The organism is Streptomyces sp. NBC_01446, from assembly GCF_026340095.1.
Lineage (GTDB): Bacteria > Actinomycetota > Actinomycetes > Streptomycetales > Streptomycetaceae > Streptomyces > Streptomyces aureus.
This window is the reverse complement of the sequence record NZ_JAPEPO010000001.1, coordinates 3064592-3120370: the sequence shown is the minus strand read 5'-3', so window position 1 is coordinate 3120370 and position 55779 is coordinate 3064592. Positions and strand designations below refer to the sequence as shown.

55 protein-coding genes and 2 pseudogenes (1 of these 57 running past the window's edge) are annotated in these 55779 nt (G+C 70.0%); 35 read left to right on the top strand and 22 right to left on the bottom strand.

What is annotated here, in order from left to right; genetic code table 11:
- Nucleotides 1–510, bottom strand: the 5' end (the start) of a protein-coding gene (locus OG456_RS13835; RefSeq protein WP_266560752.1) for a hypothetical protein. The gene continues 600 nt to the left of window position 1, outside the view; only the first 510 of its 1110 coding nucleotides appear in the window; the start codon lies at nt 508–510; its stop codon lies beyond the left edge, outside the window.
- A 91-nt stretch (nt 511–601) separates the two neighbouring features.
- Here OG456_RS13835 and OG456_RS13830 point away from each other — a divergent pair, with 91 nt between their 5' ends.
- Nucleotides 602–1774, top strand: coding sequence for a cystathionine gamma-synthase (locus OG456_RS13830; protein ID WP_266560750.1), 1173 nt, complete (start codon nt 602–604; stop codon nt 1772–1774).
- A 33-nt stretch (nt 1775–1807) separates the two neighbouring features.
- Here OG456_RS13830 and OG456_RS13825 read toward each other — a convergent pair whose 3' ends face one another.
- From OG456_RS13825 to OG456_RS13815, 3 genes are all read right to left on the bottom strand, one after another.
- Nucleotides 1808–2059 carry a hypothetical protein gene (locus OG456_RS13825; RefSeq protein WP_266560748.1) on the bottom strand — a complete coding sequence of 84 codons (252 nt, stop codon included), beginning with the start codon at nt 2057–2059 and terminating at the stop codon, nt 1808–1810.
- Nucleotides 2056–2553 carry a sigma factor-like helix-turn-helix DNA-binding protein gene (locus tag OG456_RS13820; RefSeq protein ID WP_266560746.1) on the bottom strand — a complete coding sequence of 166 codons (498 nt, stop codon included), beginning with the start codon at nt 2551–2553 and terminating at the stop codon, nt 2056–2058. The genes OG456_RS13825 and OG456_RS13820 overlap by 4 nt, the downstream gene beginning before the upstream one ends.
- Before the next feature lie 106 nt (nt 2554–2659).
- Complete coding sequence (locus OG456_RS13815; protein ID WP_227296965.1) at nt 2660–3181, bottom strand: MarR family winged helix-turn-helix transcriptional regulator; 522 nt, start codon at nt 3179–3181, stop codon at nt 2660–2662.
- A gap of 146 nt (nt 3182–3327) precedes the next feature.
- Between OG456_RS13815 and ilvA the strand changes: the two genes are divergently transcribed.
- From ilvA to OG456_RS13800, 3 genes are all read left to right on the top strand, one after another.
- Complete coding sequence (gene ilvA, locus OG456_RS13810) at nt 3328–4557, top strand: threonine ammonia-lyase (RefSeq protein WP_266560743.1); 1230 nt, start codon at nt 3328–3330, stop codon at nt 4555–4557.
- Between the two features lie 184 nt (nt 4558–4741).
- On the top strand, nt 4742–5755 hold the full coding sequence (locus OG456_RS13805) for an ATP-binding cassette domain-containing protein (protein ID WP_266560741.1): 1014 nt from the start codon (nt 4742–4744) through the stop codon (nt 5753–5755).
- Nucleotides 5752–6594 carry an ABC transporter permease gene (locus OG456_RS13800; protein WP_266560739.1) on the top strand — a complete coding sequence of 281 codons (843 nt, stop codon included), beginning with the start codon at nt 5752–5754 and terminating at the stop codon, nt 6592–6594. Before OG456_RS13805 ends, OG456_RS13800 begins: the two co-directional genes overlap by 4 nt.
- A 102-nt stretch (nt 6595–6696) precedes the next feature.
- On the opposite strand, the gene greA is transcribed toward OG456_RS13800, so the two are convergent.
- Nucleotides 6697–7194, bottom strand: a complete 498-nt coding sequence (gene greA / locus OG456_RS13795) for a transcription elongation factor GreA (protein WP_266560737.1) — start codon at nt 7192–7194, stop codon at nt 6697–6699.
- A 198-nt stretch (nt 7195–7392) separates the two neighbouring features.
- Entirely contained in the window at nt 7393–7797 is a 405-nt protein-coding gene (locus tag OG456_RS13790; RefSeq protein ID WP_266560735.1) for a DUF4307 domain-containing protein, read from the bottom strand.
- A gap of 172 nt (nt 7798–7969) precedes the next feature.
- Here OG456_RS13790 and mca point away from each other — a divergent pair, with 172 nt between their 5' ends.
- The gene (mca, locus tag OG456_RS13785; protein ID WP_266569213.1) at nt 7970–8830 is read left to right on the top strand and encodes a mycothiol conjugate amidase Mca; all 861 of its coding nucleotides are present in this window, start codon (nt 7970–7972) and stop codon (nt 8828–8830) included.
- The gene (locus OG456_RS13780) at nt 8823–9077 is read left to right on the top strand and encodes a hypothetical protein (protein ID WP_266560734.1); all 255 of its coding nucleotides are present in this window, start codon (nt 8823–8825) and stop codon (nt 9075–9077) included. The genes mca and OG456_RS13780 overlap by 8 nt, the downstream gene beginning before the upstream one ends.
- A gap of 106 nt (nt 9078–9183) precedes the next feature.
- On the opposite strand, the gene OG456_RS13775 is transcribed toward OG456_RS13780, so the two are convergent.
- On the bottom strand, nt 9184–12387 hold the full coding sequence (locus OG456_RS13775) for a tetratricopeptide repeat protein (RefSeq protein ID WP_266560733.1): 3204 nt from the start codon (nt 12385–12387) through the stop codon (nt 9184–9186).
- Nucleotides 12388–12506: 119 nt separating this feature from the next.
- On the opposite strand from OG456_RS13775, the gene OG456_RS13770 reads away from it, so the two are divergent.
- Nucleotides 12507–14540: a thioredoxin domain-containing protein gene (locus tag OG456_RS13770; RefSeq protein ID WP_266560731.1), complete on the top strand. Its 2034-nt coding sequence runs from the start codon at nt 12507–12509 to the stop codon at nt 14538–14540.
- A gap of 441 nt (nt 14541–14981) precedes the next feature.
- Here the strand turns inward: OG456_RS13770 and OG456_RS13765 are convergent, their stop codons facing one another.
- From OG456_RS13765 to OG456_RS13755, 3 genes and pseudogenes are all read right to left on the bottom strand, one after another.
- Complete coding sequence (locus OG456_RS13765) at nt 14982–15674, bottom strand: TetR/AcrR family transcriptional regulator (RefSeq protein ID WP_266560729.1); 693 nt, start codon at nt 15672–15674, stop codon at nt 14982–14984.
- Between the two features lie 149 nt (nt 15675–15823).
- Nucleotides 15824–16009: pseudogene (locus tag OG456_RS13760) on the bottom strand (MFS transporter); the annotation flags it as partial.
- Nucleotides 16000–16689: a hemolysin III family protein gene (locus OG456_RS13755; RefSeq protein WP_266560727.1), complete on the bottom strand. Its 690-nt coding sequence runs from the start codon at nt 16687–16689 to the stop codon at nt 16000–16002. The pseudogene OG456_RS13760 and the gene OG456_RS13755, both read right to left, overlap by 10 nt.
- Before the next feature lie 230 nt (nt 16690–16919).
- Here OG456_RS13755 and OG456_RS13750 point away from each other — a divergent pair, with 230 nt between their 5' ends.
- A complete protein-coding gene (locus OG456_RS13750) occupies nt 16920–18761 on the top strand; it encodes a phosphoenolpyruvate carboxykinase (GTP) (protein WP_266560725.1) in 1842 nt (613 codons plus the stop codon).
- Between the two features lie 205 nt (nt 18762–18966).
- Here OG456_RS13750 and OG456_RS13745 read toward each other — a convergent pair whose 3' ends face one another.
- The gene (locus tag OG456_RS13745) at nt 18967–20088 is read right to left on the bottom strand and encodes a hypothetical protein (protein ID WP_266560723.1); all 1122 of its coding nucleotides are present in this window, start codon (nt 20086–20088) and stop codon (nt 18967–18969) included.
- 382 nt (nt 20089–20470) lie between these two features.
- Here OG456_RS13745 and OG456_RS13740 point away from each other — a divergent pair, with 382 nt between their 5' ends.
- Both OG456_RS13740 and OG456_RS13735 read left to right on the top strand, forming a co-directional pair.
- Nucleotides 20471–21871, top strand: a complete 1401-nt coding sequence (locus OG456_RS13740; protein WP_266560721.1) for a glycosyltransferase family 39 protein — start codon at nt 20471–20473, stop codon at nt 21869–21871.
- A gap of 168 nt (nt 21872–22039) precedes the next feature.
- On the top strand, nt 22040–23134 hold the full coding sequence (locus tag OG456_RS13735; protein ID WP_266560719.1) for a glycosyltransferase: 1095 nt from the start codon (nt 22040–22042) through the stop codon (nt 23132–23134).
- A gap of 124 nt (nt 23135–23258) precedes the next feature.
- Here the strand turns inward: OG456_RS13735 and OG456_RS13730 are convergent, their stop codons facing one another.
- Nucleotides 23259–23678, bottom strand: coding sequence for a hypothetical protein (locus tag OG456_RS13730; RefSeq protein WP_266560717.1), 420 nt, complete (start codon nt 23676–23678; stop codon nt 23259–23261).
- 93 nt (nt 23679–23771) lie between these two features.
- A complete protein-coding gene (locus tag OG456_RS13725) occupies nt 23772–24983 on the bottom strand; it encodes a pyridoxal phosphate-dependent aminotransferase (protein ID WP_266560715.1) in 1212 nt (403 codons plus the stop codon).
- Nucleotides 24984–25118: 135 nt separating this feature from the next.
- Here OG456_RS13725 and OG456_RS13720 point away from each other — a divergent pair, with 135 nt between their 5' ends.
- The 3 genes and pseudogenes from OG456_RS13720 to OG456_RS13715 all read left to right on the top strand — a co-directional run bounded on the left by OG456_RS13720 (nt 25119) and on the right by OG456_RS13715 (nt 29220).
- Nucleotides 25119–25949, top strand: a complete 831-nt coding sequence (locus tag OG456_RS13720; RefSeq protein WP_266560713.1) for a hypothetical protein — start codon at nt 25119–25121, stop codon at nt 25947–25949.
- Between the two features lie 285 nt (nt 25950–26234).
- Nucleotides 26235–26438: pseudogene (locus OG456_RS50810) on the top strand (polysaccharide deacetylase family protein); the annotation flags it as partial.
- A 142-nt stretch (nt 26439–26580) separates the two neighbouring features.
- Nucleotides 26581–29220 (top strand): glycosyl hydrolase, encoded by a 2640-nt coding sequence (locus OG456_RS13715; RefSeq protein ID WP_266560711.1) that lies wholly within the window; start codon nt 26581–26583, stop codon nt 29218–29220.
- A gap of 32 nt (nt 29221–29252) precedes the next feature.
- Here the strand turns inward: OG456_RS13715 and OG456_RS13710 are convergent, their stop codons facing one another.
- Both OG456_RS13710 and OG456_RS13705 read right to left on the bottom strand, forming a co-directional pair.
- The gene (locus tag OG456_RS13710) at nt 29253–30851 is read right to left on the bottom strand and encodes an amidohydrolase family protein (protein ID WP_266560709.1); all 1599 of its coding nucleotides are present in this window, start codon (nt 30849–30851) and stop codon (nt 29253–29255) included.
- 216 nt (nt 30852–31067) lie between these two features.
- Entirely contained in the window at nt 31068–32366 is a 1299-nt protein-coding gene (locus OG456_RS13705; RefSeq protein ID WP_266560707.1) for an amino acid deaminase, read from the bottom strand.
- Nucleotides 32367–32516: 150 nt separating this feature from the next.
- Between OG456_RS13705 and OG456_RS13700 the strand changes: the two genes are divergently transcribed.
- From OG456_RS13700 to OG456_RS13685, 4 genes are all read left to right on the top strand, one after another.
- Nucleotides 32517–33569 carry a sugar kinase gene (locus OG456_RS13700; RefSeq protein WP_266560705.1) on the top strand — a complete coding sequence of 351 codons (1053 nt, stop codon included), beginning with the start codon at nt 32517–32519 and terminating at the stop codon, nt 33567–33569.
- A complete protein-coding gene (locus OG456_RS13695) occupies nt 33566–34378 on the top strand; it encodes an IclR family transcriptional regulator (RefSeq protein ID WP_116510529.1) in 813 nt (270 codons plus the stop codon). Before OG456_RS13700 ends, OG456_RS13695 begins: the two co-directional genes overlap by 4 nt.
- A complete protein-coding gene (locus OG456_RS13690) occupies nt 34375–34785 on the top strand; it encodes a RidA family protein (protein WP_266560702.1) in 411 nt (136 codons plus the stop codon). The genes OG456_RS13695 and OG456_RS13690 overlap by 4 nt, the downstream gene beginning before the upstream one ends.
- A 115-nt stretch (nt 34786–34900) precedes the next feature.
- Nucleotides 34901–36382, top strand: a complete 1482-nt coding sequence (locus OG456_RS13685) for a GntP family permease (RefSeq protein ID WP_266560700.1) — start codon at nt 34901–34903, stop codon at nt 36380–36382.
- Between the two features lie 92 nt (nt 36383–36474).
- Here the strand turns inward: OG456_RS13685 and OG456_RS13680 are convergent, their stop codons facing one another.
- Nucleotides 36475–36873 (bottom strand): hypothetical protein, encoded by a 399-nt coding sequence (locus OG456_RS13680; RefSeq protein WP_266560698.1) that lies wholly within the window; start codon nt 36871–36873, stop codon nt 36475–36477.
- Between the two features lie 67 nt (nt 36874–36940).
- Between OG456_RS13680 and OG456_RS50495 the strand changes: the two genes are divergently transcribed.
- Genes OG456_RS50495 through OG456_RS13660 form a run of 4 tightly spaced genes read left to right on the top strand, consistent with a single transcriptional unit; the run spans nt 36941 to nt 40096 of the window.
- A complete protein-coding gene (locus tag OG456_RS50495) occupies nt 36941–37387 on the top strand; it encodes a hypothetical protein (RefSeq protein ID WP_323136328.1) in 447 nt (148 codons plus the stop codon).
- Between the two features lie 39 nt (nt 37388–37426).
- Nucleotides 37427–37954 carry a hypothetical protein gene (locus OG456_RS13670; RefSeq protein WP_266560696.1) on the top strand — a complete coding sequence of 176 codons (528 nt, stop codon included), beginning with the start codon at nt 37427–37429 and terminating at the stop codon, nt 37952–37954.
- A 60-nt stretch (nt 37955–38014) separates the two neighbouring features.
- A complete protein-coding gene (locus OG456_RS13665) occupies nt 38015–39367 on the top strand; it encodes an Nramp family divalent metal transporter (protein WP_266560694.1) in 1353 nt (450 codons plus the stop codon).
- Nucleotides 39368–39400: 33 nt separating this feature from the next.
- Complete coding sequence (locus OG456_RS13660) at nt 39401–40096, top strand: hypothetical protein (RefSeq protein WP_266560692.1); 696 nt, start codon at nt 39401–39403, stop codon at nt 40094–40096.
- On the opposite strand, the gene OG456_RS13655 is transcribed toward OG456_RS13660, so the two are convergent.
- The 3 genes from OG456_RS13655 to OG456_RS13645 form a co-directional block, all read right to left on the bottom strand.
- Nucleotides 40084–40275 (bottom strand): hypothetical protein, encoded by a 192-nt coding sequence (locus tag OG456_RS13655; RefSeq protein WP_266560690.1) that lies wholly within the window; start codon nt 40273–40275, stop codon nt 40084–40086. The two genes, OG456_RS13660 and OG456_RS13655, sit on opposite strands and share 13 nt — an antisense overlap.
- A 96-nt stretch (nt 40276–40371) precedes the next feature.
- Nucleotides 40372–40563: a hypothetical protein gene (locus tag OG456_RS13650; protein ID WP_266560688.1), complete on the bottom strand. Its 192-nt coding sequence runs from the start codon at nt 40561–40563 to the stop codon at nt 40372–40374.
- Between the two features lie 11 nt (nt 40564–40574).
- Nucleotides 40575–41426: a helix-turn-helix transcriptional regulator gene (locus OG456_RS13645; RefSeq protein WP_266560686.1), complete on the bottom strand. Its 852-nt coding sequence runs from the start codon at nt 41424–41426 to the stop codon at nt 40575–40577.
- A gap of 256 nt (nt 41427–41682) precedes the next feature.
- Here OG456_RS13645 and OG456_RS13640 point away from each other — a divergent pair, with 256 nt between their 5' ends.
- Entirely contained in the window at nt 41683–42174 is a 492-nt protein-coding gene (locus OG456_RS13640) for an ATP-binding protein (protein WP_266560684.1), read from the top strand.
- Between the two features lie 65 nt (nt 42175–42239).
- A complete protein-coding gene (locus OG456_RS13635) occupies nt 42240–42698 on the top strand; it encodes a VOC family protein (RefSeq protein WP_266560682.1) in 459 nt (152 codons plus the stop codon).
- Nucleotides 42699–42745: 47 nt separating this feature from the next.
- Here the strand turns inward: OG456_RS13635 and OG456_RS13630 are convergent, their stop codons facing one another.
- Together OG456_RS13630 and OG456_RS13625 are read right to left on the bottom strand one after the other, a co-directional pair.
- Entirely contained in the window at nt 42746–43297 is a 552-nt protein-coding gene (locus tag OG456_RS13630; RefSeq protein WP_266560680.1) for a hypothetical protein, read from the bottom strand.
- Between the two features lie 293 nt (nt 43298–43590).
- The gene (locus tag OG456_RS13625) at nt 43591–44598 is read right to left on the bottom strand and encodes a chitinase (protein ID WP_323136327.1); all 1008 of its coding nucleotides are present in this window, start codon (nt 44596–44598) and stop codon (nt 43591–43593) included.
- 223 nt (nt 44599–44821) lie between these two features.
- On the opposite strand from OG456_RS13625, the gene OG456_RS13620 reads away from it, so the two are divergent.
- From OG456_RS13620 to OG456_RS13565, 12 genes are all read left to right on the top strand, one after another.
- On the top strand, nt 44822–45820 hold the full coding sequence (locus OG456_RS13620; RefSeq protein ID WP_266560678.1) for a hypothetical protein: 999 nt from the start codon (nt 44822–44824) through the stop codon (nt 45818–45820).
- 118 nt (nt 45821–45938) lie between these two features.
- Nucleotides 45939–46649 carry a Flp pilus assembly protein CpaB gene (cpaB, locus tag OG456_RS13615; protein WP_266560676.1) on the top strand — a complete coding sequence of 237 codons (711 nt, stop codon included), beginning with the start codon at nt 45939–45941 and terminating at the stop codon, nt 46647–46649.
- Between the two features lie 105 nt (nt 46650–46754).
- Nucleotides 46755–48350 (top strand): AAA family ATPase, encoded by a 1596-nt coding sequence (locus tag OG456_RS13610; RefSeq protein ID WP_266560674.1) that lies wholly within the window; start codon nt 46755–46757, stop codon nt 48348–48350.
- Nucleotides 48350–48877, top strand: a complete 528-nt coding sequence (locus OG456_RS13605) for a TadE/TadG family type IV pilus assembly protein (RefSeq protein WP_266569211.1) — start codon at nt 48350–48352, stop codon at nt 48875–48877. The genes OG456_RS13610 and OG456_RS13605 overlap by 1 nt, the downstream gene beginning before the upstream one ends.
- A gap of 8 nt (nt 48878–48885) precedes the next feature.
- Entirely contained in the window at nt 48886–50223 is a 1338-nt protein-coding gene (locus OG456_RS13600) for a CpaF family protein (RefSeq protein WP_266560672.1), read from the top strand.
- A gap of 34 nt (nt 50224–50257) precedes the next feature.
- Complete coding sequence (locus tag OG456_RS13595) at nt 50258–51208, top strand: type II secretion system F family protein (protein WP_266560670.1); 951 nt, start codon at nt 50258–50260, stop codon at nt 51206–51208.
- A 42-nt stretch (nt 51209–51250) separates the two neighbouring features.
- The gene (locus OG456_RS13590; protein WP_266560668.1) at nt 51251–52153 is read left to right on the top strand and encodes a DUF5936 domain-containing protein; all 903 of its coding nucleotides are present in this window, start codon (nt 51251–51253) and stop codon (nt 52151–52153) included.
- Between the two features lie 571 nt (nt 52154–52724).
- Nucleotides 52725–53195, top strand: a complete 471-nt coding sequence (locus OG456_RS13585; RefSeq protein ID WP_266560666.1) for a hypothetical protein — start codon at nt 52725–52727, stop codon at nt 53193–53195.
- Between the two features lie 171 nt (nt 53196–53366).
- Nucleotides 53367–53564, top strand: a complete 198-nt coding sequence (locus OG456_RS13580; RefSeq protein WP_266569209.1) for a hypothetical protein — start codon at nt 53367–53369, stop codon at nt 53562–53564.
- The gene (locus OG456_RS13575; RefSeq protein WP_323136404.1) at nt 53561–54172 is read left to right on the top strand and encodes a pilus assembly protein TadG-related protein; all 612 of its coding nucleotides are present in this window, start codon (nt 53561–53563) and stop codon (nt 54170–54172) included. The genes OG456_RS13580 and OG456_RS13575 overlap by 4 nt, the downstream gene beginning before the upstream one ends.
- A 55-nt stretch (nt 54173–54227) precedes the next feature.
- Nucleotides 54228–54767, top strand: a complete 540-nt coding sequence (locus OG456_RS13570; RefSeq protein ID WP_323136326.1) for a hypothetical protein — start codon at nt 54228–54230, stop codon at nt 54765–54767.
- 4 nt (nt 54768–54771) lie between these two features.
- Nucleotides 54772–55413 carry an OmpA family protein gene (locus OG456_RS13565; protein ID WP_266560662.1) on the top strand — a complete coding sequence of 214 codons (642 nt, stop codon included), beginning with the start codon at nt 54772–54774 and terminating at the stop codon, nt 55411–55413.
- A gap of 134 nt (nt 55414–55547) precedes the next feature.
- On the opposite strand, the gene OG456_RS13560 is transcribed toward OG456_RS13565, so the two are convergent.
- Nucleotides 55548–55721 (bottom strand): hypothetical protein, encoded by a 174-nt coding sequence (locus OG456_RS13560; RefSeq protein WP_266560660.1) that lies wholly within the window; start codon nt 55719–55721, stop codon nt 55548–55550.
- Nucleotides 55722–55779: the final 58 nt, after the last annotated feature.

Below are 55779 nucleotides of genomic sequence, written 5' to 3'. Positions count from 1 at the left end.
GTCCTCGCAGGCCGACCTGGCCTCCTCCAGGATGATCCGCCGCTCGTCTGCCTGGGCCTCACCGCCCGCGTTCCGCCAGGCCTGCTGGACCAGGAACTCCGCGAACACCTGCGCCCCGCCCGGGTCCTTGGGCTCCTGGGCACGCCACGCGTGGAGCCATCCGGCTCCCAGCCGCGGTGTCTGCGCCAGCTCCAGGGCGGCGGCGCCGGCGATCGCCTGCACGCGCTCCCAGCGCTGCTCGCTCTCCTTGCCCGTGCCGGCGAGGAGCTGCTTGGCGGCGGTGAAGTCCTGGTTGCGCTGGACCACCGACATCACGTTCAACAGGTCCTGGTCGGGGCCGGGGAGCCGCACGTCCAGGTCCTCCTGGCGCATGAAGCCGTACTCCGCCGGGTCCGCGGCGTCCGGCGAACCGGGCGCGACCTGGCGTATGCCGCCGCGCCTGCGCAGCAGGTACGGGCCGAGCACCGCCCCCAACATGACCACTGCCATCAGGACCCAGAGAATTCCCATGCGTACAAGCGAACCAGAAGGGTCGGACAATTGGCGAACCAGGCCCGGTAGGGACGCCGCGAGGCCCGTGTGCGCACTACGCTCTGGCCGCATGAGCGACACGCACAACAGCCAGAACGCCCACGGCGGTCACGGGTTCGAGACCGTGGCCATTCACGCGGGCAACACGGCCGACCCCCTGACGGGCGCCGTGGTCCCCCCGATCTACCAGGTCTCCACGTACAAGCAGGACGGCGTGGGCGGGCTGCGCGGCGGCTACGAGTACAGCCGCAGCGCCAACCCGACCAGGACCGCCCTGGAGGAGAACCTCGCCGCCCTCGAAGGCGGCCGCCAAGGCCTCGCGTTCGCCTCCGGGCTCGCCGCCGAGGACTGCCTTCTCCGTACGCTCCTCAGCCCCGGCGATCACGTGGTCATCCCGAACGACGCGTACGGCGGCACGTTCCGGCTGTTCGCGAAGGTCGTCTCGCGATGGGGCGTGGAGTGGTCGGTCGCCGACACCAGCGACCCGGCCTCCGTGCGCGCGGCGCTCACCCCGAAGACCAAGGTCATCTGGGTCGAGACGCCGTCCAACCCGCTGCTCGGGATCACCGACATCGCCGCCGTCGCGCAGGTCGCGCGGGAGGCGGGGGCGCGGCTCGTCGTCGACAACACCTTCGCGAGCCCGTACCTGCAGCAGCCGCTGGCCCTCGGCGCGGACGTCGTCGTGCACTCCCTGACCAAGTACATGGGCGGTCACTCGGACGTCGTCGGCGGCGCGCTGATCGTCGCCGACCCGGCGCTCGGCGACGAGCTGGCGTACCACCAGAACGCGATGGGCGCCGTCGCCGGGCCGATGGACGCCTGGCTCGTGCTGCGCGGCATCAAGACGCTGCCCGTGCGGATGGACCGGCACAGCGAGAACGCGACGAAGGTCGCCGACATGCTGTCCCGGCACGCGCGCGTGACGCGTGTTCTGTACCCGGGCCTTCCGGAGCACCCCGGTCACGAGGTCGCGGCCAAGCAGATGAAGGCGTTCGGCGGCATGGTGTCGTTCCAGGTCGAGGGCGGCGAGGAGGCCGCCGTGGCGGTCTGCGACCGGGCGAAGCTGTTCACCCTGGGCGAGTCCCTGGGCGGTGTGGAGTCCCTGATCGAGCACCCGGGACGCATGACGCACGCCTCGGTCGCGGGCTCGGCGCTCGAAGTGCCCAGCGACCTCGTACGCCTCTCCGTGGGCATCGAGTCGGCCGACGACCTGCTCGCCGACCTCCAGCAGGCGCTCGGCTGATCCCGCGCAGGGCCTCCTGGAGGAGGCACGCGGTCACCAGCCCGTGAGGGGTGGAGTCGTCCCGGACGGCGGCTCCACCCAGGGCCTGGCCAGCAGGGCCCATACGAAGAACACGGTCATCGCCAGGCACAGCGCCAGCCACGTCAGGCGGCGCAGCACCCTCCTGCGGCGCAGGATCCGCCCGCCCCGGCGCACGGCCTCGGCGTGGATCTCGGGCGGCAGCGCTCCCTGGGCGGCCTCCAGGACCGCGCGGACCTCGCGTTCCCTGCGGGCCTGTGCGTTCATGACGGCACCTCCTCCAGGGCCCCCGCGTCCCCAAGGGGGGCGGCCGGGGCGGGCCCGCGCGGCGGGTGCAGGACGAGCGCCATGGCGCGCGCGTGGATGGCGTGCACGCGCTCCATGGGGAGTCCGAGCAGCGCGGCCACCTGCTCCTCGCCGACCCCCTCGTACAGGCGCAATACCAGGATCAGCCGCTCCTGCGGGCCCAGGTGACGCAGCACGCCGCCGTACCCGCGGTGCTGATGCCAGGCCGCGCGGGCGAAGCGCAGGGCGAGCTCCTTGCGGGCACGGTCGTAGGGGTCCTCGCCGCGCAGCCGGTCCCAGGAGGCGTACGTCTGCGCGAGCGCCGACGTGAGCAGCTTCCGCGCGCGTGGGTTGTCGTCGGCCGGCTCCGTGGTGAGCAGCGTCGCGGCATGGAGCAGCCGCCCTGCCGCGCCCGCGACGAACGCCTCGAACTCCCGGGCCCGGCGAGCGTCCTGGAACGCGCGCCGTTCTCGCACCGCACCTCCAGCCGGGCCGCTGGGCGGCCGGTCGCCGGGACGGGACGGGCCCCGGCCGCATGCGACAGGGGCCCGGTCTCATATGAGGGCAGGTGCGGGCCCGGGGTCAAGAGCCGGGAGCGGCTTCCCCGGACGGGGCGGGCTGGCCCGTCTGCCGCGCGGACAGCGCGGTGTTGAAGCGCGTGAGGAGCGCACAGAACTGTTCGCGCTCCTGCGGGGTCCACTCCTGCGTCAACTCGGCCATCAGGGACCGCCTGGACGTGCGTACCTCGTCGAGCCGGGCGAGGCCGCGCGGCGAGAGCTGGAGGACGACCGCGCGCCCGTCCTCCGGGTGGGACGTCCTCTTGACGAGGCCCGTGTCGACGAGCGGCGCGACCTGACGTGTCACCGTCGACGAGTCGATGCCCATGCTCGCGGCGAGCGCCTTGACGCCCATCGGGCCTTCCTTGTCCAGGCGGTTGAGCAGCAGATACGCGGCTCGGTCCATCGAGTTGCGCACCTGCCCGACCCCGCCGAGCCGGGTCTGTTCGGCACGGCGGGCGAAGACCGCCACCTGGTGCTGCAGGGTTTCGAGGAGGCCGGTGTCGCCGGCGGTCGTCATGTCCATCGTTTCCGGTGGTGTGGGCATGGCCGGGGGCTCACTTCATGCGAGGGGTGGTGGGTTGGGGGACAGGGTACGCGGCCGGACGGCGGGCCGTACCGACGCTGCGCAAACCAGTCTCGGACCTTGGTCACGCCAGGAGCCGTACGGCGTGAGCTGCGAGACTTGCCGTCATGAGCTACAGCACGGCTGACTCCTTGCCGACGGTGACCCTGGACGATGTGCGCGGCGCGCAGAAGATGCTCTCGGGGGTCGCTCGGATGACGGCGATGGAGGGCAGCCGGCACCTCTCGGGGCTGGTCGGGGCGCCGGTGCACCTCAAGTGCGAGAACCTCCAGCGGACCGGCTCCTTCAAGCTGCGCGGCGCGTACGTCAGGATCGCGGGCCTGCTTCCCGAGGAGCGCGCCCGGGGCGTGGTCGCCGCGAGTGCCGGAAACCATGCGCAGGGTGTCGCGCACGCGTCTTCTCTCCTCGGCGTACGCTCCACGGTCTTCATGCCGGTCGGCGCGCCCCTGCCGAAGGTCGCGGCGACCCGGGACTACGGCGCGGAGGTGCGGCTGCACGGGCAGGTCGTCGACGAGACGCTGGCGGCGGCGCAGGAGTACGCGCACGAGACGGGCGCCGTGTTCATCCACCCCTTCGACCACCCGGACATCATCGCCGGGCAGGGCACCGTGGGCCTCGAAATCCTGGAGCAGTGCCCCGAGGTGCGCACGATCGTCGTCGGCATCGGCGGCGGCGGGCTCGCCGCGGGCATCGCGGTGGCGGTCAAGGCGCTGCGTCCCGATGTGAAGGTGATCGGTGTGCAGGCGGCGGGCGCGGCGGCGTACCCGCCCTCGCTCGCGGCCGGGCGGCCGGTGTCGATCCCGTATCCGGCGACGATGGCCGACGGCATCAAGGTGGGGCGCCCCGGTGACGTGCCGTTCCAGCTGGTCGAGGAGCTGGTCGACGAGGTCCGTACGGTCTCGGAGGACGAGCTGTCGAGCGCGCTGCTGCTCTGCCTGGAGCGGGCCAAGCTGGTCGTCGAACCGGCCGGGGCGAGCCCTGTCGCGGCGCTGCTGAGCGACCCGCGCTCCTTCGAGGGCCCGGTCGTGGCGCTCCTGTCAGGCGGCAACGTCGATCCGCTCCTGATGCAGCGGATCCTGCGCCACGGCATGGCTGCCGCCGGGCGCTATCTGTCGCTGCGGCTGCGTCTGACGGACCGTCCCGGCGCCCTGGCCACGCTTCTCGGCGTGCTGTCCGTGGTCGACGCCAACGTCCTCGACGTGAGCCACGTGCGCACGGATCCCCGGCTCGGGCTCACGGAGGCCGAGGTCGAGCTGCACCTGGAGACGAAGGGCCCGGTGCACTGCGCCGAGGTCGGCGCGGCGCTGCGGGACGCGGGTTACCTCGTCATCGACTGACCGCCCGGCCGCGGAATCTCCGGCCCGCCGGCGGATTGCGGAAAAGCGGTTGATGAGACGCGATGTATCGCGATACTTTGTGGTCCACGTCACCATTCCGCCGGGCATGCTCAGGCGGACATACCTAAGATTCTGCCGAGCAAGGCAACCGAAAAGGTCACCCACAACCCATGGGGGAAGCCATATGCCAGGCGCCATCTACGCCGAAGGTCTGGTGAAGACCTTCGGCGACGTCAGGGCTCTGGACGGCGTCGATCTCGATGTCCCGGAGGGTACGGTCCTCGGCCTGCTCGGTCCGAACGGGGCGGGGAAGACCACTGCCGTGCGCTGCCTGACGACGCTGCTCACGCCGGACAGCGGCAAGGCCGTCGTCGCGGGCATCGACGTTCTCAAGCATCCGAACGAGGTGCGGCGCTCGATCGGCCTCTCCGGTCAGTTCGCCGCGGTCGACGAGTATCTGACGGGTCGTGAAAACCTGCAGATGGTCGGCCAGTTGTACCAGATGAAGGCCAAAGAGGCGAAGGTGCGGGCGTCCGAGCTGCTCGAGCGGTTCAACCTCGCGGACGCCGCCGACCGGACCTCGAAGACGTACTCCGGAGGCATGCGCCGCCGGCTCGACCTGGCCGCCGCACTCGTCGTCTCGCCGCCCGTGATGTTCATGGACGAGCCCACGACGGGACTCGACCCGCGCAACAGGCTGCAGCTGTGGGAGGTCATCCAGGAGCTGGTCGCCGGCGGCACGACCCTGCTGCTGACCACCCAGTACCTCGAAGAGGCCGACCACCTGGCGCACGACATCTGCGTGATCGACCACGGCCGCGTCATCGCGCGCGGCACCTCCGACCAGCTCAAGGCCCAGACCGGCGGCGAGCGTGTCGAGCTCGTGGTGCACGAGCGGGAGCACATGACGTCCGCCGCCGAGATCCTCGCCGGGTTCGGCAAGGGCGAGACCACCGTCGAGCAGCACACCCGCAAGCTCACCGTCCCCGTCACCGGCGGCGCCAAGCTCCTCGCCGAGGTCATCAGGGAGCTGGACACCCGCGGCATCGAGATCGACGACATCGGTCTGCGCCGGCCCACCCTCGACGACGTCTTCATCTCCCTGACGGGCCACGTGGCCGAGGAGAAGGAGGACGAGAACGGCTCGGGGGCGGGAGCCGCCAAGCAGTCCAAGCGCAAGAAGGAGGCCGACAAGTGAGCGCCGTCACCCAGCCCCTCGCCCCCCGCCCCGCGGGCGGCCCCGCGCAGTCCGCCCGGGACTCCCTCGTCGTCGCCAAGCGCAATCTGATCCGGATGACGCGGATTCCCGAGGTCGTCATCTTCGGACTGATCCAGCCGATCATGTTCGTGGTGCTGTTCAGCTACGTGTTCGGCGGCTCGATGAACATCGGGGGCACCACCGACCCCGCGGTCTACCGCGAGTTCCTGATGGCCGGCATCTTCGCCCAGACCGTCACGTTCGCCACGGCGGGCGCCGGAGCGGGCATCGCCGACGACATGCACAAGGGCCTCATCGACCGCTTCAGGTCGCTGCCGATGTCCCGCGGGGCCGTCCTCACCGGACGCACCCTCGCCGACCTCGTGCAGACGGCCCTGACCCTGCTCGTCCTCGCGATCGTCGCGCTCCTGGTGGGCTGGCGCATCCACGAGGGCCTCCCGAAGGCCCTCGGCGCCTTCGGCCTGCTGCTCCTCCTCGGATACGCGTTCACGTGGATCGGCGCCCTCATCGGCCTGTCCGTACGCACCCCCGAGGCGGCCACGTCGGGCGGGCTGGTCTGGCTCTTCCCGGTGACGTTCATCTCGAACGCGTTCGTGGACTCCAGCCAGATGACGCCCTGGCTGCGCCACATCGCCGACTGGAACCCGTTCAGCGCCACGGTGCAGGCCTGCCGCGAGCTGTTCGGCAACCCTGGCGTCTCCGATTCCCCCGCCTGGCCCATGCAGCACGCCGTGTGGGCCTCGCTGATCTGGTCCGTCCTGATCGTCGTCGTCTTCCGGACACTCTCGGTCCGCAAGTACCGCAACGCGACGGCCTGACGGCGACGGCCCACCCGCGACAGCCCGACCGATACGGCCCGGCACGCGAACATGCGAAGGCCCCCGGCGCAGCACGCGCCGGGGGCCTTCGCATGTGTCGGATCAGCCGCTGTAGGGCTTCGCCTCGAGGATCTTCACCGAGGCGAGCTTGCCGTTCGGCAGCTCGTACTGGGCGTCCTCGCCGATCTTCTTGCCGTTCACGCCGGAGCCCAGCGGGGACTGCGGCGAGTACGTCTCGAAATCGGCGCTTGCGTACTCGCGCGAGGCGAGCAGGAACGTCATGGTGTCGTCCTCGTCGCCGTCGAAGGCGATCGTGACGACCATGCCGGGGGCGGCGACGCCGGCCGCGGCAGGCGCCTCTCCGACCTTGGCCTTCTCCAGGAGCTGGGTCAGCTGGCGGATGCGGAGCTCCTGCTTGCCCTGCTCCTCCTTGGCTGCGTGGTACCCGCCGTTCTCGCGCAGGTCGCCCTCCTCGCGTGCCGCCGCGATCTTCACGGTGATCTCGGCGCGCGCGGGACCAGACAGGTACTCCAGCTCGTCCTTGAGCTTGGTGTACGCCTCCTGCGTGAGCCAGGTGACGTCTTCGCTGGTCTGGGTCACAGGTGCTCCTCGTAGGTACTGGGAATACAAAGTATCGCCCTACCCAGAAGCATGTGCTCTCACGGGAGGGCGAAACCACGAGCCTAACAATTCAGGCGCCGAAGGGGGAGGACATATGCCATCAAGAATTCGTCACCGCAGGTCAGGCATCGAAACCCGGACGGTTGGCGATGCGGCCGCGGTGTGGCGGCCGTGCGGTCAGCCCGCGTGGCAGCCGAGCAGCTCCGCGCTGGTGCCGCGGGACGTGGTGCGCAGCGTCACGACCTTGTCGATCCGGCTGTCGCGCTGGTCGAAGCGGAAGTCCGCGCGGCCCACCTCGGCGCCGTCGGCGGACAGCGACCGGATGGTGCAGTAACCCTTCGCGTCGGTGTCCTTACGGACCTCGAGGTGCGCCTTGACCGCCTTGTCGGAGGCCTTGAAGGTGATGACCTCGGCGCTGATCTTCGTACCGAAGACGTAGTGGTAGCCGAACCAGCCGATCAGGACGACGAGCAGGGCGCCGAGCACGGCGCCGACGATCTTCAGGGTGCGGTCCGCGCGTTCGTCGGCGGATCGGGAACGGCCGTAGCGGCCGTCGGGGAGCTGCTCACTCACCGCACTCATGATCGATCCTCTCGCGCGGGGCGGTCGAGGACCGGCCCCGGACAGACTGCCGGAATTTTCCGCCCCCCGGTTCGGTCACTATAGAAGCCGCCCATTGCGCTGTATGACCGAGGGCGCCTTATTCACCGAGTCATTCACTGAGGATCTTGTCTTGACTGAGCAGCTGCGACTGATGGCCGTTCACGCCCACCCCGACGACGAGTCGTCGAAGGGCGCGGCCACCATGGCCAAGTACGTGTCCGAGGGGGTGGACGTGCACGTCGTGACCTGCACGGGCGGGGAGCGCGGCTCCATCCTCAACCCGAAGCTCCAGGGCGACAAGTACATCGAGGAGCACATCCACGAGGTACGCAAGAAGGAGATGGACGAGGCGCGCGAGATCCTCGGCGTGAAGCAGGAGTGGCTGGGCTTCGTCGACTCGGGCCTGCCCGAGGGTGACCCGCTGCCGCCGCTGCCCGAGGGCTGCTTCGCGCTCGAGGACGTCGACAAGGCGGCGGGGGAGCTGGTCAGGCAGATCCGTTCGTTCCGTCCGCAGGTCGTCACGACGTACGACGAGAACGGCGGCTACCCGCACCCCGACCACATCATGACCCACAAGATCTCGATGGTGGCCTTCGAGGGCGCGGCGGACACCGAGAAGTACCCGGAGTCCGAGTTCGGCCCGGCCTACCAGCCGCAGAAGCTCTACTACAACCAGGGCTTCAACCGGCCGCGCACCGAGGCGCTGCACCAGGCGATGCTGGACCGCGGCCTGGAGTCGCCGTACGCGGAGTGGCTCAAGCGCTGGGACGAGTTCGAGCGGGTCGAACGGACGCTGACCACGCACATCCCGTGCGCCGAGTTCTATGAGATCCGCGACAAGGCGCTGATCGCGCACGCCACGCAGATCGACCCTGACGGCGGCTGGTTCCGCGTCCCGATGGACGTTCAGAAGGCGGTCTGGCCGACCGAGGAGTACGAGCTCGCGAAGTCTCTCGTCGATACCTCCCTCCCCGAGGACGACCTCTTTGCGGGCATCCGCGACAATGCCTGACATGAGCGCAAGCGCAAGCCTGGCAATGACGCATCTCGTCCCCCTCGCCAAGGAGGTTGACGAGAACAAGGTGACCCCGGGCGTCCTCGGTTTCATCGTCTTCGCGGTGTTGGCCGTCGCCGTCTGGGGCCTGATGAAGTCGATGAACCGCCACATGGGCAAGGTCGACTTCGAGGAGAAGCCGGACGCCGCCGCGGACCCCGCGACCGGCTCCGGTGCCTCCCCGGCCTCGCCCGCCAAGGGCTGACGCCCAGCTGGACGGAACGCGCTCGGCACGGCGATGAGCCGCGCCGAGCGCCTTCGTGCTGTGCCCCGGCACTCAGACCCGCGCGCCCTCAGGCGCCCGCGCGCCCTCAGCGCCCCGCGCTCACCTCCACGCCCATCACGTCCCGGGCGTGCCGCTTCGGGACCATGCCGAGGCGCCAGGCCTGCCAGCCCGCCTCGAGGTCCGCGCCGCGCTCCAGGAGGAGCTGGTAGGCCTCCACGTAGTCGTCGAGCTTGCCGTCCCGGCCGGCGTGGGTGGTGCGGGCGAGCTGGGACAGCTCCTCCTGTGCCACGGCCGTGCCGATCTCCGAGCCGCCCGGTGACGCGTACGGCAGCAGCGTGCAGCGCAGGAAGTTCGCCCAGTCCTCGCCGCGGCGGTCGCAGTACGACGCGAACAGCGCCGCCGCCTCCTCGCACAGGGTCAGGGCCTGGGCCGCGCGCCCGTTGCCCGCGTCCACCACCGCCAGTTCCAGGCAGGTCCACCCCTCGCCGTGCGCGACGCCGATGCGCTGGAAGTCGGCGCGGGCGTCGACCAGGAGCTGACGGGCGAAACCTGAGTTGCGCAGCGAGCCGGTCTGCGCGGCGCGCTGGTCACGCGTGACGCGCGCCGAGTGATGGCGGGCGCAGGCGAGCCCGTACACGTCGCGCATCCGCGAGAACATCGTGCGGGAGCGCTCCAGCTCGCGTACCGCCCGGTCGAGGTCGCCGCTCTCCTCCAGGGCCTGGCCCAGGTAGTAGAGCGTCCAGGCCTCGCCGCGCGCGTCCTCGTTGTCGCGGTGGCGCGAGGTGGCCTGGCGCAGTCCGTCCACGGCCGCCGACGCGTCGCCGTCCACCAGGCGCGCCCGCGCCAGCTGGGTGAGCGCCCATGCCTCGCCCCGGCTGTCGCGCGTACGGCTGTACAGGTCGAGGGCGGTGCGCAGCTCGCGCTCCGCGCCCGGCACGTCGCCCATCCGCAGGCACAGCTGCCCCAGCTGGAAGTGCGCCCACGCCTCGCCGTGCACGGACTCGTTCTCGCGGTGCAGGGCCAGCGCCGCGGTCAGCAGGTCGAGCGCCTCCTTCACGTGGGCCCGGTCGCGTTCCACCGCGGCGAGCGCGTGCAGCGTCCAGCCCCGGTCGCCCGACGTCTCCTCCGTGATCTGCAGGTCGAGGGCCTCGCGGAGTTTCGCCGCCGCCTCTTTGAGCTGGCCCTGGTGGTGCAGCGTGATGCCCAGCGAGCACAGGGCGCGCGCCGCGCCCGCGTCGTGGTGCGCCTCGAAGTACAGGTCCACCACGGACGCCAGCGTCGTACGCGCCTTGTCGAGCTCGCCGAGCTGGCGCGCGGCGATACCCGTGCGCCACTGCACCGAGCGCACGAGAAGCCCCTGGTCGACGGCCTGGGTGAGCTCGCTGATCTCGCCGAGGCGGTAGAGGTCGCCGCGCAGCAGGCAGTAGTCGCACAGGGCGCCGAGCAGGTTGAGCACGGCCGCATGGTCGACGCCCTCCGTGCCCCGCAGCGTCGCCGTGATGAAGCTGGACTCGTCGTCGAGCCAGCGCAGCGCGGCGTCCAGCGAGGTGAAGCCGTGCGGGCCGATCTGGCCGGCGCGCGTCGACATCTTGCCGTCGACGAGCCGGATCACCGAGTCCGCGAGCTCCGCGTAGTTCTGGATGAGTCGTTCCTGCGCGGCCGTCCGGTCGGCCGGTTCCTCCTCGTCGAGGAGGCGGGCCTGCGCGAAGGAGCGGACGAGGTCGTGCAGCCGGTACCGGCTGCCCCGCACGTGGTCGATCAGCCCCGCCCGGGACAGCGCCGTCAGATGGCGGGTGGCCTCCGACTCGTCCGTCGAGAGGAGCGCGGCCGCCGCCGCAGCGCCGAGCGAGGCCCGCCCGGCGAGCGCGAGCCGGCGCAGCAGCCGCCGGGCTGCCTCGGACTGGTCGGTGTAGCGCAGCCACAGCACCCGCTCGACCGGCTCCACGGGCCCGTACGCACCCAGATCGGACGCCAGTGCGCGGGTCGTGCGCGGCCCTATCGCGGAGCCCGCGATGCGCAGCGCCAGCGGCAGGCCGCCGCACAACTCCCTTACCGTGTCGGACGATTCGGAGTCGTAGGGGCCCGACGCGTCCTCCGCGGACTCGCGCAGGAGTTCCTCCGAGCCCGCCGCGTCCAGCGCGTCCACCGGCACCTGGTGCACCCACGCCGGGACGTCCGCGGGCAGGTCGAGCGGCTTGCGCGCCGTCACCAGCACGAGGCTGTCGGACCGCTCGGGGATCAGCGTGCGCACCTGCTCCGCGTCGCCCGCGTCGTCCAGCACGATCGTGACCGGAAGCCCCGTCAGATGCTGGTGGTACAGCTCGCTCAGGCGGCGCACCTGCTGCTCCTGCGAGGAACGCTCCCGGAAGAGCAGCTGTTCGCGCGGCGCGCCGAGCCGGTTCAGCAGATGGAGCAGCGCGTCCCGGGTCGACAGCGGGGCCTCGGGCGCGTCGCCCCGCAGGTCCACCACGCACGCGCCGCGGAACTGGTCGCGCAGCTCGTGCGCCGCCCGCACCGCGAGCGTCGTACGGCCCGAGCCCGGCGCGCCGTGCAGCACGACGACGGTGGGCCGGGTCTCGGTGCTCGCGCGCGCCGCGTGCACCCACTGCGCGATCCGCTGCATCTGCGTCCTGCGGCCCGCGAACGGGCCCTCCGGATCCGGGAGTTGGCCGAAGGACTGCTCCAGGACATTGCGCCGCCTGGCCGCCGCGCTCTTGTCGGTACGGCGCAGCTGCGGTGTCGGCTTCTTCGCGCCGGTCCCCGCGGTGGCGGCGAGGACGCGCTGCTGGTCGAGGAACGGCCGGATCCCCCGCACGTCGAGCGCGGTCAGCCACTGCAGTCTCAGCTGTTCGGGCCCGCCGGGCTGGCTCCTCGCCCCGGCGCGGCGGCTCGCGGCGGGCACATGGGAGGCCGTCACCTTCGCGACGGTCGTGGCGGCGCCCACCACGGCGACGGCCGCGCCCGCGCCGACCGCGGTCCCCGCGTCCGTGCCGAGCAGCAGGTCGGCCAGACAGGCACCGACCGCGGCAACGGCCGTGACCAGCAAAGGAGTCGATCCACGCTCCTGGGTGAAGCGCTGCCCGAACGACATCTGCCCGGCCTCGGCCTCGTCCAGGGCGTGCGTGAACTGCGTGTACTCCTCGGCGGCGGTCTCCGCCATGGCGTCGAGCGCACCGCGCGCACGCGACAGCAGCACCCCGCCGTCCGTGCGCCCACCCGAACGCCGCACTTCCTCCTCCACGGCCCGGGCCAACAGCCCCTCGGCTTCCGCCCGATGGCTGTCTCGCATCTCAGGTCCCCCTCCGGCAGCAACGGTTCCGCGTCAAGTGTGCTGCGTATGGGGTCACGGCGCGAGAGGCCGGGGATCAAAGGGCCGATCGGCGACCGGCGTGCGCGAGGATGGGACGCATGCCGAACCGACTGGCCCATGAGACGTCCCCCTACCTGCTCCAGCACGCCGACAACCCCGTCGACTGGTGGCCGTGGTCGGCCGACGCCTTCGAGGAGGCGCGGCGGCGCGGGGTCCCGGTGCTGCTCAGCGTCGGGTACTCCAGCTGCCACTGGTGCCACGTCATGGCGCACGAGTCCTTCGAGGACGAGGCGACCGCCGCCCTCATGAACGAACGCTTCGTCAGCATCAAGGTCGACCGCGAGGAACGCCCCGACGTCGACGCCGTCTACATGGAGGCCGTGCAGGCCGCCACCGGACAGGGCGGCTGGCCCATGACCGTGTTCCTCACGCCCGAGGCCGAGCCGTTCTACTTCGGCACCTACTTCCCGCCCGAGCCCCGGCACGGAATGGCGTCCTTCCCGCAGATCCTGGAGGGCGTGGCGCAGGCGTGGGCGGAGCGCAAGGGCGAGGTCACCGAGGTCGCCGCGAAGATCGTGGGCGATCTGGCCGGACGCGAGCTGCCGTACGGGGACACGGAGATTCCCGGCGAGGGCGAGCTCGCGCAGGCGCTGCTCGGCCTGACCCGCGAGTACGACGCGACGAACGGCGGGTTCGGCGGCGCACCCAAGTTCCCGCCGTCGATGGTGATCGAGTTCCTGCTGCGGCACTACGCCCGCACCGGCGCCGAGGGCGCGCTCCAGATGGCCGACGACACCTGCGAGCGGATGGCGCGCGGCGGGATCTACGACCAGCTCGGCGGCGGCTTCGCGCGCTACTCCGTCGACCGCGAGTGGGTCGTGCCCCACTTCGAGAAGATGCTCTACGACAACGCGCTGCTGTGCCGCGCGTACGCGCATCTGTGGCGGGCCACCGGTTCGGAGACGGCCAGGCGGGTCGCACTGGGGACCGCGGACTTCATGGTGCGGGAACTGCGGACGAACGAGGGCGGGTTCGCGTCCGCGCTGGACGCGGACAGCGAGGACGCCGAGGGCCGCCATGTAGAGGGCGCGTTCTACGTGTGGACGCCCGAGCAGCTGCGCGAGGTGCTCGGGGACGCGGACGCCGAGCTGGCCGCCCAGTACTTCGGCGTGACGCAGCAGGGCACCTTCGAGGAGGGTGCCTCGGTACTCCAACTCCCTCAGCGGGACATCGAGGTCGACGCCGCGCGGATCGAGAGCGTGCGGCGCAGGCTGTTCGCGGCGCGCGCCGAGCGGCCGGCACCCGGACGGGACGACAAGATCGTCGCCGCGTGGAACGGGCTGGCGATCGCCGCGCTCGCGGAGACCGGCGCGTACTTCGACCGGCCGGACCTGGTGCAGGCCGCACTCGCCGCCGCCGATCTGCTCGTACGGCTCCACATGGACGCGCGGGCGCGCATCGCCCGTACCAGCAAGGACGGCCGCGTCGGCGCGAACGCCGGGGTCCTGGAGGACTACGCGGATGTCGCCGAGGGCTTCCTCGCGCTGGCGTCCGTGACCGGCGAGGGGGTCTGGCTGGAGTTCGCCGGGTTCCTCCTCGACCACGTCCTCGACCAGTTCACCGACGCGGAGTCCGGCGCGCTGTACGACACGGCGGCCGACGCGGAGCAGCTGATCCGCAGGCCCCAGGACCCGACGGACAACGCCACGCCCTCGGGCTGGAGCGCGGCGGCCGGCGCGCTGCTCTCGTACGCGGCGCAGACCGGCTCGGAGCCGCATCGCACCGCCGCCGAAAGGGGGTTGGGCGTCGTGCGGGCGCTCGGCCCACGCGCTCCGCGCTTCATCGGGCACGGGCTCGCCGTCGCGGAGGCGCTGCTCGACGGGCCGAAGGAGGTCGCCGTCGTCGGCGAGATCGGCGGTGAACTCCACCGCGCGGCGCTGCTCGGCACGGCGCCCGGCGCGGTCGTCGCGGCGGGCCAACCGGGTTCCGGCGAACTGCCGTTGCTGGCGGACCGGCCGCTCGTCGACGGCCGCCCGGCCGCGTACGTGTGCCGCAACTTCACCTGCGACGCCCCCGTCACCGAAGCCCAGCAGCTCGCGGCGAAGCTGCAGGAGTCAACGACCCGGGACTAAAAGTTCCGGGTTTGCACAACGGGCGCCACTGGCTGTGGTGCTGGGTTTGAGTCCTGTCCCACGCCCGGTGTGCGGGGGTGGGTCTGGGGCGGTTGACTGCGCCCCGCGTCGCCACAAGCGCCCTCCGGCGGTTCGCCTTGAGCGTGATGCAGGCGTCGCAGGTCCTCTTGATGACGTGCTGGGCCGCCTGAGCACCCAGGTTCCACCGGTCCTTGACCGCCGTGCAGGTGTGCTCACGCAGCGCGAAGTTGCGCTTGATGCCCTTCTCGAACGCCACGGAGGACACCCAGGTCGCGGCCTCGTTGCAGGCGTGCAGGGTTTCCTCAAGTGCCGCCGCCTGTGGGGCGGCGGCAGGAGTTTCACCTGCATGGTCAACTTCGAGACCGCGACGTTACCCGCCGCCGGCATACCGGCATTCGAACAGCGCACATTCCACACCGCTCACTGCGGCCCGGTTGTTTGCGGGCGCTCCGCGCCCGTTGTCGCGGTGATGCTCCGCATCGCCGTCACCGGATGCGATTCCAGCACGCTGAACGTCTCCAGCGTGCGGTCCATCAGGTCACGCAGCTCTTCCCGGTGGCCGTGCTCGGCCCAGTACAGGGTGATTTCCATGAGCGCGCCGACCAGCGCCATCGCGTAGACGCGGACCTCAAGGCCGTCGGCGTCGCGGCCGGTGCGTTCGCCGATCACCCGGCACAGCAGTTGCCCGGTGACCACCATGGACTCCATCATCCGGGAGCGCACTGCGGGCACCTCGACCTGGAGCCTGGTCCGCAGGCGTGACATCTCGGGATTGTCGTCGAACCCGAGGTGCACGGCCTGCGCGATCACGTGCTTCAGCGAGTCGATGATCGACTCGTCCGAAGGCCGCGCCTGCAGCTCTGCCTCCAGGACCGCGTCGTACTCGTCCGTGAGGACGATGTCCTCCTTGGTCGGGAAGTACCGGAACACCGTGGACGGCGACACCTCGGCGGCCTCGGCGATCTGCTCGACCGTCGTCGCGTCGTACCCCTGCTCGCTGATCAGGCGGTACGTCGCGTCCCTGATCGCGACCCGGGTCTTGAGCTTCTTGCGTTCGCGTAGGCCCATCCCGGGGTGGTCGGCGGCGGGGGTGGAGCGTGTGGAGGCGGCCATGGGGCTCATTCTCGGGCATCACCGGGGGCCGGGGCCACGCCGGCGGACGGCGCGGTACGGGGGAGCAGCGCGGCCGCGAGCAGGGCGGTGACCAGCGACGCGGCGCCCACGACGAGCAGCACCATGTTCATGCCGAGGGTGGCCGCGTTCATGCCGAGGGTGGCCGCGAGCGTGTTGAGCAGGAAGCCGCGGCTGGCCAGCAGGGTGAGGTCGAGGAGCGGCCGCCCGCTGCGCCGCTCGCGCAGGACGAGGGCCGTGACCAGGGCGACGGGGGCCGCGAACAGGACCAGCGCCACCGGGTCGGTCCAGCCGCGGTGCGGCGCCCTCAGGCGTGCTGGTAAGCCACCAGCGAGATGCCGACGTAGTGCACGACGAACGCCGCGAGCGTGAGCGAGTGGAAGACCTCGTGGAAGCCGAACCAGCGCGGTGAGGGGTTCGGGCGCTTGATCCCGTAGATCACGCCGCCCGCGCTGTAGAGCAGCCCGCCGACGACCACGCAGACGAGCACGGCCGTGCCGCCCGCGTGCAGGAAGTCCGGCAGGAAGAAGACCGCCGCCCAGCCCATCGCTATGTAGCAGGGCGTGTAGAGCCAGCGCGGGGCGCCGACCCAGAAGACGCGGAAGATGATGCCCGCGGCGGCGGCCGCCCAGATGCCCCACAGCAGCCACTGGCCCTTGGCCTCGGGGAGCAGCAGCATCGTGAGCGGGGTGTAGGTGCCCGCGATGATCAGGAAGATGTTCGCGTGGTCGAGCCGGCGCAGTACGCCGTCGGCGCGCGGGCCCCAGTTGCCCCGGTGGTAGAGCGCGCTCACACCGAAGAGCAGGCAGGCCGTCAGGACGTAGATCCCGCAGGCGAGCCGGCCGCGGGTGGAGTCCGCGAGGGCGGTCAGCACCAGGCCGGAGATGACGACAGCGGGGAACATTCCCGCGTGCAGCCAGCCGCGCAGCCGTGGTTTCACCGGAACGGACTCTGTCGCGGTCACTTCGGATGGCGGAGCGGCAGTCATAAGCCGCATCGTACCTACGGGGCCGTAAGTAACGAACGCGAGTGACGATCGGTGACGCAAACGAGTGGCGATCCTCACGTCGCTCACGTGTGGGGCCCTCTGGACATATGCGCGCCCGCGTCGGATGATCATATGAGTGCGGTCGGCACCGGATGAGCGCCAGAGGGATCAACACGTGAAGCATCCGGGTCGCAGCCCCCAAGGGGCAACAAACAAAAACCCCTCATTTAGGAGCAATCGTGGCGCGCGACATCGCGGCTCCCGTTTCCTTGGGCACTGTCCCCACCAATCACCAGGAACTGGTCTCGTGGGTCAACGAGATCGCCGAACTGACGCAGCCGGCCCGTGTGGTCTGGTGCGACGGGTCCGAGGCCGAGTACGAGCGCCTCGCCGAGGAACTGGTCGACAAGGGCACGTTCAAGAAGCTCGACCCGATCAAGCGCCCGAACTCGTACTACGCCGCCTCCGACCCGACCGACGTCGCACGCGTCGAGGACCGGACGTTCATCTGCTCCGAGGAGGAGCAGGACGCCGGCCCCACCAACCACTGGAAAGCCCCCGCGGAGATGCGCGAGATCTTCCAGGGCCACGAGGGCAGCGGAGGCGTCTTCCGCGGCTCGATGAAGGGCCGGACGATGTACGTCGTCCCGTTCTGCATGGGCCCGCTCGGCTCGGACCTCTCCGCCATCGGCGTCGAGATCACCGACTCCGCGTACGTCGCCGTCTCCATGCGCACCATGACGCGCATGGGGCAGCCCGTCCTGGACGAGCTCGGCACCGACGGCTTCTTCGTGAAGGCCGTCCACACCCTGGGCGCGCCGCTGGAGGAGGGCCAGCAGGACGTGCCGTGGCCCTGCAACTCCACGAAGTACATCTCGCACTTCCCGGAGTCCCGCGAGATCTGGTCCTACGGCTCCGGCTACGGCGGCAACGCCCTGCTCGGCAAGAAGTGCTACGCCCTGCGCATCGCGTCCGTCATGGCGCGCGACGAGGGCTGGCTCGCCGAACACATGCTCATCCTCAAACTGACCCCTCCGCAGGGTGAGTCCAAGTACGTCGCCGCCGCCTTCCCGAGCGCCTGCGGCAAGACCAACCTCGCCATGCTGGAGCCCACGATCTCCGGCTGGACCGTCGAGACGATCGGCGACGACATCGCCTGGATGCGGTTCGGCGAGGACGGCCGCCTCTACGCGATCAACCCCGAGGCCGGCTTCTTCGGCGTCGCGCCCGGCACCGGCGAGCACACCAACGCCAACGCCATGAAGACGCTGTGGGGCAACTCCGTCTTCACGAACGTCGCGCTCACCGACGACAACGACATCTGGTGGGAGGGCATGACGGAGGAGACTCCCGCCCACCTCACCGACTGGAAGGGCAACGACTGGACGCCCGAGTCCGGCGTCCCGGCCGCCCACCCGAACGCGCGCTTCACCACCCCCGCCTCGCAGTGCCCGATCATCGCGCCCGAGTGGGAGGATCCGAAGGGCGTGCCGATCTCGGCGATCCTCTTCGGTGGCCGCCGCGCCTCCGCCGTACCGCTGGTGACCGAGTCCTTCGACTGGAACCACGGCGTGTTCCTCGGCGCGAACGTCGCCTCCGAGAAGACCGCCGCCGCCGAGGGCAAGGTCGGCGAGCTGCGCCGCGACCCCTTCGCGATGCTCCCGTTCTGCGGCTACAACATGGGCGACTACATGGCCCACTGGGTCGACGTGGCCAAGGACAAGGACCAGTCCAAGCTGCCGAAGATCTACTACGTGAACTGGTTCCGCAAGAACGACGCGGGCAAGTTCGTGTGGCCCGGCTTCGGCGAGAACAGCCGTGTCCTGAAGTGGATCGTCGAGCGCCTGGAGGGCAAGGCCGAGGGCGTCGAGTCGCCGATCGGCATCCTGCCGACGCGTGACTCCCTCGACACGGACGGCCTCGAACTGGCCGACTCCGACCTCGACTTCCTGCTGACGGTCGACAAGGAGGTGTGGCGCGACGAGGCCTCCCTGGTCCCCGAGCACCTCAACACCTTCGGCGACCACACTCCGAAGGAGCTGTGGGACGAGTACCGCGCGCTGGTCGCCCGGCTCGGCTGACCCGCTCCCGTAGGACAACGCGGCGGGCCCGACCGGCTTCCGCCCTGACCTGTGGCGTCTTCACAGGCTCGTCGTGCCCCGGCCCCCGAAGCCACACCTCACCGGCTTCGGGGGCCGAACTCTTTCCCGTTACGGGAGGGGCCGTCTCACGCAGGGTGTGTCGCGCCCGGGTGGTCCGGGCACGACACACTTCAGCTACGACCCGTCACTTGTGGCTCTTCTTCGTGAATCCCTTCTCGGCCGACCAGTCGAGGCCGCGGCTGGTTGCCAGCTGCTTCAACGCGGCCATGTCGTTCGCGGTCAGCGGCTTGCTGCTCATAAGCGGCTTGCTGGACCTGGTGAGCAGGGTTGGGGCGGGCACCTGGTCAACGGCCGCTACCCATACATCGTCGGGGTCGCATTCGAGCACCGAAGGTTCGCCGTTGCTCACCGAGCAGATGCGTTCGAAGACCTTTCCGTCGGTGGTGACCACCTCGAACCTGACAGTGTTGCCGCGCTCTGCGACCGTGATGTCACAGGCGTTGGACGGGTAGTTGTCCGCGGTGAGATCCACCCAGGTGTACGGCGGCGTCGCGTTGAAGTCCTGAACAGCCCCGAACGGGGTCCCGTCGGGGGTCAGCACGGCCTTCGATTCGCGTTCGTCGGCTTGCTGGTCGGAGTCGATGGCGATACACGGTCCCGGGTTGCCGGTGTTGCCGGTGTTGCCGGTGTTGCCGGTGTTGCCGGTGTTGCCGGTGTTGCCGGTGTTGCCGGTGTTCCCGGTGTTGCCGGTGTTCCCCGTGTTCCCGGTGTTGCCGGTGTTGCCGGTGTTCCCGGTGTTGCCGGTGTTGCCGGTGTTCCCGGTGTTGCCGGTGTTGCCGGTGTTGCCGGTGTTGCCGGTGTTGCCGGTGTTGCCGGTGTTGCCGGTGTTCCCCGTGTTGCCGGTGTTCCCCGTGTTGCCGGTGTTCCCCGTGTTGCCGGTGTTGCCCGTGTTTCCGGTGTTGCCCGTGTGGCCCGTGTTCCCGGTGTTGCCAGTTTTCCCGGTGTTCCCGGTGTTCCCTGTATTGCCGGTGTTACCGGTGTCTCCCTTGGGGCCCTTGCACTTGTCCTTGTCCTTGTCCTTGTCGCCCCGGACACCGGGGTCACCGTAGAGACGGTCCTCCTTGTCCTTGCACTTGTCGCCGCCCTGGGCCGCTCCGGCCTTCTGTGTGGCCGCGGCGGTCGCCAGCGCGGGGCTGGTGAAGCCGAGCACCACGACGGCCAGCGATGCCAACGCACCGCCGGCGATCCACCTGCCGCGCCGGGGAAGCGGGCCCAGCTTGGATTGGGTCCCGTTTTCAGGACTCATCTGCGTTACTCCTTGGGGAACCGATGGGATTGGAAGCTCTTTTGAGCCTTCTTCGGGATCTTTCGACAGTGAGCACAATGCGGTTGAGTGGTACGCAAAGCGATCAACGCAATGGCCCAGCGTAAGCAACCCATAAGAGATCCATTGGTGTGCTGTGCCTACGCTGGTCGGTGAAAGACTTGGATTATCGGTTTGGAGGCGCCACATCTGAGGGCCGATCAGGCGAATGACGGCTTGCTTTGTCCGTGGCTGTCCCGGGCGGCAACGCGGCGGCTCTAAGACTGTTTCCGTGACAACCCTTACCCGTCCTGTTCAGAACGCAGAGACTCAGCCGGAGACCACGAGGCGGAAACGGCTCTTCGGGGCATCTGTCGGTCCATGGATGTGGCCTGCACTGACCACGCTGGCCATCGCGTGCCTCCGGATCAACGGCCCTCAGCTGGGCACCGATGAGCTCGTCACCTCGGATGTGGGCCGTCGCAGCATGGGCCAGACCCTGGCGATGCTGCACAACGTCGACGCGGTGCATGCCACGTACTACGTTCTGATGCACGGGTGGATGGCCGTCTTCGGTGACTCGGAGACAGCCATGCGCATGCCCTCGGCGCTGGCCATGAGCGGAACAGCGGCTCTTGTGGCCTTGATCGGGCGCAGGCTCTTCGGCCCGCGTGCCGGGATGTGCGGCGGGTTGCTCTTCGCCCTGATCCCCGTCGTGAGCCGGTTCGCTCAGGAGGCTCGCAGTTACGCCCTGGTGGTCCTGGCCGCGACCTTGGCGACGTTCCTGCTGCTCCGCGCCCTCGATGCACCGAGGCGCTGGTGGCGTTGGGTGGGGTACTCCCTGTGTGTGGCGGTCATCGGGCTACTGCACCTGATCGCGCTGACCGTTCTGGCGGGGCACTTCGCCGCGGTCGTCCACCGAGCACGCCGGGAGGGCGGCGTCCTGTGGCGCTTCTGCCTCGCGGCTCTGGCCGGTGCGGCCGGTGTGATCCCGGTGGTCGTGCTGGGCACGTCGCAGGCGTCCCGCCAGCTCTTCTGGGTTCCTGAGCCGGACCTGTGGGGCCTGGTCGACATCTGGCCCCAGGTGTTCGCCTCCGCCCTGTGTGCCGGAGTAATGATCGTGCTGGCCGCCATGGCATGGAAGGAGCGCCGCGATGCCCTTCTGCTGTGCTTCACCGTGGCCGTGCTGCCTCCTTTCGTGCTGTGGGCGGCGTCCCACGGAGATGTCTCCTACTTCCGATATCAGTACGCCCTGTTCACGGTGCCGGCCTGGACGGTGCTGGCGGGGGCCGGCCTTGCCCGGGTGGCGCGGTCCTGGCTGACGGTCGGCGTGGTTCTGACCGTGGTCGGTCTGCTCGTGCTGCCCGACCAGCGCAGGATGAGAGGGGAATTCGAGCACGATGTCCCGCACAACGCGGACTATAAGGCGGCCGCGCGGACCATCGAAAAGCATTACCGCTCCGGGGATGCGGCGGTCTATGTCAAGGGAGCACCATGGATGCTCGACCAGGGAGTTCGCTACTATCTTCGGCCCGGTCTGAAGCTGCGGGAAGTCTTCGTCGCCACACCGGCGGCCGAGAACAGCGAACTGTTTCCGGCTTATTGCCCGGTGCCGGTCATGTGCTTGAGGGGCGAGAGCCGAATCTGGGTGGTGGTGCCGGGCAATGATCCGGATCCCTTGAATGCGGTCCCCGCGGATCAGGCCGCGGCGCTACGTGCGCAGTACACCACCACCGGGACGGTCCCCCTCAGTGGTCTGACTGTCGCGCTGCTGGAGCGTAAGTGATAGAGCCCGATCCTGTTGGGCGTTGCCGCGGAAACAGTGTCGCGTGCCCTTCCTGCGTCAACTGGACGCGCCTGCCCGGCCGGTGGTGTGCAGTCAGTTGCCTTTCCGTTTCGCTGATTTACCTCACAGAGCTGGATGGAACCTGTGAAATCAACGATCTGCTTGAACATGATCGTCAAGAACGAGGCCCATGTCATCCGCCGCTGCCTCGAATCCGTGCGCCCTTTGATCGACACCTGGGTCATCCTGGACACGGGCTCGACCGACGGCACCCAGGACGTCATCCGTGACGTCTTCAGCGATCTGCCCGGCGCCCTGCACGAAAGCCCCTGGAAGGGATACGACGGGAGCCGCAGCGAGGCGATCGACCTGGCACGCTCCGAAGCCGACTATCTGCTGTTCATCGACGCCGACGACCTGATGGAGGTGGAGCCCGGCTTTCGCATGCCGGAGCTCACTCACGACGCCTACCATGTCGCGCTGCACAGCGGGACGCTCATCCACTGGCGCCAGGCTCTGGTCTCGACTCGGCTGCCCTGGCGCTACGTCGGGGTCCTGCACGAGTACATCGAGTGCGGAACGTCGTACAGCCTCGGGACGTTCAAGGGCGCCAACATCCTCTCGGTCGGGGGCGGCGCACGCCTGAAGGAGGAGGGCCAGCGGAAGAAGTACCTGCGGGACGTCAAGATCCTTCAGAAAGGCCTGATCAAGGAACCCGACAACTCCCGCTACGTCTTCTACCTCGCCCAGAGCTGGCGGGATGCCGGAGAGCCGAAGAAGTCACTCGCCGCCTACGACCGCCGGGCACGCATGGGCGGCTACGCCGAGGAAGTCTTCTGTGCTCACCTCTACGCCGCGCGGCTCGCGGCAGAGATCGGCCGGCCGCCGGCTCAGGTGATCGACCGCTACCTCCGCGCGTACGAAAGCCGCCCCTCGCGCGGCGCCGAAGCCCTCGGTGGACTCGCACGCTATTGCCGCATGAACGGCGAGCGCTGGCCACTGGCGTACATGTTCGCGCGGCAAGCAGCGCAGATTCCGTACCCGAAAGACACTCTGTTCGTCGAGTTCGAATGGTACGAGTGGCACGCACTCGACGAACTCGCCGTAGCCGCCTACTGGATCGGAGAATATGAGGAGTCGGTGCGCTGCAGCCAACGCCTCCTCGAGAGTGGCAAGGTGCCCGCCGATCACCTCGACCGGGTGACCCGCAACCTCGAATTGTCACGAGAGAAGCTGGGGTCGAGGGAACTCGTGGACGCCTGACCCGAGCCGACGGTTCCGCCTCGTGGCCGACGCCTGCGGACGAGCCGGCGGCCGCCGGCTCGTCAGGTGCGGTACATGAAGGGCACCCGGTCCGCGCGCCTCCCCGGCCCGCGGACCGGGGCCGTCAGAGGGCGCCGACCAGTCGAGCGGGTGCGGCGGGGGTGGTGGCGGCGCTGATCGCCGCCGTGTGCGCGTCCATCTGCTCGGCCGCGAGGATCGCCGCCGCCGTGTCGGCGCGGGACGCGGCCACCACCAGTGCGCGGCCCGCGAGGGCGTGGGCGCGGCGGTGGAGCGCGAGTGCGGGTTCGTCGGTTCGGCCGGTGTGCCGGGCGGGCGGCGTGCCGCGCAGCCGGGCGACCTGGTCGGCGATGCGGTCACCCACCTCGCCCAGGCCGAGCTCGTCGGTGACCGCGAGCAGGGCGGTCAGGTGTCCAGCGAGCTGGATGTCGAGCTCCTCCTCGCGGGAGCGATGGGGGAAGTCGCCCGGGTCGGCCATGGCGTGGACGGACCTGCGGGAAGGCCCCGTGCGGATCGGCTCGTACATGGGATGGCCTCCAGGCGGGTAGCTTTAAAACCATCCTAGCTTAGATTCAGTCTAAAGTTGAGTCTTGTCCCCGAAGGGGCGCTCGGGCGGTCCTCAGGGCTGGCCGTAGCCGTCCAGGAAGCGCCCGATACGGGTCACGGCCTCCGTGAGCTGGCCGACCGTCGGCAGCGTGACCACCCGGAAGTGATCCGGCTCCGGCCAGTTGAACCCCGTACCGTGCACGACCATGATCTTCTCGGCGCGCAGCAGGTCGAGGACCATCTGCCGGTCGTCCTTGACCTTGAACACCTTCGGGTCGAGCCGCGGGAAGAGGTACAGCGCGCCCTTCGGCTTCACACACGTCACGCCCGGGATCTGCGTCAGCAGCTCGTACGCGACGTCCCGCTGTTCCTTCAGACGGCCGCCCGGCAGCACCAGGTCGGTGATCGTCTGGCGTCCGGTGAGCGCCGCGACGACGCCGTGCTGGCCCGGCATGTTCGCGCACAGGCGCATGTTCGCCAGGATCGTTAGGCCCTCGATGTACGAGTCGGCGTGGGCGCGCGGCCCGGAGATCGCCATCCAGCCCACGCGGTAACCGGCCACCCGGTACGCCTTCGACATGCCGTTGAAGGTGAGGGTCAGCAGGTCGGGGGCGATGGCGGCGGTCGGCGTGTGCGTCGCGCCGTCGTAGAGGATCTTGTCGTAGATCTCGTCCGAGCAGACCAGGAGGTTGTGGCGGCGGGCGATGTCGGTCAGGCCGCGCAGCATGTCGTCGCTGTAGACGGCACCCGTCGGGTTGTTCGGGTTGATGATCACGATCGCCTTGGTGCGGTCGGTGACCTTCCGCTCCACGTCGGCGAGATCGGGCATCCAGTCGGACTGCTCGTCGCAGCGGTAGTGCACGGCCGTGCCGCCGGAGAGGGAGACCGCGGCCGTCCACAGGGGGTAGTCCGGCGCCGGGACGAGGACCTCGTCACCGTCGTCGAGGAGGCCCTGCATCGCCATCACGATCAGCTCGGAGACGCCGTTGCCGATGAAGACGTTCTCGACGTTCGTCTCCACGCCCAGGGTCTGGTAGTGCATCATCACCGCGCGGCGGGCCGCGAGCAGGCCCTTCGCGTCCCCGTAGCCGTGCGCGTCGCCGAGGTTGCGGAGCATGTCCTCGAGGATCTCGGGCGGGCACTCGAAGCCGAACGCGGCCGGGTTGCCGGTGTTCAGCTTGAGGATGCGGTGGCCTGCTGCCTCCAGACGCATCGCCTCCTCGAGCACCGGGCCCCGGATCTCGTAACAGACATTGGAGAGCTTCGTCGACTGGATCACCTGCATATCCGTGAGCTTACGGCCGGGTATGGCAGGGCGCTTCGTGTTTTCGGACACGTGGGGCAAGACGGGCGCGGCGCTTTCCCCTCATTTAGCCGACGGCTTCGCAGGAAGCACTCCGGTTCCCTACACTTCGCGCCCATGTCCTGGCACCACCCCCAGCACGGCGACGGCGACTTGCCGCGGGTCTACGGCGTGTACGACGCCGCGGAGTCGGCCCACATCTACGAGGCGTACGCGGATCCCGCCGCGGCGCACGGCTGGTGCGAGCAGCCGCTGTCGGGCCCCGCGCAGGGCGAGGCTCCCGCGGTGGCGGCCGGCATGCCTGCTGCACCCGTTATGTCCGGCGCCCCTTACGTCGAAATGCCACACCCGGATGCGCCGTACGAGGGTGAGCCCTACCAGAGTGAGCCGTACCCGGACCTGCCGCACCAAGCTCCGGCATGCCTGGACGCCCCGGTCGAAGCCCCCGCCGACGACTTCATATCCACCTCGCCCCTGCCCGTCCTCGTACCCCCCGACGAAGGCCGGGCGGTCTTCGTCGACGGGTCCGGGCGCAGGCGGAAGCTCATGCGGCGCGTCGCCGTGGGGCTCGGCGCGGCCTGCGTCGTGTTTCTCGGCGTCGTGGTCGCCGGGCTCTTCGGCTCGGGACCCGCCGGCAGCCCGCTGCCCTGGGGGCCGCACAAGGGCGACACGAAGGCGCCGCGTGCCGAGCACTCGCCCTCGTCGTCCGCCAGTGAGCGGGAAGCAACCCCGGGGAAGTCCCCGGACCCGGCAGTACCCGCCGGCACCCCGTCCGCGAGCCCACGGGCGAGCGTCGACAAGGACACCGGCAAGCAGTCGACCGCACCCTCCGCCAGCACAGCGCCCTCGACCACGGCGCCCACCACGTCAGCGCCGGCCAGGGGAAATGGCGGTGACAACCCGGGGCGCGGCCACGGCTCCACGGGTACGGCCAAGGGACCCAAGTGAGCCGAGCCAGGCGCTCAACCACCTCCACCCCCTCACGCACCGCCCGCTCCCGATCCACCCCCTCCCGGCGAGGCCGCCCGTCGTGACCCCCGTGCCCACTGGGTGCTGCTCCTGCTGACCCTCGCGGTCGCCGCCACGGCTCTGCTGTTCAGCGGCTACGGACGCCACGAGATAGCCGCCACGCAGCCGCCCGCCGGAACCTGCCCGAAGGCGCCCGCGCGGCTCTTCATCGGCGGCCCCGTCATCAGCCTCGCCGCGAAGACCGGCGGCGTCACCGCCACGCGGATGCCCCGCGGAACGGCCGTCCTCACCTACGACGGAGGGCACGACCCGAGCTGGACCCCGCGGCTGCTCGGCGTACTGAAGAAGCACCACGCCAAGGCCACCTTCTTCCTCACCGGCACCGACGCGGCCGCCCACCCCGACCTCGTGCGCCGCATCCGCGCCGAGGGCCACCAGATCGGCTCCCACACCTACAGCGACGCCAACCTGACGGGTTCTTTAAAGTCCGTGCAAACCCCAGGAGTTGACCCGGAACGCAGGAGTACGGTTCCGGCGCTCGGCAGCAGGAGATCCAGCGTGGTGGCCGTGTGGGGCGGCCACCGCTCCGTGCCGAAGAACCGGAGAGACCATGCACTGGTTTTCCGACGGACGCAGATCGGGCGGACGGGCCAGAACGGCCCTCGCCCTGTGTGCGGCGGCGCTCCTTGTCGCGGGGACGGGATCCGTCGCCGCGTACGGGGAGGAAGACACGGGACACGGCCGCCACGAGGTGGCGGGCGACGAGTCCCAGGAGCTGATGGAGTCCATCGACTCGTACAACGATCCGAGGCTCTCCCCCAGTGGCCAGGTCGCGGCGGGCGCTTACGCCGACGCCTGGAAACACATCAAGAACATGCCGGTGAAGTCCGGCACGTGGGGCGAGGTCACCACCTCCCCGTACAACGAGGACGCGCTCCACTACCGAGACCAGTCCGCCTCCAACTCCGGTGGCGGCGCGGGTCATTCGGCGGGCCGGATCGCCGCGCTCGCCACCGACCCGACGCACAAGGGTGTCGTGTACGCGGGCGCGGCGGGCGGCGGCGTGTTCCGCTCCACGGACGACGGCGCGACCTGGACGCCGATCGCCGACCATCTGCCCGCCCTCTCGGTGGGCGCACTCGCCACCGGCTCCGACGGCTCCCTGTGGCTGGCCACCGGCGAGGCCAACACCGCCGCCGACAACTACCTGGGCAGCGGCGTCTACCGGCTCGCCGACCCCTCCACCGGCACCTTCAGCGAGAGCGACAAGATCGGCGGGACGGAGCTCGACAGCACCTCCATCCACACCGTCACCTTCGACAAGGAGGCCGGATACGCCTTCGCGGCCTCCTCGCACGGGCTCTTCCGGCGCCCGCTGACAGCCGGACAGTCCACGCCCTGGACGAAGGTCCTCGCGCCCTGCGCGGGCACCGGCGTCAGCGGCATCGCCTGCGGTACGACCCCCGAGTTCGCCGACATCGCCAACGACATCGCGGTCCAGCCCGGCGGCGGCGGCAAGAAGCTCCTCGCCGACGTCGCCTGGCGCGGCGGCGCCGGATACAACGGCTTCTACTACTCCGACGACGCGGGCACCAGCTGGCACCGCGCCAACCCGACGGGCGCCATCAACCCCGCCGAGACGGGCAACGCGTCCTTCGCGTACGCCGCCGACGGCAGCAAGCTCTACGTCTCCATGGAGTCCCCGAAGCTCCTGAACAAGGCGTCGGGCGGGGGCGTCTCCTCGGTCCTCGCGGGCGTGTACGTCAGCGAGAGCGGCAACGCGGACGGCGCCTTCAAGCAGATAGCGACCACCGCGAAGCTCTCCGCGAGCGGCTCCGCGATGAAGCTCAACGCGATCGGCGCCGGCTACCAGCCCGGCACGCAGGCCTGGTACGACCAGACCGTCGCCGTCGACCCGGCCGACCCGGACCACGTCTACCTCGGTCTCGAGGAGATGTTCGAGACGCGGGACGGCGGCGCCAACTGGCATGCCGTGGGCCGCTACTGGAACTTCGGCCTGTCCTGCTTCTCGTACGACCAGGCCGCCAACACCTGCGACGGCGACGTCATGCACTCCGACCAGCACGCCATCGCCTTCTCCCGCTGGCAGGGCGGCACCCCGCAGGTCTACGTCGGCAACGACGGCGGCGCCTACGCCCGGCCCACCGCGCAGCGCACCCCCGGCTGGCGCAACCTCAACGAGTCCGGCACCCTGCGCTCCCTCCAGTACTACTCGGTGGGCGCGGGCCGCATGACGGACGGCAGCGGCGACGCGGTCTGGGGCGGCCTCCAGGACAACGGAGTCTCCCTGCTCGCGCCGAAGGGATCGACGTACCAGGGGCAGAAGCTGAACCCCGACGGGCAGATGGTGGCCCCGTTCGGCGGTGACGGCGGTGATCAGCTCGTGAACCCGGCCAACGGCTGCGAGACGGTCGGCGAGTACACGAACCTCGCCCTCCAGATCACCCGCAACTGCGGCTACACGGCGAGCGACGACGGGGCCGAGGACGTCATCACCGACATCGCCCCGGCCGACCCGAACGCCCGCTTCATCGCGCCGTTCTCCGCGGACGACAAGGACTCCGGCTACTGGGTCGCGGGCGGCCAGTACCTCTGGGGCGACGCCAAGACCTGGGACACGAAGAGCGGGGCCGACTGGACCCAGCTGTACGACACGGGCGCGGGTCACTCCACGACCGCCGTCGCCAGCCGTGACCGCGTCGTGTGGGGCGCCTGGTGCGGCTCCTGCAACCCGGGCGCCGGCTTCGGCCGGGGCATCGTCACCAACTACGGAGGCACCTGGCACCAGGTGACCCTCCCGGCCGACTTCCCCAACCGCTACATCTCCGACGTCGCCATCGACCCCTCCGACGCCTCGGGCGGCACGGTCTACGCCGTCGTCAACGGCTTCTCGCGGCACTGGAACGAAGGACCCGGCGCGGGCTACGGCCACGTGTGGCGCACCACGGACGGCGGCGCGAGCTGGCACGACGTCAGCGGCGACGCCACCGCCACGGACTCGTTCCCCGACGCGCCGGCCAACGCGATGCTGATCACGCCGTCGGGCACCCTCGCCGTCGCCACGGACCTCGGTGTGTTCACCACCGCCCGCGGCGCGGACGGCCACTGGCAGCGCCTCGGCGCCAACCTGCCGACCGCGCCGGCCGTCTATCTGTCGCCGAGCCCGGACGGCCGCCAGATGTACGTGGCGACGCACGGAAGGGGGATCTGGAAGACGCCGACTCCGTAGGGGTCGTCAGGGACGGGCGGTGCGCCGGGGCCTCACGGCGTCCGGCGTACCGCCCGCCCCGCCAGCACGTCGGTCCGGCGCCCGTCCTCCATCACGAACTTCCCGTCGATCAGGACGTGCGGGATGCCCACGGGGAGCGTGCGCGGCGCCTCGAACGTGGAGCCCGCCGCGACCGTCTCCGGGTCGAAGAGGACCAGGTCGGCGCGGTAGCCCTCGCGGACCAGGCCGCGGTCGGCCAGGCGCAGCCGGGCCGCGGGGCGCGACGTGAGGTGGGCGACCGTCTCCTCCAGCGACATGATGCCGAGCTCGCGTGCGTAGCGGCCCAGGTAGTGCGGGAACGTGCCGTATGCGCGCGGGTGCGGCTTGAAGCCCTGGAGGATGCCGTCGCTGCCGCCCGTGTGCACCGGGTGCTGCATGATCGCCCGGACGTTCTCCTCGTGGCCGACGTGCTGGAGGATCGTCGAGCCCAGCTTGTCGTCGATGAGCAGACGGCGCGCGGTCACCCACGGCTCCTCGCCGCGCAGGTCGGCCGACTCCTGGACCGTCCTGCCGACGCAGGACGCGAGACCCGGGTCGGACACACCGGAGATCTCGATCGCGTCCCACTCGATGGGCACACCGTGGCAGCCGTCCGCCCCGATGACCTCCATGTGGTGGCGGATCTTCTCGGCGGTCGCGTCGTCCTGCAGCCGCTTCATGATCTCGTCGGGGCCGCCCTCGCTCGCCCAGCTCGGCAGCATCGCGACGAGCGTCGTGCTGCCCGGCGTGTACGGGTAGGTGTCGAGCGAGATGTCGGCGCCGTCGGCGAGCGCCGCGTCGAGCAGGGAGATCAGGTCGGGCGCCTTGCCCTTGTTCACCCCGAAGTTCATGGTCGCGTGCGCGAGATGGAGCGGGCAGCCCGCCTCGCGGGTGAGCTCCACCATCTCCCGGTACGCGTCGAGCGCCCCGGCGCCGTACGAGCGGTGGTGCGGACAGTAGTAGCCGTCGTACGAGGCCACGACCCGGCACAGCTCGGTGAGTTCGGCGTCCTTGGCGTACATGCCGGGCGTGTAGGTGAGGCCGGACGACATGCCGACGGCGCCCTGCTCCATGCCCTCGGCGACGAGCTGCCGCATCCGGTCGAGCTCCTCGGGCGTCGCGTCGCGGTCGCCCCAGCCCACCGCGTACATCCGTACGGTGCCCTGCGGGATCAGGTACGCGGCGTTGACGGCGATGCCGCGGTCCAGGCGGTCCAGGTACTCGCCGACTGTGCGCCAGTCGAAGTCGATGTCGCAACCGTCGCCGTTCCAGCCGGTGATCGCGCGGCGGACCTCGGCGAGCGTGCGGTCGTCGACCGGCGCGTACGAGAGGCCGTCCTGGCCGAGGACTTCGAGCGTGACGCCCTGCGCGGCCTTCGCGCTGTGGTCCGGGTCGCGCAGCAGCGCCAGGTCACTGTGGGCGTGCATGTCGATGAAGCCGGGGGACAGGGCGAGGCCGGACGCTTCCAGCGTTCTCCGGGCCGAGGGGCGGGGGCCGCCGTCGCCCTCCCGGTGGATCGTGGTGACGCGGCCGTCCTGGATGCCGACGTCGGCGCGGTATGAGGCACCTCCGGAGCCGTCGATGACGCGTGCGTCGCGGATGACCAGGTCCATGGGGGTGCCTCTCTGGGGGGTGTTGTTCGGGTGCGGGTGCGTTGTGGCTGGTCGCGCAGTTCCCCGCGCCCCTGAAGGCTTGCGGCTTCGCCGCTCAGCCTTCATCGGGGAAATGCCGCCCGCAGGGCGTGCATTTCAGGGGCGCGGGCTGCGACATCAGCGGCTCCGCCGCGGGGCGCGACCAGCCCACACCGGAGCCGCGCAAGAGCACGGCGCCTAGAAGTACGTCCGCACGTAGTCCACGACGGTGCCGTCCGCCTCCACGAGCGGGATCAGCTGCCACTTGTCGAAGGACGTGCACGGGTGCGACAGGCCCATACCGAGCCAGTCGCCCACCGCCAGGTCCTCGCCCCCGTCCGTGCGCACCCAGCCGTGCTGGTCGGAAAGCCCTGTCACCGTCACGCCGGTGGCCTCGCGCACCTCGCCCGTACGGGCGTCCCGCACGACCTGAGCCTCCGGCAGATCAAGGTCGTACGCCGCGTCGCGCTTGCCAGCGTTCGTGAACGCCTGCGTCGGCGTCGGGCGCGAGACGACCTGCGCCCACAGCCGGAACGCCGGGTGCAGCACGCCCTCCTCGGGGACCCGGTTGAACGGCGTGAGGTGCTTGTAGTGGCCGTCGTCGTGCGACACGTACGCGCCCGAGCGCAGCAACTTCATCACGGGTGCGGAGAGTTCGGGCAGCTCGGCGAACGCCTCCGCCACCGCGTCGAACCAGGCGCTGCCGCCCGCGCTGACCACGATCTCGTCCAGGTCCGCGAAGCGGCTCGCCTTGTCGAAGTCGACGAGCAGCCCGGTGAGCCGGCGCAGCCACGCCCCGACGGTCTCGGGCGACGCGTCGGGCACCTCGCCCTCGTAACCGGCGACGCCGACCAGGCGCAGTGTGTCCGCCGCCGCGACGGCGTTCGCGAGGTCGAAGCACTCGGCCTCGGTCCGCACGCCCGTGCGCGCGCCCTCGCCCGCGCCCAGCTCCACGACCACGTCGACCGGCCGTGTGGCCCCGGCCTCGGCGAGGGCGGCGTCCATCAGCTCGACGCCGCGCACCGAGTCGACGTAACAGATGAAGCGGAAGCCGGGGTCGCGGTCGAGTTCGCCCGCGAGCCAGCGCAGGGCGGCCGGGTCGACGAGCTCGTTCGCGAGGAAGATCCGCTCGATGCCGAAGGCGCGGGCGACCCGCACCTGGTGCGGGACGGCGAGGGTGATGCCCCACGCGCCGCGCTCGATCTGGCGGTGGAAGAGCTGCGGCGCCATCGAGGTCTTGCCGTGCGGTGCGAAGGCCAGACCGTGGCGAGTGGCGTATGTCTCCATGAGCGCGAGGTTGTGCTCGAGGCGCTCGGCGGAGAGTGCGAGGACGGGAGTCGTGAAGCCGCCGGTGAAGAGGTTGCGGCGCTCGGCCGCGAGCTCGCCGACGGTCAGGCCTTCCGCGTCCGGGGGCAGCCCCTTGAAGCGGTGGTCGACCCGCTCGAGATCCAGATCCCTGAGACGGGCTACGGCGTTGACGGCGCTGTCGGCGGCCATGGAGCCTCCTCGTAAGAAGGCCGTTGCAAATGTTGCAACGGTCATTGCGTATGTCGCTTACTGCTGTCTAACATCCGAGCCAACGCCGGGTCAACGGAGCCGCTGACCCCTCCTGCATGAGCCCAGATCCCACGAGGAGCCCGAACCACCGTGACCGTCACCGGACCCGCCGCCCCCGCGCACCACGCACCCGTGGATGTCGTCACGCTCGGCGAGTCCATGGTCACCTTCGTGCCCTCCGTACCCGGGCGCCTCGCCGACGTACCGTCCTTCGACCGCGGCATCGGCGGAGCCGAGTCCAACGTGGCGTGCGTGCTCGCCGCCGCCGGACACACCGTCCGCTGGGTCAGCCGCGTCGGCGCCGACGGCTTCGGCGACCATCTGGTCGAGGCGATCGGCACGTACGGCGTCGACACCTCCGCCGTACGCCGCGACCCCGCCCGCCCCACCGGCATCTACTTCCGCACCGCGGGCGACCGCGCCACCGACGCCCACGAAGTCGCCTACTACCGCGCCGGATCCGCCGCCTCCGCGATGACCAGCCAGAACATGGACCTGGCCGCGATCCGCTCCGGCCGAGTCCTGCACCTGTCCGGGATCACGCCCGCGCTCTCCGCCGGCTGCCTCGACCTCACCGCCGACCTCACCGCCCGCACCCCCGCCGGCCGGCCCCTCGTCTCCTTCGACGTCAACCACCGCCCCGGCCTGTGGCCCCGCCCCGACGACGCCCGCGTCCTGCTCGATCTGGCCCGCGGCGCCGACCTCGTCTTCGTCGGCGAGGACGAGGCCGAGGACGCCTGGGGCATCACCGGCGGCCCCGACGCCATCCGCATGGCCCTCCCCGAACCCGCGACGCTCGTCGTCAAGCGCGGCGCCGACGGCGCGGTCGCCTACGACGAACACGGCGTACGCCACACCGAGCCCGCCCCCCGCGTGGACGTCGTCGCCGCGGTCGGCGCCGGCGACGCCTTCGCCGCCGGCTACCTCTCCGGCACCCTGCGCGGCCTGCCCGTACCCGCCCGGCTGCGCCACGGCCACCTCATGGCCGCCGCCGCCCTCACCACCGCCGGCGATCTCGCCGCGCCCCCGAGCCGCGCCCACGCCGACCGCCTCGCCGACCTCGACGACGCCGCCTGGGGGACACTGCACCTCGGCCCCGGCTGGACCGCCGACGGGGCCGTGGAGGAGGTACGTACGCCATGAGCCAGACAGTCGACCGAGCGCTGAGCATCCTGCCGCTGCTCGCCGAGGGCCCCGCTGACCTGGGCCAGGTCGCCGACCGCCTCGGCGTCCACAAGTCCACGGCACTGCGCCTGCTGCGGACCCTCCACGAACACGGCCTGGTCTACCGCCAGTCCGACCAGCGCTACCGCCTCGGCGCGCGCCTGTTCGCCCTCGCCCAGGAAGCCGTCGAGAACCTCGACGTCCGCGAGATCGCCCACCCCCACCTCACCGCGCTCAACGAGAAGTGCGGCCACACGGTCCACCTCGCCGTGTACGAGGAGAACGAGGTCCTCTACATCGACAAGGTGGAGAGCCGCTACCCGGTCCGCATGTACTCGCGCATCGGCAAGCCGGTGGCCATCACGGTCGCCGCCGTCGCCAAGCTCCTCCTCGCCGACCTCTCCGAAGCCGAGCGCCGCGCCATCGCCGAGAAGCTCGACTACCCCACGTACACGGCCCGTTCGACCCCGAACGCCGGCGCCTTCCTCAAGGAACTCGCCGTCGTCCGCGAACAGGGCTGGGCCACCGACCTCGGCGGCCACGAGGAGTCCATCAACTGCGTCGGAGCGCCCATCCGGGGCGCGGACGGCCGCGTCGTCGCCGCCATGTCGGTCTCCGCACCGAACGTGGTCGTCACGGCCGAGGAACTCCTCACCCTGCTCCCGCTGGTCCGCCGCACGGCCGACGCGATCAGCCGGGAGTACTCCGGAGCCGTACCCGGCTCCAAAGAGGCCACCACCAAGGCCGCCAGCAAAGAAGCCCCCACCAAGGAAGCCACCTCACGATGACCGAGAAGACCGCGCTCACCCCCGCCACGCACACGACCCCGCCCGCGAAGTTCTCGCACGGCGTTAAGAAGGGCAACGTCCTTCAGGTCGCGGGCCAGGTCGGCTTCCTGCCGGCCGTGGAGGGCCAGGCCCCCACCCCCGCGGGCCCGACCCTGCGCGAGCAGACCCTCCAGACCTTCGCCAACGTCAAGGCGATCCTCGAAGAGGGCGGCGCCACCTGGGACGACGTCATGATGATGCGCGTCTACCTCACCGACGTCGACCACTTCGCCGAGATGAACGCGATCTACAACGCGTACTTCGAGGAGCAGGGCCTCAAGGCCCCGGCCTCCGCCCGCACCACCGTCTACGTCGGTCTCCCCAAGGGTCTCCTCATCGAGATCGACGCGCTCGCCGTCCTGAGCTGACGCCTTCGCAACACCCGTAACCCGTACGTCATCACGGTGCGGCGCCCGTCCCCGCGGCGCCGCACCGCGATCCCCCCTGCCCTGAAAGCCGCATGGAATTACGAGGTCCCCCCTCATGTCCCTCCTGCCTCTCGCCGCGACCGCCCCCGCCCCCGCGCCACCTCATACCGGCGGTCTCCTGACGATCATCGGCGGCACCGCCGGTCTGCTCACCTGCGCCGCGCTCGGCATCGCCCTTCTGCTCTTCCTGATCATCAAGGTCAGGCTCCAGCCCTTCCTGGCCCTCCTGACGGTCTCCATAGCCGTCGGCCTCGCGGCCGGCCTCTCCGTCACCGAACTCTTCGGCACCGTCCAGAAATCCGACGCCGTCTCCCTCATCGAGTCCGGCATGGGCGGCACCCTCGGCCATGTGGCGATCATCATCGGACTCGGCACCATGCTCGGCGCGGTGCTCGAAGTCTCCGGCGGCGCCGAGGTGTTGGCGTCCCGCCTCCTGAACCTCTTCGGCGAGAAGCGCGCCCCCCTCGCCATGGGCCTGACCGGCCTCATCTTCGGCATCCCGGTCTTCTTCGACGTCGGCATCTTCGTCCTCGCGCCGATCGTCTACGCGGCCGCCAAGCGCGGCGGCAAGTCGATCGTCGTCTACGCCATGCCGCTGCTCGCCGGCCTGTCGATGACCCACGCGTTCCTGCCGCCGCACCCCGGCCCCGTCGCCGCCGCCGGACTGCTCCACGTCCAGCTCGGCTGGGTCATCCTCATGGGCATCATCTGCGGTGTCCCCGCCGTGCTCGCCGCCTGGGTCTGGTCCGCGTGGATCGGCAAGCGCATCTTCGTGCCCGTCCCGCAGGACATGGTCGAGGCCGCCGACGAGGCCAAGGCCGCGCTCGTCGAGGAGCAGCGCAAGGCCGGCGTGAAGCCGACCGAGAAGCCCGTTCCGCTCGGCACCGTCTTCACGATCATCGGCACCCCGCTCGTCCTGATCCTCCTGGCCACGTTCTCCTCGATCGCCCTCGACCCCTCCACGGTCCGCTCGGTCATCGAGTTCTTCGGCCACCCCTTCGTCGCCCTGACGATCGCCCTGCTCCTTGCCTACTACCTGCTCGGCATCCGCCGCGGCTGGTCCCGCAAGTCCCTGGAGACGGTGTCCACGGCGTCCCTGAAGCCGGTCGGCAACATCCTCCTGGTGGTCGGCGCGGGCGGCATCTTCGGCGCGGTCCTCAAGGGCAGCGGCGTCGCCCAGGCCCTCTCCGACACGTTCAACAACGTGGGCCTGCCCGTCCTCGTCCTCGCCTACCTGATCTCCCTGGTCCTGCGCGTCGCCCAGGGCTCGGCCACGGTCGCGATCGTCACGACGGCCGGCATCGTCTGGCCCCTCATCGAGGCGGGCCACTACTCCCAGCCGTTCACGGCCCTGGTCATCATGGCCATCTCGGCGGGCTCCATCTTCGCCTCGCACGTCAACGACGGCGGCTTCTGGATGGTCGCGAAGTACTTCGGCATCTCGGAACGCGACACCCTCAAGACCTGGACGGTCCTGGAGTCGGTCCTCTCGGTGGCGGGCTTCGCGGTGGCGGCGGTGATCAGCCTCTTCGTCTAGGACGGGGGCTGTGTTGCCTTCGTCCAAGACGCGGGCCGCGCACCGACTGCTGAGGCGCCGGGCGGCGGAGCATTCCTCCGCCGCCCGGCGCCTCACCGCTTGAGGCCCGCGAGCCCGGAACAGTCGTAACCCCCCGTGGGGTCAGGCGCGTACACCCAGTAGAGCGCCACGACCTGAACGCACAGCAGCAACAGGCCGAGAACCGCGCACACCATGACCGGCCACGCACGCCCACGCCGCCGGACCCCGCCCGCACACGTCACCAGCGCGGCCACACTGCAGAGGGGCCCCGCCCACGCGGTCACGTACATCCGCGCCGAGGGCCCCAGGTACCTGCAGTGCTGGAACGTGTCCCCGTCGAAGGACACATGAGCGGCAAGCAGCGCGGCCGACGCGACGGTCAGCGCGACGGCGCCGACAAGAAGGCCGTAGCGACGGCGGGACGGGGCGGTGAGGTTCATGGCCGCCATCAATACCAGTCGACTATCCATTTGTTCTCCGTGCTTCGCTTGGGCACTGTTGTCGCCGAACTCACCGGCACACAGGGGGCGGCGCGCAGTGAAGACGACCGGCAGACGCCAGGCGGCGGCGGATGGGCTCACCCGGACCGGCGATTCCCCGAGCCTCTGGCGGACCCCCGCCTTCCGCTCCCTGTTCGGCGCGAGCGTGCTGAGTCAGATCGGCACGAACGTCAGCTACGTCGCCGTACCGCTCCTCGCCGTCACCGAACTCCACGCGAGCCCCGGCCAGATCGGCGCCCTCGACGTCCTCGGTGTGAGCCTGCGCCAGCGCATGACCGAAGACAGCCTGCTCGGCCGCATGAACGCCACTTTCCGCTTCATGTTCATGGGGGCGCTCGCGATCGGCTCGGCCCTCTCCGGCGTCCTCACGGAACTGACGTCGCTCCGCACGGCACTCTGGGCGGGCGGCGCGTGCCTCGCCCTGGCCTTCCTGCCGGTCCACCTCTCCCCGGTGCGGCGGCGCACGGATCTTCCGCAGGGCTGAGGGTCCCGTCCCACAGGCTCGTCCGCCATACTTCGCTCCGTGGAGCAGCGCATAGACACTCAGAAGGTCACGCCCGTAGACGCCGCCGGAGCCGACCCGGCCTCCGTCCCCGGCCTCACGCCCCCGCGCCAGGCCCCGGAGACGGAGGAGAAGGCTCTGTCCCTGGAGAAGACGGACCCGACGGAACCGTCGGAACCGGCGGAGGAGCTGGACGCGGAGCCGGAACCGGAGCCGGAACCGGAGCCCGCCGAGGACGTGGCCGACGCCCCGGCCGACGCACCGTCCGCCGACACGGCGGGCCCGGACTTCACCGCCTCCGACCGCCGCGGCTCGATCACCGCGGACGCGACCGGCGTACGCCTCCAACTCGACGACCAGGAAGCCGAGTTCCACTGGGACGAGATCGGCGCGGTCGAGGTCGGCACCTCCCGGCGCCGCCTCACCGTCACGGTCCACACCCCGGACAGCCGCTGGTACCCGAACGACGTGGAGGCACCGAACAAGGCGCGCGCCCAGGAGTGGGCGGACGAGCTCGACAGGGTCCTGGACGCGTACTTCGAGGACTGACCGGCACAAGTTCCGGCAAGCCCCCTTGCCCCCTGCCGCGCTTTACGCTTCCTTGACGGTATGGCGGACACCACGGGCAACACAGGAACGGGTACCGGCACCGCGCATCTCAACACACAGCCCCGCAAGTCGAGTTGGAAGTACATCGGCCCGGGAATAGTCGTCGCCGCGACGGGCGTCGGCGCCGGCGACCTGGTCGCCACCCTGATCGCGGGCAGCAACTTCGGCTACACCCTGCTGTGGGCGGCGGTGATCGGCTGCCTGGTCAAGATCAGCCTGGCGGAGGCGGCGGGCCGCTGGCACCTGTCGACGGGCCGCACCCTGTTCGACGGCTGGGCGAGCCTCGGCCGCTGGACGACGTACTTCTTCGTGGTCTACGTCGTCGTCTGGGGCTTCGTGTACGGCGCGGCGGCGATGTCGTCGAGCGCGCTCCCGCTCCAGGCGCTGTTCCCCGACCTGTTCCCCGCCGCGTGGTCGATCAAGCCGTGGGCGATCATCTGCGGTCTGGTCGGCCTGGTCTTCGTCTGGTTCAACAAGTACGCGGTGTTCGAGAAGGTCATGACGGTCCTGGTGGGCGTCATGTTCGTCGTGACGGTCTACCTGGCGATCCGGGTGACACCGCACCTCGGCGACGCCTTCGCGGGCCTGCTCCCGGTCCTGCCCGACGAGAAGGACTCGGTCCTCAACACGCTGGGCCTGATCGGCGGCGTCGGCGGCACCATCACGCTCGCGGCGTACGGCTATTGGGTCAACGCGAAGGGCTGGACGAACGCGGGCTGGATGAAGGTCATGCGCCTGGACAACCGGGTCGCGTACATCACGACGGGCATCTTCGTAGTGGCGATGCTGTTCGTAGGAGCGGAACTCCTCCACGCCTCACACACGTCCATCGCGGCGGGCGACAAGGGCCTGATCGACCTGACGGCGATCCTGCAGACCCAATACGGCACCGCGACGGCCAAGCTCTTCCTCGTCGGCTTCTTCGCCACGTCGTTCACGTCCCTGATCGGCGTGTGGCACGGGGTGAGCCTGATGTTCGCGGACTTCGTGGAGCGCTACCGCCGCACACGCGTCCGCGCGGACCGGGTGGCGGTGACGGGGGAGGACGTGGCGACGGGCCGACGCGAGAAGGGGTGGCCGTTCCGCGCCTACCTTCTCTGGCTCACCTTCCCCCCGATCGTCCTCCTCTTCCAGGGGCAGCCATTCCGCCTGATCATCCTCTACGGCGTACTGGGCGCAGCCTTCATGCCCTTCCTGGCCCTGACCCTGATCTGGCTCCTCAACTCCTCCCGCACGCCCCGAGAATGGCGCAACAGCTGGCTGAGCAACGGAATGCTGACGGTGGCGGGCCTGCTCTTCGTAGTCCTGTGCGCCCAACAAATCCGGGACCAGCCTTGGGCGGACTTCTTCTGAGTTCTCTCCGGGCGCGGGCTAGGCTCCCGCGTCATGCCGAACATACGTGCATCGCAGCGTGACGCCGACCGGTTGTGGGGAGTCTTCGGGGCTGCCCTCGGGGCCACGTTCGTCGTGTGGATGGTGTCCTGGCTCGTCACCGGGATCTCCGAGCAGGACGAGCGGTGCGCCCAGGGAATGATCGGCCCGGGTGGCAGTTTCCGCCTGGAGGAGAGCAGCTTCCCGCCCGACGTGAGCTGCGTGTACGAGGACGGCACGACCCTCTCCAGCGCGGGCGCACTCGTCTGGATCTTCTGGGCGGCGTTCGTGGTGCTGACCGTGTCCGGCCTGGGCGCGCTCGCCCTGGAACTCACCGGCATCCGCGGCGCGAAGGCGGCGCCCCGCCTGAGCAAGCTGGCGATCACCGGCGCCGCCGCACTGGCCGCGGTCTACGCTCTCGCGTTCTTCACCACGGGCTCCCCGAAGAGCGACCCACTCCAGACGTGCTCGGCGTTCACCACGGGCATCTACGAACGGGCACAGTCGGTCCACCGCACACCGTTCCCCGCGCAGACGACGTGCGTCTACGCGGACGGCACGACGTATGACCTGGTCCCGGGCTGGATGGGGACCCTGGAATGGACGCTGCTGGCGGCGACGTCCGTGTGCGCGGCGGGCGCGGTACGGGCGGGCCGCCACGCGGACGCGGGCGCCACGTTGCGAGTGACGGAGCCGGATCAGAGCAGGTGATCGGCTTCGCCGGCCTTGATGCCGAGGATGAGCGCGCGGAGCGCTTCGCGGGAGTCGGTGAGATACGTTTCTTCGGCTCCGGCGACGGTGATGTAGGCGTTGCCGTCGGGGTCGGTGCCTAGGCGGAAGCAGTTCGCGCCCTCGCCGCAGAAGGGGTCGTCCCAGGTGATGGTCGGCACGTGGATTCTCCTCGGGTGATTGGAGGATTTCGGCCAGTGGACTGCCTCGGTGGCGGGGGGAGGGGTGGCCCAAATGCTCCAATCGCCGCCGGTCTATCAGAGGAGGTGGTCCGCCTTGCCGGCCTTGATGTCCAGGATCATCGCGCGGAGCGCTTCGCGGGAGTCGGTGAGATACGTTTCTTCGTCCCCGGCGACGGTGATGTAGGCGTTGCCGTCGGGGTCGGTACCTAGGCGGAAGCAGGAGTTCCCCTCGCCGCAGAAGGGGTCTTCCCAGGTGATCTCGGACATGCGGTGTCCCCTCAAAGGTTGTCTGCGATTTTGCGGATGAAGTCGCGCGAGGCGTCGGGCGCCAGGGCGATGTTCTCCATCCAGTCCAAGTGGGCCCTGTACTTCCCCAGTTGCCCCTCGGCGTGCAGGAAGTCCGGGCCGTGGGTGGTGTCGACCTGAACGGTGTCGAGCTGGGGCACGGGCCCCTCCGCGTAGAGGACGGTCTGTCCGGCGCCGGGGAAGGCGCCTGCCTCGAACGGAATGACCCGCACGGTGATGTTCTCCTGACCGGCGCGCTGGACGAGATGGTCGAGCTGGGCGCGGGCAGTCTCCCGGCCACCGAACTGCATGCGGAGCGCTGCCTCGTGCACGATGGCAGTGAACGGGGTCGGGTCGTCACCTTCCAGGACCTGCTGTCGCTCCACGCGGTGCGCGAGACGCAGAGCGACCTCGTGCTGGGGCAACTGCGGAATCACGACACGGAACACCGCGAGTGCGTGGTCGGAAGTCTGGAGCAGCCCCGGGATGTGCATGGAGTAGGCGGCCCGCATGCGCACGGCGTGCGCCTCCAACTCGGCGATGTCCAAGAGACCTTGAGGCAGGGAACCCCGGTATCGATCCCACCATCCGCGCTGGCCCGGCTGGGCCATCTGCGCCAGCGCGTCAACGTAACCCTCGTTGCGGCAATCGCAGTTGCAGGCGAGGGTTCGTACCCGCTCGGGGCTGATGGCCCGGACACCGGACTCGATGTGGGAGATCTTCCCGCGGTCGACCCCAAGCAGCCCGGCTGCGTACTCGGCGGAGACATCGGCTGACGTGCGCATCCGTCGCACTTCGGTCCCGAGACGCTTCTGGCGCTCGGTGGGAGACGTCCTTGCTGCCATGCCGATCCTTTCGTGGGCCCACGCGAGCAGTCTGCCGCGTGCCTGTGCGACCGAGCCACGATCGGGCGCAAGTTTCACAGTCGGGGGGCTAATTAGGCCCCGAATGCTCTACGTTGAGTAACGCAAAAGCTACACACGGCAGTTGGCAGTGCATCGCGCGAGCCTGCCCGCACGCTTCCTCCCTGGAAGGGTCGGGTTCGCGTCAGGGAGACGAGCCACCGACTGTTGCCCACTCCACCCCACAAGGGAGTTCGCCATGCCGGTCACCCTTTCCGCCTGCTCCGCGCACGCGGACCGCACGGCCCCCACGCCCGAGAACCTCACGTACAGCCTCACCCTCCCCTCCACGCTCACGTCACCCGCGATGGCGCGCGCAACGACCCGGACGTTGCTCGGCGCGCACGGATTGCGCGACATCCTGGACGCGGCGCTCCAGGCGATCGCCGAACTGACCGCCGCGGCCTGCCAATTCACGGCCTCGCCCGAGATCTACGTATCGCTGCGCTACCGCGAGGACGCGCTGCGCCTGATCACGTACGACAGCCACCCACGCCACACGAACGCCCGGGTCGTCGCGGCCTGCGAGGCCCGGCGCCGGGCGGCGCTGCGTCTGCTGGCCTGTGTCACGCGCACGTGCGGAGGCGACTGGGGTTACGGCCCGGCCCGCGAGCCGGGAGGCGGTACGCGCATGTGGGCGACGCTGCCGCGCACGAGCACGGCGTCGGCGTACGGCGATGCGGGCTCTTGACCTCAAGCAAGGTTCAGCTTCTACGTTCATGGTGATCGCAGAAGCCGACCGAGGAGGCAGTTCCCATGCCCACGAACCCCGTTCCCGAGACCTACCGCAACGCCGTGGTCGCCCACATCATGATTGACGGCGCTGCTGCCGCGATCGACTTCTACGCCGAGGCGTTCGGAGCGGTAGAGCTGTTCCGTATCGACGGCCCGGGCGGTCGGGTCGTGCACGCCGAGGTCGGCGTCGCAGGGTCGACGATCATGCTGGGTGACGCCGAGGGGCCGGTGTTCCGCGCGCCGACCGCCACCGGCGGAACCACCGTGGGGCTGCACGTTTTCGTCGATGATGTCGATGCGCTCGCGGAGCGGGCCGTGGCGGCCGGTGCGGAGCTGCTGCAGCCGCCGGCCAACCAGTTCCACGGTGACCGCACGGCCATACTGCGGGACCCCTTCGGGCACGTCTGGGTCTTCCTCACGCACCTGGAGGACCTGACCCCGGAGGAGGTCGCCCGCCGGGCCCGGGACCTCTTTGGCTGACGGGTGCGCCCGCGTGGTGAGGGAGCACGGTCGCGCGTGTGGCGGCGTCAGCTCGGGATGAACATCTGGGCGGCGTGCCAGGAGAGGACGCCCTGCACGCCGTGGGTGGTGATGGTCAGGTCCATGCGCCCGTCCCACCGGTGTCCGCCTTTGCGACTGCCTTCAAGATGATTGAGGGTGACGGTCTCGACCTTCTTGACCGGCGTGCAGTACATGTCCCGCCGGATGGCCTTCGCGCCGACGGCGTGGACGGTGAACTTGCCCGAACCGGCGCAGGCGAAGGTCAGTGAATACGTACGGCCCTCAAGCATCGCGGCCTTCTCGGGGGACTGGTCGAGATCGCGGATGCGGATGGTGGCGTGGCCGCCCTTGCGCAGGCCGAGCTGGTGAGCGCCCGAGACTCCGTTGCCGTTGCGCTGATTGAAGGTGGCGGTCCCGCCCTCACGTGTGACGGCGGCATGGGCGGCCCCGGCCCACAGCTTGAAGGCGGCCGGCGATGCGGCCCGGGCCTCCCGACCGCCGCTCGGCCCGAGAACACCCCACACCCCGGCCCCGACAATGACGGCACCCAACACGACCCCGCCGACAGTCTTCTTCATGACCAACCCCCGCCCTTGCGCGCCTGCACGGCGCGCGGGCGTGACGCGATTCTGCCGGAACGACCGAAGTCCTCGCCCGCCGCCCCACCAGTGAGTTCAGAGCGAGGCGGAATCCAAGGTTGCTCACCGGCCTGGTGCCAGTACGGAAGCTCGAAGGGGATGCGCCATGGAATGTGGGTGGCGTCGACTGAATTCGGGATGCACGGCAGCGCCGCCGGGGGAGCGGCGGCGCTGCGGATTTTGAGGGGGATTCCGGGCGTTGAGGGGGAGGGGCAGGGGTCAGGGGGCGGGGCTCAGAGGCCGTGCACGTGCGGGCCCACCGTCGAGGACCAGCCGTTGCCCGTCGACGCGTCCCAGTTCGTCGACCACGTCATCGCGCCGCGCAGGCCGGGGTAGGTCTTCGGCGGTGTGAAGGAGCCGCAGTTCGCACTCTTCGTCAGGCAGTCCAGGGCCGCGTTGACCACGGACGGGGACACGTAGCCGCTGCCCGCCGCGCTGGTGGAGGCCGGGACTCCCAGGCCCACCTGGGACGGGGCCAGTCCGCCCTCCAGCTGGATGCAGGCGAGCGCGGTCAGGAAGTCGACCGAGCCCTGGCTGTAGACCTTGCCGTCGCAGCCGAGCATCGAACCGCTGTTGTAGTACTGCATGTTGACGACAGTGAGGATGTCCTTCACGGCGAGTGCGGTCTTGAAGTACTCGGCCGACGTCGACTGCATGTCTATCGTCTGCGGGGCCATTGTCAGGACGAAGTCCGAACCCGCCTTTGCCGCAAGGGACTTCAGCGCCTGCGACATGTACGTCGAATTCAGGCCGTTCTCGAGGTCGATGTCGACGCCGTTGAAGCCGAATTCCTGCATGAGCGAGTAGACGGAGTTCGCGAAGTTCGTCGCGGAATTCGAGTCGTTGATGGAGACGGTGCCGTTCTGGCCGCCGATCGAGATGACGACCGACTTTCCGGCGGCCTGCTTCGCCTTGATGTCCGCCTTGAACGCGTCCTCCGTGTAGCCGCCGAGGCCGGCCGAGTCGAGCGTGAAGTCGACCGCGCCCGGAGTCGTCGTCGCGTCGGCGAAGGCCACCGCGATGATGTCGTAGTCGCCCGGCACGTCGCTGAGCTTCTGGACGGTCGCGCCGTTGTCGAAGTTCTGCCAGTAGCCGGTGACGGCGTGGGCCGGGGGTGCCGCGTCCGCCCCGGCGGGGTCCGCGGTGGCCGTCGCCGTGCCGGTGAGGGCCAGGGCGAGAGTGGTCAGCACCGCCGCCAGGAATGAACGCTTCCGTGCTGGTTCTGTCGTCGCACGTGCCATTGCTGCCTCCGGTTCAGATGTGGGGGGAGGGGCAGTTGTCGGTTCTACAAACTGGTCCAGACCATTTGGGTTGTCAAGACCTCTGGAATTACTGGTTCCTGGCCGAGCCGTGCCCACCGCCTGGGCAACCTCCCGGTGAACACCGGGAAGTTGGGTGTTGAGCGGGCAATGCGCGGATATGGTGCTGAGACAGGAGTGCACAGAGACCGGGGGGTGTGCGAGCGTGCCGACCGCGATAGCCGTGACCAGCCCTGACCTGGTCCTCGCCGCGGCCGACCGGCATACGCCGTCCGCCGCCGTGCTTCACTCCACCGAGGACAGGGGCGGCAGGGCGGAGCCGTACGACCTCGATCGCGCGATCGTCGAGATGCACACCCTGATCGAGCACCACGGCTATGTGATCGTCCTGTGTCCGGCTTCCGTGCCGGACCTGGTCGTTCACCGGCTGCACGCTGTGCGTTCCATGCTGGAAAGTGACCGGATCGCCATCCTGCGGCCGGAGCTCCCGCCGCTCGGGCTCGCCGTACTCGTGCTCCAGCTACGGCAGTTGACCATGTGCGACTTCAGCCCGGGCGTGCTCGCCTCCGCCGCGCGGCTCCTCGCCCACTACATCTACGCGGGTGCCGTGCTCGGCTCCGTCGCCCGGCTCGACCGCGTCCCCGTCAGTCTCACCTCGCACGCCAAGTCGTGGATGCCGGGAGCCCAGTTCGCCGTACTCGCCACCCCGCAGCCCGAACTCGTGCGGCTCACCGGACCCGAGCCGCCCCGGCTGACCGGACCCGCCTTCGGCACCCGTATGTATTACGCCGCCGGGCAGCAGCCCACCGACTGGATCACCGGCACGCTCGCGCCCGCCTGGCAGGTGCAGGGCGCCGTCGAGACCAGGCTGCCCGCCGAGTCCGGGCGCTGGTGGGCCACCGGGAAGCCCGGAAACCCAGGAAAGCTCGCCGAGTTCGCGGCCGCCATCCCCGACATCTCCGTGCTCTACCAGCTCGTCTCGTCCGTCCGGCGCGAGGCGTGCCACTGGTGCGGACTCGAACTCATCGGTGACCGCTGCGGCTTCTGCGCCGCGCCGCTCGCCGATCCGCCCGCCCCGGGCGCGAAGCCACCGGGCGGACGCGGCAGCGCCCTCGCACCCGCCACCGGCCTCGCTGCCGCTACTGCGCTGGCCCCCGTCACCGGGCCGGCCCGAGCCGCCCTGCCACCCGCCGCCCGCCCCTGATCCCTTGAATCGCGACGAGATCCACAACTAGATCCACACAACTAGATCCACACAACGAGATCCACAACACGCTCCCCACCGAGATCCCCGACGAGATCCCCACGAGGTAGTCCGGTCCATGAACTCACGTCAGCGTCGCGGCGTCATCCTGCTGGTCATCTCGGCCCTGTGCGCCGTCGGCGCCTTCGCCGGGGTGCTCTCGGTGATCCGCGACGTGAACTCGAAGGTGGGCCCGGAAGTCGCGGCGTACCGGCTGAAGGACGATGTCGCGCCGTACAAGGAGCTGAACGCTGACCGGTTCGAAAAGGTCGAGATGCCCGAGCGGTGGCTGTCGAAGACCGCCGTGACGAGCCTCAGCCAGATCCGCGGCAAGATCGCCGTCACGACGCTGAAGAAGGGGTCCCTGCTCCAGACCGACATGATCGTCGCCCGGCCCGAACTCAGGGACGGACAGCAGGAGATCGCCATCATGATCGACGCCGAGACCGGGGTCGCCGGGAAGATCACGCCCGGCTCGAAGGTCAACATCTACGCCACCTTCAAGGCCGCCAACGAGAAGGCCAAGGACCAGTCCAAGGTCATCGTCGAGAACGCGGAGGTCATGGACGTCGGCAAGCTCACGCCCATCGACGAACAGGGCGGCGACAACGGGCGGCGCCGGCAGGGCGAGGCCGTGCCGATCACCTTCGCCCTCGACCCCGCCGACGCGCAGCGCGTCGCGTACGCGGAGTCGTTCGCGACCCACGTCCGGCTCGCCCTCGTCGCCGCCGGCAGCGACGCGGCCGTCCCGCCGGGCGACCGCTCGTACACCCTCGACGAGGACAAGTAGTCCAGCGACAAGTAGCCCACGACAAGTAGCCGAGCGACAAGCAGTCCAGCGACAAGCAGACCGGCAAAGCCGACAAATAGACTCAGAGAGGAGGCGAGCCGCACTGTGAGCATCCGTATTCTTCCCGCGGTGGGAGACCTGGACGCCGCCCGGTCCCTGGTCACGCTGCTCGGGCAGCTGCCCGACGCCGAGCCCACGCCGCCCGTCGCCGACTCCACCGCCCTCCTCGACACCCTCGCCCGGCTCGCCGCCGAGTCGCTGGACGAGCTGCCCGAGGTCGTCCTCGTCCACGAGCGGATCGGGCCCGTGCCCGCCCTCGAACTGATCCGGGACCTCGTCCTGCGCTTCCCGGCCGTCGGCGTCGTCCTCGCCACCGCCGACACGAGCCCCGCCCTGCTGACCGCCGCGATGGACTCGGGCGCGCGCGGCATCGTCGGGTTCCCCCTCGGGTACGACGCGCTCGCCGAGCGCGTGCAGGCCGCCGCGTCCTGGTCCGGCGGCATGCGCAGGCACCTCGGCACCGGCGGCGAGCTGGCGATCACGGCCGGCACGCCCGGCGGCCGCGTCATCACCGTCACCGGCGCGAAAGGCGGCGTCGGCACCACCGTCACCGCCGTCCAACTCGCTCTCGCCGCACAGGCGTCGGGCCGCTCGGTCGCGCTCCTCGACCTCGACCTCCAGTCCGGTGACGTCGCGTCGTACCTCGACGTCCAGTTCCGCCGCTCGGTCGCCGACCTCGCCGCCATCCGCGACATCACCCCGCGCGTCCTCCAGGACGCCGTCTTCACCCACGAGACCGGCCTCGGCCTCCTGCTCGCACCGTCGGACGGCGAGCGCGGCGAGGAGGTCACCGACCGCGTGGCCCGCCAGGTCGTCCAGGCGCTGCGCAGCCGCTACGACCTCGTGGTCATCGACTGCGGTACGCAGATGGGGTCGGCGAACGCGGCGGCCGTCGAACTCGCCGACCAGGCGATCCTGTTGGTCACCCCCGACGTGGTCGCCGTACGCGCCGCGAAGCGCATGATCCGTATGTGGGACCGTCTCCAGATCCGCAAGGCCGAGGAGACCGTCACCGTCATCAACCGTCACGCGCGCGGATCCGAGATCACCGCGTCGCTCGTGGAGCGCGTGACGGGCACCCGGGTCGCGCGCGCCAGCGTGCCCGCCGGGTTCAAGGAGCTGCAGGGCGCGGTCGACGCGGGCCGTATGCAGGACCTCGACAGCCGGTCGACGGTGAAGCAGGCGCTGTGGGGGCTCGCGGGCGAGCTCGGCCTGGTCGACGCCGCCGCGCAGGACTCCGGCCGCCGCGCCCGCCGCCGCGGCGGCGACAAGGGCGCGGTCACCCTGGAGTTCGCGGGCATGTTCCCGCTGCTGCTCGTGGTGATGGGCCTGCTGTGGCAGTGCGTCCTGTACGGGTACACGTACTCGCTCGCCGGGAACGCGGCGGACGAGGCGGCCAGGGCCGCGACCTCCGCCGAGGCCGGGAGCGGCGACACGGCGGGCGCGTGCCAGACCGCGGGCGAGAAGAATCTGCCCGGCGCGTGGCAGGGCGCCGCCATCACCTGCGGACCCGACGGATCGGTGATGAAGGCGACCGTGCAGCTCGAGGTGCCGGTGTTCTTCCCCGGGATCGACGCCGGGTGGACCGTCAAGGGCGAGGCGGGCGCCGCGAGGGAGGACGACCAGGGGGGCACGCCGTGATGGGCCGGCTCCTGGGCGCAAAGGGCCGTCTCCGGCGCGGGCACGGGCGGCGGGCGCGTACGGGAATCGGCGGCCCCCGGTGCCCGCGGACGGAGAGCGGCCCCCGGTGCCCGCCGACGGAGAGCGGCCCCCGGCGCTCGCGGACGGAAAACGGCCCCCGCCGCGGCCTGCGCACCGACGACCGAGGTGTCTCCATCCTCGAGTTCGCCGGGTTCCTGCCCTTCCTCCTCCTCATCGGCATGGCCGCCATCCAGCTCGGCCTCGTCGGCTACAGCGCGAACCAGGCCGGTTCCGGTGCCAGGGCCGCCGCCCGCGTGCAGTCGCAGGGCGGCGACGGCACCGGCGCAGGGCAGGCCGCGATGAGTGGCTGGCTCGACGCGGACATCGACGCCGGAGGCGGAGGCGGCGACACGACCACCGCCACCGTCACCGTGCACGTCCCGGTCCTCGTCCCGTTCCTGGACGACCGGTGGGACGTACGGCGCACCGCCACCATGCCGAACGACCGTGACCCGGAAGGGGGTTGAGTCGGAACATGAGCCTGCGATCAAGGGTGACGGTCCGCGAGGAGCCCGGCCCTTCCCGCGACGACGGCCTCGTCGCCGTCTACCGCGCGAAGCTCCTGGAAGAGATCGACCTCGCCGAGATGTCGTCCCTCGCGGCGGCCGACCGGCGGATCCGTCTCGAACGCGTCCTCGGCCACATCATCAGCCGCGAGGGCCCGGTCCTCTCCTCCTCCGAACGCAGCCAGCTGGTCCGCCGCGTCGTCGACGAGGCGCTCGGGCTCGGCGTGCTGGAACCCCTTCTCGCCGACGCGTCCATCACCGAGATCATGGTCAACGGCCCCGACGCGATCTTCGTGGAGCGTGCCGGGCGCGTGGAGCAGCTCCCCCTGCGCTTCGCCTCGCAGGAACAGCTCATGCAGACCATCGAGCGCATCGTCTCCACGGTGAACCGGCGCGTCGACGAGTCGAACCCGATGGTCGACGCCCGCCTGCCCACCGGCGAGCGCGTCAACGTGATCATCCCGCCGCTGTCCCTCACCGGCGCCACCCTCACGATCCGCCGCTTCCCGCGCGCCTACACCCTGCCCGAGCTGATCGGCCTCGGCTCGCTCGACGAACAGATGCTGATGCTGCTGTCCGCGTTCGTCCGCGCCCGCTTCAACGTCATCGTGAGCGGCGGTACGGGCTCCGGGAAGACCACCCTCCTCAACGCGCTCTCCGGCCTCATCCCACCCCACGAGCGCATCATCACCATCGAGGACTCGGCGGAACTCCAGCTCCAGCAGGACCATGTGATCCGCCTCGAATCGCGGCCCCCGAACGTCGAGGGCAAGGGCCAGATCACCATCCGCGACCTCGTCCGCAACTCCCTGCGCATGCGCCCCGACCGCATCATCGTCGGCGAGGTCCGGGGCGGCGAGACCCTCGACATGCTCCAGGCCATGTCGACCGGCCACGACGGCTCGCTCGCCACCGTCCACGCGAACGCCGCCGAGGACGCCCTCATGCGTCTGCAGACCCTCGGGTCCATGTCCGAGGTGCAGATCCCGTTCGAGGCGCTCAAGGACCAGATCAACTCGGCTGTCGACGTCCTCGTCCAGCTCACCCGGCACGCCGACGGCTCGCGCAAGGTCACCGAGATCGCCCTGCTGGTCTCGCACGGCCGCGAGCAGTTCAGGATCTCGACGGTCTCCCGCTTCGTGCCGCACCCGCTCGGCCACGACCACCGTGTGCGCGGCACCTTCGAGCATCTGCCGCTGCCGCGCCGCGTGGCCGAGCGCCTGTACGTCGCCAACGAGCCGGTCCCGCCGGCGTTCGGCGTGCTGGACGGCATCGACGGACGCAACACGAGGGAGGCCATCGGATGAGGACCGAGCGACCCGCCGTCGAGGGTGGCGGATCATGAGCGACCCCGCCCTCATCGCCCTCGGCGCCACCATCCTGACCTGCGCACTCGCCGTCGCCGGCCTCCATGCGTACGCGTCCGGGCGCGCCCAGCGACAGGCCCTCGTCGACCGGCTCGACGGCCTGTCGGGCGCCGGGCCGCACGGCGGCGCATCCGGTCGCGTACGCCGCTTCGCCACCGTCGACCGCAGGCTGCGCCGCACCCGGCTCGGCCGCGCCATCCATCTGCGCCTGTCCGCGACGGGGCTGGACCTGACGGCGGGGGAGTTCTTCACGTACGTACTCGCCGTGGTCGTCGCCCTCTGGCTGATCGCGTCGGCCGCCCTCGCGCCCTTCTTCGGGCCGATCGCGGGGCTGGTCGGCGCGTGGAGCGCGGTGATCTTCCTCAACTGGCAGCGGCAGAAGCGCATCGAGGCGTTCATCAACCAACTCCCGGACGTGGCACGCCTTTTGGCCAACGCCACCGCCGCCGGGCTCGCCCTGCGTACGTCCCTCGCGATGGCCGCGGAGGAGCTGGAGGCGCCCGCGGGCGAGGAGCTGTCCATGGTCGCCGACCAGCTCGCGCTCGGCCGCACCATCGACGACACCCTCGGCGAGCTCGCCGAACGCCTCCCCTCCCGCGAACTCGTCGTCCTGGTCACGACCCTCGTCCTCGCCAACAAGGCGGGCGGCTCGGTCGTGTCGTCCCTGCGGAACCTCACCCAGACCCTGGAGGACCGCAAGGAGACCCGGCGCGAGATCCGCACGATGCTCTCCGAGGTCAACGCGACCGCGTTCACCGTGCCGCTCCTCGGCCTCGGCTCGCTGCTCCTGATCAACTCGTCGAACGAGGGCGCGCTGGCCAGAGTGACGGGATCGCCGGTCGGCCAGGCGCTGATCCTCGTCTCGCTCGGCCTGTACGGCATCGGGTTCTTCGTGATCCGCCGGCTCGGGAAGATCGAGGTCTGACATGGGCGTACGTCATCCGGCCCACGCCGAGCGAGGCAGGTCATGAGTACGGGTCTGATCGGGCTGCTGCTCGCCCTCGCGACGGGCCTCGCCGTCCTCGGGATCTTCCTGGGCATCCGCATGTACCGCGCCGAGGCCAAGCTCCCCGGCGACCTGGCCATCGCCCTCGAGGTCGGCGCCACGCGCGTGTCCGCCGCCGGGTCCGCGGTCGACCGCCTGGGCATGCGCTTCGCCCCCCTCGTCCTTCGGGCCATGGGCCCCCGCCGCGTCGCCTCGAAGCGCCGCAAGATCGACATGGCGGGGAACCCGGGCGGCCTCACCATCGACCGCTACGCCGCCCGCCGCGCGGTCTACGGGGTCTTCGGCGTCGTCCTCGGCCTGGTCTTCCTCACCAACGGCCAGACCCTGTTCGCCGCCCTCACCCTCGCGTTCGGCCTCCTCGCCGCGGACGGTCTGATCTGGCAGGCCACACGCGAGCGCAAAGAGGTCATCGACCGCACGCTCCCCGACTTCCTCGACGTACTCGCCGTCGTCGTCAGCGCGGGCCTGGGCTTCCGGCAGGCGCTCGACCGGGTCGCCGAGAAGTACGAGGGTCCGTGGGCCGACGAGTTGCGCATTACGCTCCGGCAAATGGACATGGGCGTCAGCCGGCGCCAGGCGTTCGACGAGCTGCGCCGGCGCAACGCTTCCGAACAGGTCGCCCAGTTCGTCTCCGCGCTCCAGCAGGGCGAGGAACTCGGCTCGCCCATCGCCGAGACCCTCATCCAGATCGCCACGGACATGCGGCGCACCGACGCCCAGAACTCCCGCCGCCGGGCCGCGAAGACGATTCCGAAGGCCACGATGGTCACCCTCGTCTTCATGCTCCCGGCCACGATGATCCTGATCGCGACGGGCATGTTCCTGGGCTCCGGGTCCAACTTCGGTTCGATTCTGGGGCGTTGAGGGACTGCGGCGTGAGACGTCGACTGGGTACAGTGGTGTGAGCGATTAGTTGGCAGTTGCGAATTCGGCAACTGTGGCGACTCACTACGGGGGTCACATGACTGGGCGCCAAGGTGCGCGCCGCCGGCAAGTTCCTGGACGGTGCCTGATGGTGTCGGTACGGGAACTCAAGGCCTTGCGCCGACCCCTCCCAGAAATGGCTGACCGATGAAGAACGGAGCTGTCTCGGCGGCAGGCGCCTGCCTGGCACCGACCGCGCTCACCGTGCTCACGGCCTGCGGCCGCTTCGAGTCCCACCCGGAGCCGTCGAGTACGGCGATCCCCTCCGGCGTGCCAGCCAAGTCGACGTACGCGACGGCGAGGGCCGTCGTCCGGGCGATGGGCGAGACCGGCCTCGACTGCGCGACCGTGCGCAGCCGGGACTACGACGGCAGCTCCACGGCGGACCGCGTCGCGACCGTCGACGGGGTGAAGGTCGAGAGCGAGATCTCGGTCTTCGACCCCGACGACGTGTCGAAGACCGAGATCGGTACGTCGATCGAGTCCCGGGCGCACAGGCGCGTACGCGCAGATGCTGGTCGCGGCCGGGAACTGGTACATCCGCGTCATGGACCCGCCGTCCGCACCGGCGATCGCGAAGGCGCTGCACGCGGTGGTCCTGGACGCGAAGGGCAAGGGGTCGAAGACCCCCAAGTACCCGCTCCCGGACATCCCTTCCACTCGCACCTACGAGAAGGCCGACGCCCTGGCGGACGACCTGGCCGCGTCGGTGGGCTGCTTCCAGCGGGAGACGACGAGCACCGGAAGCATCAAGTGCGAGACCGGAAAACCGGGTTCGGGAGTCTCCAACTGCGCCGCCCTGACCCTGCACCCGACCCACGCCCGCCGCGATGCCACTCTGCGCGAGGCGATCAAATACCGCGGCGTCCCCGTCGAGCTGGTCATCGCGGGCAACTGGACCGTCAACCTCTGCGACGCCACCCTCGGCGCGAAGGTCGCCCGCGACCTGGGTGGGGTCGTGGTGGCGTACGACGGGCGGTGAGGGGCATGACAGGAAGCGACCAACTTCCGGTCAAGCGTGCGCCGTTAATGTGCGAAACACGGCACAGAGGGTTGCAGTTCCCGTACGTTGCGTATGGTGCCCGGGAGGTTCGGGGCGGCGAAGTCGTGCGGGAACGAAGGGGAAACCGTGCTGAAGGAACGCGTACTCGGGGTGTGGGTGAAGTGGACCGTGACGGTGGGGGACCGCGTCCGCGGGAGAGAACGGGATTCCGGGGCGGGGTTCGTGGAGTATGCGGGCCTGATGATCCTGATTGCCGGGATCTACACCTTGATCGATCAGCTGGGCCTGGACGGCAAGATTTCGCAGGCCATCGGCAATGCGGTCAACAACGTCATTGGCGGGGGCTGAGCACGCGGCTGCCGAGCGGTGATCGAGGGCAGACTCTCCCCGTCTACATATGGATGACGGCGATTCTCCTCTTTGTCGCATTCGCTTTCTTCGCCTTCGCCCAGGCAGCTTCGGCGCGTAACGGTGCGCAGTCCGCAGCGGACGCGGCTGCGCTGGCTGCGGCACAGGACTCTCGGAAGGAACTCCTCGACGGATTGGGAGCGGCCGTAGGACAGGGAGACACCTGGCGTGACTGGCTGCTCGGCGACAAGTTCGATGGTGCGGGCGCAGCGGAGGCCGCAGAGCGTCTGGCGGCGGAGAACGACGCAGATGTCATAGCAGGACCGGATGACACGGACGTGGATGGCCATCCGGGATACCGAGTGGAGGTCGAGACTCGCTACGCCGTCGGCGACTCGGTTATTCCAGGTACGGAGTCCAAGCACGCGAAGGCGGACGCCATCGCCGTGATCGAGCCTCGTTGCGATGTCGATCCGGATGCTGATCCGGCAAAAGCAGTGGTCTTCGACTGTGACGGCGGCGAGCAGTTCGAGTTCGACCCGGACGACTTCGACATCGAGGATCTGCCTGATCCCTCGGTTCTGTTCTCCGTTCACTTGGCCGACTGACCAACGATGAGAGAGGAAAGCCGCACTGATGAATGTTCGGCACACCCTGAGCGCGGTGGCGATCACGACTGGGCTGGTCCTCACGGTGGCCGGCTGCGGCGGGGGAGACGACAAGGGATCCGAGAACCCCAAGCCCTCCTCTTCGTCCAGCAAGAGCAGCGGCGGGGATGCCAAGGAATCGGCTCCCGCCGAAAGTAAGTCTCTTGCTGAGGTGAAGAGCAACGGCATCACCGTCACCGTCAATTCAGTCTCCCGTGATCAGGGCGGATTCCTCAACATCACCGGCACGGTGACCAACGGTGGCTCGGGTATCTGGCTGGCGAGTGAGTGGAAGAGCGACGAGACCGAACTTCAGGTGAACGGCGGATCTCTGGCCGGAGCCAGCGTCGTCGACCAAGCGGGCAAGAAGAAGTACCTGGTGCTCAGGGACACACAAGGCCGATGCCTCTGCACCAAGTTCGAAGGCGGCATCAACCAGGGCCAGACGGTCGACTGGTTCGCCCAATTCCCCGCGCCTCCCGAAGGCACCACGAAGGTTCAGCTCCAAGTGCCGACGATGCCCCCCGCCCCCGTAGAAATCTCCGAGGGCGAGTAACCCCATGCCCCTCACCCATCGCCTCGCCGCCCTCACCACCGTCGCCCTCACCACCGTCGCCCTGATCACCCTCGGCGGAAGCCTCGGCGGCAGCGCCTACGCCGATGATCCAAAGCCGTCAGGCGCTCCTCCGGGAAGTACGACCACCTCTCCGCCCCCGGAGGTCGACGCCAACAGTCCGGGGCTGAAGCTCGCCGACGGCTCCACGCTGGCGCCGGCCAAGGTGCTCGACATCAAGTCCGTCGTCGAGGACCTGTCCGGCGACGAGCGGCGCGAGGACACCAATCAGGACGTGAAGTTCGCGCTCCAGTCGGAGGTGCTGTTCCAGAAGGACAGTTCCAAGCTGAATCCGGACGCCAAGTCCCGGATCCAGGCCATCGCCGACGAGATCAAGGCGCAGAACGCCACGAACGTCCGCGTCTTCGGCTTCACGGACGACCTCGGGTCGTACGTCCACGGGCTCACGCTCTCGAAGAAGCGCGCGGAGGCTGTGCACGAGCAGCTCGCGGCAGCGCTCGGTTCGCAGGATCAAGACGTCACGTTTGCGGTGCGCGGCTACAGCGAGGACTACCCGATCGCCGACAACAACAGCGAAGAGGGCCGCAAGAAGAACCGCCGCGTGGAGGTGTCGTTCCCGAAGGCGTGAGTTTGCAACGGCTACACGCTGTCCGGTGACGGTGGATCGCCTCCGGGGGGCGGGTTCCCTTCGACGGTAGGCGCGATACCGCTCCTGCGGTTGCCCTGAGGCTGCTCGTCAGGAAAAGGGAGGTGTCCCGCTGCTCATTCGTCGGCCTCGGCGGCCGGGTCCACCGGCTGCGTCGCTGGTGAGACGTAGGTTCCCCGCTGCGGCACGGTGAAGACGAGCTCTTCCTCGTCAGCCTTCCGAATCCGCTTGTTCGAATGGTGGCACATGAAGGACTCAGAACGGCAGTTGGCCAGGCTGGGTGAACGCATCAAATAGCACGATCTGAGCACCGCTGCACGTAGCGTGGCGAGCGCGACAGCATCCCCG

Excerpts from the sequence above, each read along its gene's own strand:
- OG456_RS13830 (WP_266560750.1), top strand. The coding sequence starts at position 602 with ATGAGCGACACGCACAACAGCCAGAACGCCCACGGCGGTCACGGGTTC.
- OG456_RS13590 (WP_266560668.1), top strand. The coding sequence starts at position 51,251 with ATGAGTACGGGTCTGATCGGGCTGCTGCTCGCCCTCGCGACGGGCCTC.
- OG456_RS13665 (WP_266560694.1), top strand. The coding sequence starts at position 38,015 with ATGGCGGACACCACGGGCAACACAGGAACGGGTACCGGCACCGCGCAT.
- OG456_RS13725 (WP_266560715.1), bottom strand. The coding sequence starts at position 24,983 with ATGCAGGTGATCCAGTCGACGAAGCTCTCCAATGTCTGTTACGAGATC.
- OG456_RS13630 (WP_266560680.1), bottom strand. The coding sequence starts at position 43,297 with ATGAAGAAGACTGTCGGCGGGGTCGTGTTGGGTGCCGTCATTGTCGGG.
- OG456_RS13640 (WP_266560684.1), top strand. The coding sequence starts at position 41,683 with ATGCCGGTCACCCTTTCCGCCTGCTCCGCGCACGCGGACCGCACGGCC.
- OG456_RS13720 (WP_266560713.1), top strand. The coding sequence starts at position 25,119 with ATGTCCTGGCACCACCCCCAGCACGGCGACGGCGACTTGCCGCGGGTC.
- OG456_RS13565 (WP_266560662.1), top strand. The coding sequence starts at position 54,772 with ATGCCCCTCACCCATCGCCTCGCCGCCCTCACCACCGTCGCCCTCACC.
- OG456_RS13705 (WP_266560707.1), bottom strand. The coding sequence starts at position 32,366 with ATGGCCGCCGACAGCGCCGTCAACGCCGTAGCCCGTCTCAGGGATCTG.
- OG456_RS13690 (WP_266560702.1), top strand. The coding sequence starts at position 34,375 with ATGACCGAGAAGACCGCGCTCACCCCCGCCACGCACACGACCCCGCCC.
- OG456_RS13635 (WP_266560682.1), top strand. The coding sequence starts at position 42,240 with ATGCCCACGAACCCCGTTCCCGAGACCTACCGCAACGCCGTGGTCGCC.
- OG456_RS13775 (WP_266560733.1), bottom strand. The coding sequence starts at position 12,387 with ATGCGAGACAGCCATCGGGCGGAAGCCGAGGGGCTGTTGGCCCGGGCC.
- OG456_RS13790 (WP_266560735.1), bottom strand. The coding sequence starts at position 7,797 with ATGAGTGCGGTGAGTGAGCAGCTCCCCGACGGCCGCTACGGCCGTTCC.
- OG456_RS13695 (WP_116510529.1), top strand. The coding sequence starts at position 33,566 with ATGAGCCAGACAGTCGACCGAGCGCTGAGCATCCTGCCGCTGCTCGCC.
- OG456_RS13560 (WP_266560660.1), bottom strand. The coding sequence starts at position 55,721 with ATGCGTTCACCCAGCCTGGCCAACTGCCGTTCTGAGTCCTTCATGTGC.
- OG456_RS13770 (WP_266560731.1), top strand. The coding sequence starts at position 12,507 with ATGCCGAACCGACTGGCCCATGAGACGTCCCCCTACCTGCTCCAGCAC.
- OG456_RS13600 (WP_266560672.1), top strand. The coding sequence starts at position 48,886 with ATGAGCCTGCGATCAAGGGTGACGGTCCGCGAGGAGCCCGGCCCTTCC.
- OG456_RS13805 (WP_266560741.1), top strand. The coding sequence starts at position 4,742 with ATGCCAGGCGCCATCTACGCCGAAGGTCTGGTGAAGACCTTCGGCGAC.
- mca (WP_266569213.1), top strand. The coding sequence starts at position 7,970 with ATGGCCGTTCACGCCCACCCCGACGACGAGTCGTCGAAGGGCGCGGCC.
- OG456_RS13585 (WP_266560666.1), top strand. The coding sequence starts at position 52,725 with ATGCTGGTCGCGGCCGGGAACTGGTACATCCGCGTCATGGACCCGCCG.
- cpaB (WP_266560676.1), top strand. The coding sequence starts at position 45,939 with ATGAACTCACGTCAGCGTCGCGGCGTCATCCTGCTGGTCATCTCGGCC.
- OG456_RS13605 (WP_266569211.1), top strand. The coding sequence starts at position 48,350 with ATGGGCCGGCTCCTGGGCGCAAAGGGCCGTCTCCGGCGCGGGCACGGG.
- OG456_RS13755 (WP_266560727.1), bottom strand. The coding sequence starts at position 16,689 with ATGCGGCTTATGACTGCCGCTCCGCCATCCGAAGTGACCGCGACAGAG.
- OG456_RS13765 (WP_266560729.1), bottom strand. The coding sequence starts at position 15,674 with ATGGCCGCCTCCACACGCTCCACCCCCGCCGCCGACCACCCCGGGATG.
- OG456_RS13730 (WP_266560717.1), bottom strand. The coding sequence starts at position 23,678 with ATGTACGAGCCGATCCGCACGGGGCCTTCCCGCAGGTCCGTCCACGCC.
- OG456_RS13780 (WP_266560734.1), top strand. The coding sequence starts at position 8,823 with ATGCCTGACATGAGCGCAAGCGCAAGCCTGGCAATGACGCATCTCGTC.
- OG456_RS13685 (WP_266560700.1), top strand. The coding sequence starts at position 34,901 with ATGTCCCTCCTGCCTCTCGCCGCGACCGCCCCCGCCCCCGCGCCACCT.
- OG456_RS13625 (WP_323136327.1), bottom strand. The coding sequence starts at position 44,598 with ATGGCACGTGCGACGACAGAACCAGCACGGAAGCGTTCATTCCTGGCG.
- OG456_RS13660 (WP_266560692.1), top strand. The coding sequence starts at position 39,401 with ATGCCGAACATACGTGCATCGCAGCGTGACGCCGACCGGTTGTGGGGA.
- OG456_RS13740 (WP_266560721.1), top strand. The coding sequence starts at position 20,471 with ATGTGGCCTGCACTGACCACGCTGGCCATCGCGTGCCTCCGGATCAAC.
- ilvA (WP_266560743.1), top strand. The coding sequence starts at position 3,328 with ATGAGCTACAGCACGGCTGACTCCTTGCCGACGGTGACCCTGGACGAT.
- OG456_RS13650 (WP_266560688.1), bottom strand. The coding sequence starts at position 40,563 with ATGTCCGAGATCACCTGGGAAGACCCCTTCTGCGGCGAGGGGAACTCC.
- OG456_RS13680 (WP_266560698.1), bottom strand. The coding sequence starts at position 36,873 with ATGGATAGTCGACTGGTATTGATGGCGGCCATGAACCTCACCGCCCCG.
- OG456_RS13715 (WP_266560711.1), top strand. The coding sequence starts at position 26,581 with ATGCACTGGTTTTCCGACGGACGCAGATCGGGCGGACGGGCCAGAACG.
- OG456_RS13825 (WP_266560748.1), bottom strand. The coding sequence starts at position 2,059 with ATGAACGCACAGGCCCGCAGGGAACGCGAGGTCCGCGCGGTCCTGGAG.
- OG456_RS13710 (WP_266560709.1), bottom strand. The coding sequence starts at position 30,851 with ATGGACCTGGTCATCCGCGACGCACGCGTCATCGACGGCTCCGGAGGT.
- OG456_RS13735 (WP_266560719.1), top strand. The coding sequence starts at position 22,040 with ATGATCGTCAAGAACGAGGCCCATGTCATCCGCCGCTGCCTCGAATCC.
- OG456_RS13815 (WP_227296965.1), bottom strand. The coding sequence starts at position 3,181 with ATGCCCACACCACCGGAAACGATGGACATGACGACCGCCGGCGACACC.
- OG456_RS13595 (WP_266560670.1), top strand. The coding sequence starts at position 50,258 with ATGAGCGACCCCGCCCTCATCGCCCTCGGCGCCACCATCCTGACCTGC.
- OG456_RS13645 (WP_266560686.1), bottom strand. The coding sequence starts at position 41,426 with ATGGCAGCAAGGACGTCTCCCACCGAGCGCCAGAAGCGTCTCGGGACC.
- OG456_RS13745 (WP_266560723.1), bottom strand. The coding sequence starts at position 20,088 with ATGAGTCCTGAAAACGGGACCCAATCCAAGCTGGGCCCGCTTCCCCGG.